The following is a 44507-nucleotide window of genomic DNA, read 5'->3' as shown; positions in this document are numbered from 1 at the left end:
CCTGATCATGGCGCGCACCGACATCCGTGCCACGGTGCCGGGTGATGGCGGCCTCGACGCGGCCGTCGACCGGGCGAAGAAGCTCGTCGACGCCGGCGCCGACGCGATCTTCCCCGAGGCGATGGCGACGCTGGCCGAGTTCGAGGCGATCCGCGCGGCCGTCGACGTGCCGCTGCTGGCGAACATGACCGAGTTCGGCAAGAGCGAACTGTTCACGGTCGACCAGCTCGGCGGGATCGGCGTCAACATGGTGATCTTCCCGGTGTCGCTGTTGCGCCTGGCGATGGGCGCCGCCGACCGTGGACTCGCAGCCATCCAGGCGGAAGGGTCGCTGACCTCCCTCCTGCCGGAGATGCAGCACCGCACGGAGCTCTACGAGCTGCTCGACTACGAGGCGTACAACAAGTTCGACTCAGGCATTTTCAACTTCAGCGTGAACGAGAAGGGAACGATATGAGCGAGAAGGATGTGAAGGTCTTCAAGGGCCTCGCCGGCGTGCCGGTGGATGTCACCGCGATTTCGAAGGTGAACTCGGAGACGAATTCCCTGCTGTACCGGGGCTACCCGGTGCAGGAACTGGCCGCCCTGTGCAGCTTCGAGGAGGTCGCGTACCTGCTCTGGCACGGCGAGCTGCCGGACGAAACACAGCTGGCCGAGTTCGAGCAGCTGGAACGGTCGCTGCGCCGGCTCGACCCCGTCGTGCACCGCGTCATCGACGAGCTGCCGATGAGCGCGCATCCGATGGATGTGCTGCGCACCGCGGTCAGCGTGATCGGCGCCCGCGACCCCGAGGTCGCCGACGCGTCGCCGGAGGCCAACCTGGCCAAGTCGATCCGGCTGTTCTCGCAGTTGCCGGCGATCATCGCGTACGACCAGCGTCGCCGCCACGGCCAGGGCCCGGTCGAACCCAGGGACGACCTCGGCTACTCGGCGAACTTCCTGCACATGACCTTTGGCGAGGTGCCGGAACTGGCCGTCGTCGACGCGTTCGACGTCTCGATGATCCTCTACGCCGAGCACTCGTTCAACGCGTCGACCTTCACCGCGCGGGTGATCACCTCCACGCTCGCGGACCTGCACTCCGCGGTGACCGGAGCGATCGGCGCGCTCAAGGGCGCGCTGCACGGCGGCGCGAACGAAGCCGTGATGCACACCTTCGACGAGATCGGCGCGGGCGAAGGCGCCGGCGACCGCGCGGTTGCCTGGCTGGACCGCGCCCTCGTGGACAAGCGCAAGATCATGGGCTTCGGGCACCGGGTCTACAAGAACGGCGACTCACGGGTGCCGACCATGCACGCGGCGCTGCTGACCCTGGTCGAACACTACGAGCGGCCCGACCTGCTCGAACTGTACGCGGCGCTGGAAGCGGCGATGACCGAGCAGAAGGCGATCCTGCCCAACCTCGACTACCCGTCCGGACCGGCCTATCACCTGATGGGCTTCGACACCCTCACCTTCACCCCGTTGTTCGTGGCGGCCAGGGTGATCGGCTGGACGGCGCACATCATCGAGCAGACCGGTTCCAACGCCCTCATCCGCCCGCTGTCGGTGTACGACGGCGTGGAGGAACGCCACATCGTCTGAGGACCTTCGCCGGACGCTTCGCGGCATACCATTGACCAATGGCCCATGACGCAGTACGACAGACGACCGGCAGCATCCACGGCACCGAGGTGAACGCATGAGCGTGCACCTGGTCGGCGGCGGCTGGGCTTCCGAGCACTATCCCGCGGTCTACGGACCGTTCGTCGGTGAGGCGACGGCGCGAGCGACCGCGGCCGGACGGGTCGAACCGCGCATCGCGATCATCTCCGTGCGGTCCGGCGACGGCGACGAGCACGCCGCGAACCTCACGGCAGCGCTGGCCGCGGCCGCGCCCTTCGAGCCCGTGCTCACCACGCTCGAGCTGGACGGCCGGGCGGCCCTGACCGCGGTCGGGGACGTCGACGGCATCGTCATCGGCGGCGGGCTCACCCCCGCCTATCTCGCCGCGGTCGCGCCGATCGCCGGAGAGATCCGCCGCCAGGTGTCGGCCGGCATCCCCTACCTCGGCTACTCGGCCGGCGCGATGATCGCCGCCGAGCGCGCCCTGACCGGCGGCTGGCGGATCGGCGGCGTCGAGGTCGCGCCACAGGACGGATCCGAGGACCTCGACGAGGTCACGGTCGACAACGGCATCGGCTTGCTGGATGTCACCGTCGAGGTGCACGCCGCGCAGTGGGGCACGCTGTCCCGACTGATCGCCGCGGTCGAGGCCGGACTGGTCGACGGAGGCCTCGCCATCGACGAGAACACCGCCCTGGTGGTCGGCGAGGGCGCGCTGGGCGTGGTCGGCGCCGGCAGCGTCTGGCGGGTCAGCCAGGCGCCCGACGGGGTTCTCGTCAGCACCTTCGGCGCCTAGGACCCCGTGCCGACGCCCCCGGGGGCCCGCTTCGGCGACGGCCGGATCGACCCCGGCTGGGCCGAGGCGCTTGCGCCGGTCGCTCACGAGATGGGCGCGATGGACGACTTCCTCCGGGCCGAGACGGCGGCCGGACGCCCCTGGCTGCCCGCAGGCGACAAGATCTACCGCGCCTTCGGCCATCCCTTCGACGATGTGAAGGTGCTCATCGTCGGCCAGGACCCGTACCAGACCCCCGGATTCCCGATCGGGCTGTCCTTCGCCGTCGACCCCCACGTGCGTCCCCTGCCGCGAAGCCTCCAGAACATCTACCGCGAACTCCACGACGACCTCGGGCTGACCCCGCCGCCGCACGGCGACCTCACCCCCTGGGCGGCGCGTGGCGTCATGCTGCTGAACCGGGTGCTCACCGTGCAGGAGGGGGTCGCCGGGTCGCACCGGCGGCGCGGCTGGGAGGCCGTGACCGAGCACGCCATCCGCACCCTCGTCGCGCGCCGCCGCCCGCTGGTGGCCATCCTCTGGGGCAGGGATGCCGCGAGCCTCCGGCCCCTGCTGGGCGACACGCCCGTGATCGAGTCTGCCCACCCGAGCCCGCTGTCAGCGAGGCGGGGATTCTTCGGATCCCGCCCGTTCAGCCGGGCAAACGAACTCCTGACGGCCCAGGGAGCCGCGCCCGTCGACTGGTCGCTCGGCTAATCTGGAAGTTGAAGAAACGAGGGGAGTCACCGGTGCTTGAAGAGGAATACCAGCCCAGGCGACGGCTGCCGATGCACCTTCGCCCGGTGCCGCCGCCCGAGGCGCCGTTCGAGTACTCGCTGCGCGACGCAACGGCCGCCGACCTCCCGTACATCCGTGAGATCTACAACTACTACGTCGCGAACAGCACCGTCACGTTCGACGAGGACGCGATGACCCTGGCCGAGTGGCGGGACAAGTGCGCCTACCTGGAACGGCTCGGCATGCCGTTCATCGTGGCCGAGTCCCCGGCCGGGCAGCTCCTCGGCTACGCGCTGGTCAGCCCCTGGAAGCAGAAGAAGGCGTATCGGTTCACCGTGGAGAACTCGATTTACCTGGGCGCGGCATCCACAGGCAAGGGCCTGGGCCGGGTTCTGCTCGCCGAACTCATCGCGCGGTCGAAGGCCGCGGGGCTCAAGGAGATCATCGCCGTGATCGCGGACCAGGGTGCCGACGCGTCGATCAAGCTGCACCACGACTTCGGCTTCGAGGAAATCGGTCGGATGGGCAAGGTCGGCTTCAAATTCGAGCGCTGGCTGGGCACCGTGCTCATGCAGAAGAGCCTGAAGTAGGCGGTCGCCCCGAGCAGGTAGCGCAGTGTCCGTTAGGCGGTGCGGCGGCGCGCGGTCAGGCGCCCGGTCGCTTTCACCACGGCGCCGCGCGGCAAGGCCCTCGAGAGCCAGGCCAGCGCGGCATTCCGCGCGCCGCTGACCCTGTGCGGCGGGGGAGTGCCGCGGTCGAGGTCGGCGAACACGGTGCGCATCACCTGGTCGACGCTCTGCGGGCGTCGCCGGGCCGCGACGCCGGCCACCCGGGAGAACTCCGTGGCAACCGGGCCGGGGCAGAGCGCCGTCACCTTGAGGCCGGAGGCGTGTGTCTCGTACCAGAGCGCCTCGGTGAAGCTCAGCACGTACGCCTTGGTCGCTCCATAGACGGCCATGCGAGGCACCGGCTGGAACGCGGCGGTGCTCGCCAGGTTCACGAGGGCCGCGCCGTGCGGATGCTCGCCTGCGGTCTGGAGCAGGTCCGGCAGGAACGCCCGGGTCAGCTCGGTGAGCACCTGCACGTTGAGCGCCACCTGTTCGCGTTGCAGGCCGGCGTCGGACACGGCGAAGGGCCCGAAGGTAGCGAAGCCGGCGTTGTTGACGAGCGTGCCGACGGTGACGGAGCGGGTGCGCAGGTCCGTGACCAGCTCGGCGACGGCATCCGGCCCGGTCAGGTCCAGCGGGATGACGGTCGAGGCCGTGCCGTACTTCTCGGCCAGTTCGACGGCGAGGGCCTCAAGACGATCCTGGCGTCGGGCGACGAGCACGAGGTCTGCCCCGCGCTCGGCGAGCCGGTGCGCGAAGCCGATGCCGAGACCGCTCGAGGCTCCGGTGATGAGGGCGGTGGTTCCCATGGGGTTGAAGTATGAGCGTGCCATGCACTGAGGCTAGCCCCGCTCGGCCGGGCTGGGCGAGCCCCGCGTAAGGTCGAAGCATGACGGATGCCCCACTTGACGTTCCTGCCCGGCACACGGTTCTGCGGTCCTTCGCCGGCCACCTCGCGGCCGACCCCGACGCGGCCTTCGGGCACCTCGTGGCCACTCTGTCCGGCGGCGATGAGGCCGCCGGCCACGTCAGGGCCGACCCCGCGCGTCGCCTCGTCGTCGTGGAGGGCGACTGGTGGTATCGCGGCGAGTACCGGGTGCTGCCGGAGGAGTCCGGGGCCCTCGTGCAGTACGAGATCATCAACATCGCGCAGGTCGCCCGCTGGGCGGCCCGCTGGACCGCGCGGCCGGTACTCGAGGCGGCGCCCGCGGCGTTCGGGCGGCTCCTGACCGCGATTCAGGCGGAGGTCGATGGCGCTCGGCCGGACGAGGCCTGACCGACCTGAGGCGACCTGACTAGGCTCGACCCATGCCACAACCGCACGAGCTGACCGCCCTCGACCAGTGGCAGGCGCTCCAGCGGGGGGAACTGCGCCCCACCGAACTCGCCGAGCACTACCTGGCGCGCATCGAGGCGCTCAATCCGTCGCTGGGGGCATTCGTGACGGTGACCGCGGATGCCGCCCTCGAGCGGGCGCGCCACGTCGAGGCGAACGTGCCGCGGACCGCGCCGCTCTGGGGGCTGCCGTTCGGGGACAAGGACCTGCAGCGGCGTGCCGGCGTGCCGGCGCGGTTCGGCTCGCGCCTGATGGCCGACTTCGTCCCCGAGGAGTCCGACGACCTCGTGCGGGCGCTCGACGCGGCCGGCGGAGTGAGCCTGGGCAAGACGAACACCCCGGAGTTCGGCCTCCCCTCGTACACCGAGAGCCTCGCAGAGGCCCCCGCGCGCAATCCGTGGGACGTCGACCTCGGCGCCGGCGGGTCCAGCGGCGGGGCCGCGGTGGCGGTCGCGGCGCGGATGCTGCCGTTCGCGCCGGGCTCCGACGGAGGCGGGTCCATTCGTATTCCCGCAGCGGCATGTGGCCTCGTCGGCCTGAAGCCGTCCCGAGGGCGGGTGCCCGCAGCATCCGGGATCGATTCTCTCGGCGGGCTCGCGGTGGCCGGGCCGATCGCCCGCACGGTGGCGGATGCCGCGCTTCTGCTCGACGCCATGATCACTCCGAGCGGCAGCCGTCCGGAGCACCACTTCGCGCTCCGCGCCCCCGGCGAAGACGGCCCCCTGCTCGCGGCCGCCGTGCGCGGGGAGGGGCGGTTCCAGCTCGGCGTCATGACGACGTCGGCCTGGGACGACGACTACGAGATCCGCCTGGCTCCCGAGGCGCTGGCCGCGCTGGCGGTGGCCGTCGACGGGCTTTCCGCACTCGGCCACGGCCTCGAGCAGACCGCGCTTTCGCCCGACGCAAGCTACGTGCCCGCCTTCCGCACGATCTGGCAGGCGGGAGCGGCGACCATCCCGGCCGATGGCCCGGAGCAGGAGGAGCAGCTCGAACCGCTGACCCGCTGGCTGCTCCGGCGCGGCCGCGCACTCGGCGCGCGCGACCTGGCCGAGGCGCTGGCGGCGCTGAGCGCCTTCGAGCGTTCGTTCATCGCCCGGCTGTCGCGCTTCGACGCCGTGCTCACCCCGGCGCTGGCGCTCACGCCGCGCCCGCTCGGCTGGTACGACCGGGCCGACGGGGAGCGCAACTTTGCGCAGCAGGTGCAGTACACGCCGTTCACCTCGATGGTCAACGTCGCGGGGCTCCCGGCCATCGTCCTGCCGGTCATGCAGACCGCGGGCGGTCTGCCGATGGGGGTGCAGTTGATCGGGCGCCCGGGCGGCGAAGCGACCCTGCTGGCCCTCGGCGCCCAGCTGGAACGCCGCCTGCGTTGGCAGGACCGGGTGCCGCCCGGGATCTGACCCCCGCCCCCCCCCGTCAAAATTCTCGTGAGGGGTCGTATATCGACCTTCCTTCGCCCCGGGAAGGTCGATATGCGACCCCTCAGGGGGTTCGAAGCCGAGCCGGTGGTGCCAGATACCCCTGGGGGTATACTGGAAGGTGCAGGGCGCGACTTGGGAGGACGACGAACGATGGACCTCCGTCTGCCTGTTGCAGCGTCCACCCCCACCCCGATCCGAAAGGACCACCCATGAATGAGCTCACCCCCCAGCAGGTGCTGGACCGCCTGAACGACGCCCAGGTCATCGACGTGCGGGAAACCGAGGAAGTGGCCGACGGCGTGATCGTCGGCGCCCGGCACATCCCGCTCGCCCAGGTGCCCGGCAGTACCGGTCTGCTCGACAAAACCCGCCCCGTCATTGCGGTGTGCCGCAGCGGTCGGCGCAGCGCCGCAGCCGCCGAGCAACTGGCCGCCGCAGGTTTTACCGCGTACACGATGTCCGGGGGCATGCTTGACTGGAAGGCTTCGGGACTGGCCACGACGGCGCCCCCGGCCCCCCATTGATCTCCCCACGGAAAGACATCGTGACGACACCGACAGGCACGACCGCGGACACCGCATCCGTCGATGCCGCCACGCTGCGAGGCTGGGTCGAACGTCAGGACGACCTGTTGCTGATCGATGTGCGCGCTGCCGGCGAGTTCGAGACTTCGCACATCCGAGGCTCTTACCACGTTCCGCTGCCCCTGCTCAAGGAACACACGCCCGAGTTCGCCGCCAGGATGGACACGCACGTGGTGCTGATCTGCCAGTCGGGGGTTCGGGCCGAGCAGGCCAGGCAGCGCCTCGGCACGGTCGGGCTGGACGGGGCGATGGTCCTCAGCGGCGGCGTCCCCGCCTACGCGGCGGTCGGTGGTGACATCGTGCGCGGCCGAAGCTCGTGGGCGCTGGAGCGCCAGGTGCGCATGGCCGCGGGGTCGCTCGTGCTCGCCGGCATGCTCGCCGGGCGATTCATCTCCCCGAACCTGCGCGTGATCGCCGGAACCATCGGCGCCGGACTTACCTACTCGGCTGCCACCAACAGTTGTGCGATGGGCCGCGCCTTGTCCTGGATGCCGTGGAACCGCTCCGTCACCGAGCCGACTGCACGCGAGGCCCTCGACCAGCTCACCGACCGATGATCGTCCCGGCGCTGGTCCTCGGTCTCGTGGTCGGGGCGTTGCTCGGCCTGACCGGTGCCGGCGGATCCATCCTCGCGGTGCCCGCCCTGGTCTATGGGGTGGGGATGCCCCTGTCCGAGGCCATCCCGACCTCGCTGGTCGTGGTCGGCGCGGCGTCGGCCGTTGCGGTGATTCCGCGGCTGCAGGGCGGCGTGAACTGGCGCCTCGCGGCGGTCATCGGCGCACCGGGCATCGCCACCGCGTTCCTGGGGTCGCTGATCAGCGGCATGATCGAACCGCGCGTGCTGCTCGGGGTGTTCGCGGTGATCATGGTCGTCGCCGGCGTGCGGATGTTCTTCCCCACGAAATCGGTCGGCGGACCCTGCGCCCTTCCCGACGGCGGAACCGACTGGCGCCACTGCCTGCCCCGTGCCCTTGCCACGGGCGCCGTGGTGGGCTTCCTCACCGGGCTGCTCGGTGTCGGCGGCGGCTTCCTGATCGTGCCGGCCCTCACCCTGGTGCTCGGCCTGCCGATGGCGCTCACCGTGGGCACGTCCCTGGTCATCATCGTCATCAACTCCGCCGCCGGTTTCGCTGCGCACGTCGGAACCGTGGAGCTGGACTGGGCTGTCGTGGGCGTCTTCGCCGCCGCCGCCATGGCAGCATCCTTAGCCGCCGGGCGCCTCGCCCGCGGGCTTTCCGACGTCGTGCTCAAGCGTGGCTTCGCCGTGCTCGTACTCCTCGTCGCCGCCTATGTGGCGACCCGGGCGATCATCGGCTGAGGGTGCTTCTCCCCGCGAGTCAACCCGCCCTTCCTTATCTTGAATTAGTCAAGACAACTGCTACGCTGGGCGCATGACGGCAACGGATGCGACGGCGACGCACACGCTCGCCGACGGCATCCGCTCGGCCGGCCTCAAGGTCACCGCGCAGCGCCTGGCCGTGCTGTACGCGCTCGCCGACTCGCCGCACGCCAGCGCGGAGCGGGTGTTCGCAGCCGTGCACGCCGGGCTGCCCGGCACCTCGCTGCAGGCCGTCTACGGCGTGCTGGCCGCATTCACCTCCGCCGGGCTCGTTCGCCGCATCGAGCCGGCCGGTTCCGCCGCGCTGTTCGAGCGCCGGGTCGGCGACAACCACCACCACCTCGTCTGCACCGGCTGCGACGCCGTACACGACGTGGACTGTGTCGTGGGGGAGGCGCCCTGCCTGACCCCCGCCGACGCGCGCGGTTTCGCCGTGGCATCCGCCGAGGTCACCTTCTGGGGCCTCTGCCCGTCCTGCCGAACCGAGCCCGCGACCCCCTGATTTCGTCCGTCGACCCAGCCCAATCGAACAGCAGCGAAGTACCGAACAGCAAGGAGCATCATGCCTATCGAACCCACCACCACCCAGACGGGTACCCCCGTCGCCAGCGACGCGCACTCGCTCACCGTCGGCGCCGACGGCGTCACAGCCCTGCACGACCGGTACCTGGTCGAGAAGCTGGCCCAGTTCAACCGGGAGCGCATCCCGGAGCGCATCGTGCACGCCAAGGGCGGCGGAGCACACGGCCAGTTCGTGGTCACCAACGACGTGTCGCAGTACACCCGCGCGGCGCTCTTCCAGCCCGGCGCGACGACCGAGACGCTTCAGCGCTTCTCCAGCGTCGCCGGCGAGCAGGGCAGTCCCGACACCTGGCGCGACGTGCGCGGCTTCTCGGTGAAGTTCTACACCTCCGAGGGCAACTACGACATCGTCGGCAACAACACCCCGGTGTTCTTCATCCGCGACGGCATCAAGTTCCCCGACTTCATCCACTCGCAGAAGCGGCTGCCGGGCTCGGGCCTGCGCGACGCGACCATGCAGTGGGACTTCTGGACCCTCTCCCCGGAGTCCGCGCACCAGGTCACCTACCTGATGGGCGACCGCGGCCTGCCGCGCTCCTGGCGCGAGATGCCCGGCTTCGGCTCGCACACCTACCAGTGGATCAACGCCGCCGGTGAGCGTTTCTGGGTCAAGTACCATTTCGCCTCCAACCAGGGCCACGTCGAGATGGAGGGCTCGGAGGCCGAGCTCATCGCCGGCGCCGACGCCGACTACTACCGCCGCGACCTCTACGAGGCGATCAAGGCCGGCAACTTCCCGTCGTGGGACGTATCGGTGCAGGTCATGCCCTACGAGGACGCGAAGACCTACCGCTTCAACCCGTTCGACCTGACCAAGGTCTGGCCGCACGCGGACTACCCGCTGATCAAGGTCGGCACGCACACCCTCAACCGCAACCCGGAGAACTTCTTCGCCGAGATCGAGCAGGCCGCGTTCTCGCCGGCCAACACGGTTCCCGGCATCGACATCAGCCCGGACAAGATGCTGATGGCCCGCGTGTTCTCCTACCCGGATGCGCAGCGCTACCGCGTCGGCACGAACTACACCGAGATCCCGGTGAACGCGCCGAAGGCCGCCGTGCACAACTACTCGCAGGACGGCGCGGCCCGCCACGGGTTCAAGCCGGCGGATGCCCCGGTCTACGCACCGAATTCCCTCGGGGGCCCGGTGGCGGATGCCGCGGCGGCCGGTGAGGGCAGCTGGGAGTCCGACGGCGCCCTGCTTCGCGCCGCGGCGACACTGCACTCGGAGGACAGCGACTTCGGCCAGGCCGGCACGCTGTACCGCGAGGTCTTCGACGACGCGGCCAGGGCTCGCTTCCTCGACACCATCACGGGTGCCATCAGCGGCGTGCAGCGCCCCGAGGTCACCGAGCGTGCGATCGCGTACTGGACCGCCGTCGACGCGACGCTCGGAGCATCCCTCCGCGCGAACCTCGCCGCCTGGGCCGAGGCCGACCTGCTCGTCTAACCCACCCCTCCCCTCCGCCCCATCCCCATCCGCCGAACTGTGAGTTTGGCACCTTCCCGGGCCCGGTGAAGGTGCCGAACTCACAGTTCGGCGAGGGAGGCGAGGGTGCTACTCGGCGACGGGAACGGGCTCGGCGACGGGAACGGGCTCGGCGACGGGCAAGGGCTCGGCGACCATGGCGGAGCTTCGCTCCCAGAGGCCGGCCGCCAGTTCCGGGTCGTAGGCCTGCGTGTTGGCGCCCGCGATCTTTCGTTTCTCGTAGTACGCGCCCGAGCGCCAGTCGCTTCCGGGTGTCGCCGTCGCCAGCCAGACGAGCGTGTCGGCGCCCTGCTCCGGGGTCAGCAGGAAGCGCTTGAGCGCGGTCTGGTAGATGAACCGCATGGGGCTCGTCGACGTGGCCGAGAAGCTCGTCGCGACGACGCCGGGGTGGAAGGCGGCAGCGGAGATCCCCTCGTCGTTGAAGCGACGGTGGAGTTCCTGGGTGAAGAGGATGTTGGCCAGCTTGGCGTCGCCGTAGGCCTTGTTCGCGGAGTACGTCTGCTCGGCGTCAAGGTCGTCGAGGTCGATCCTGCCGAAGAGGCTGTTGGCCGCGCTGGAGGTTTGGATCACGCTGGCCTTGCTGTCCGCGAGCCGGTCGACCAGCAGCATGGTCAGCAGGAAGGGGGCGAGGTGGTTGACCTGGAAGGTCTTCTCGTGCCCGTCCATCGTGGTCTCCCGCGCGCCCATGATCCCGCCCGCGTTGTTGGCGAGAACGTCGATCCGCGGGTAGCGGGCCAGCAGGTCCGTCGCGAGGGCGCGCACCTGGGACAGGTCGGCGAAGTCGGCGACGAAGAAATCCGCGCCGAGTTCCGCGGCGATGGCGGACGTTTTCTCGGCCGACCGACCCACGATGACGACGCGGTCTCCGTCCCGGCTCAGCTTCCTGGCCGCAGCGGCTCCGATGCCGTCGCTCGCGCCGGTGATGATGATGGTTCGTGCGGTCATAGTGCGCCCCTCATTGTGACTAATTGACATATCCGCCCTTCTGCAGTCCGGCCTGGATCTCGAATCTGTTCCGCAGCGGATTGCGTCCCGCCACCAGGTACAGCAGGGGGAAGACCATGCCGTACCGCTGCCACTGCCGCTTGTGCACGGCCTCGTGCTCGAGCACATCGGCGGAGACGTTTCGGTTGGTGAGATAGCAGCCGCCGACGCAGGATCCGCCGCGACCGAACGTCCAGGCGGGCATCCCGCGGAAGACGATGAGCCCGTTTCGCCGCTCCACCCGTCCGGTGCTCCACAGGGAACCCCAGAGTGCCCCGACGCAGGTCGCGTAGAGATAGCCGGCCCGGCTGATCGGGGAGTCGAACAGGATGCGACGCATCGCTCTAGCGTAGGTCGTCGCCCGGCCTCAGGACTCGCCCGGCCGGCCGTATTCCTCCAGCAGCCGAAGCCACACTTCGCTCAGGGTGGGGTAGCTCGGCACCGCGTGCCACAGGCGATGGATCGGAACCTCGCCCACGATGGCGATCGTGGCCGCGTGCAGAAGTTCGGCGACGTCCTGCCCGACGAACGTCACGCCGAGCAGAACCTTCCGGTCGAGGTCGACGATCGCCCTGGCTCGACCGGTGTAGTCGTCGGCGAGCACGGTGGCCCCGCCCAGCCAGCTGAGGTCGTAGTCGAGCACCCGGATGCGATGGCCCGCGTCCTCCGCGGCCGCCTGGGTCAGCCCGACGGATGCGACCTCCGGGTCGGTGAAGGTGACCTGCGGAACAGCGGCGTGGTCCGCCGTCGCGACGTGGGCACCCCAGGGTGCGTCGTCGACGGGCGCGCCCGCGGCTCGCGCGACGATGACGTCCCCGGCTGCCCGCGCCTGGTACTTGCCCTGGTGGGTGAGCAGCGCGCGGTGGTTGACATCGCCGGTCGCGTACAGCCACCGGCCGGCCAGCGCGGGGGAGCTGCCCTGCACGAGCATGGTGTCGTCCACGGCGAGCCAGTCGCCGGGCGTCAGGCCGACGGTGTCCAGCCCCAGATCCGTCGTTCGGGGAACGCGCCCGGTGGCGACGAGGACCTCCGCCGCCGTGACCGTCCCTCCGCCGTCAAGCGTCAGCTCGACCTCGCCCGACGCGGTGCGCTCGGCGCGGGCCGCCGTCGCCCCCAGAAGCACGGTCACGCCGGCTGCACGCAGGCCCTCGGCGACCAGCTCGCCGGCGAACGGCTCCTGCCCGCGCAGGAGAGTGCTGCGGGCGATCACGGTCACGGTCGCCCCGAGCGCGGCATAGGCGGTCGCCATCTCCACGGCGACGACACCGCCGCCGAGGATGGCGAGGCTCTCCGGGATCTCTGGCGCGGACGTGGCGTCACGGCTGGTCCAGGGGGAGACGTCGGCCAGACCGGGGATCTCCGGCAGCAGCGCGGCCGATCCGGTGCCCACGGCCACGGCGTGCCGGGCGGTCAGCACCCTGGTCGTACCGTCGTCGGCGGTGACCGTGACCTCGCGCACCCCGGACAGGCGACCGTGCCCACGCACGAGACGGATGCCCGTGCTCTCCAGCCACTTCACCTGCGAGTCGTCGGACCAGTCGTGCACGATCGTGTCCCGGCGTCGCAGCGCCGCGCGGGCATCCGGGGTTCCGGTCACGGCCTCGGCGGCCCCGCCGACGCGTCGGGCGGCGCTGAGGGCGGTGCCGCTGCGGATGAGGGCCTTGGACGGCATGCAGGCCCAGTACGAGCACTCCCCGCCGACGAGCTCGCTCTCGATGATGACGGTGGAGAGGCCGGCCCGCGCTACCCGGTCGGCGACGTTCTCGGCGCTGGAGCCGCCGCCGATCAGGATCAGGTCGTAGGTGTCTGTCGGCATGGTGCCTTCCGGGTCAACGGCCGATGAAGTCGGCGGGCGTGCGGCTGAGGAACGCGGCCATGCCGATTCGGGCGTCCTGGGTCGCGGCCAGGCGCGCCAGGGTCGGCTGGAGCCCGGCCTCGGCCGCGGCATCCCCGTCGCGCACGGCGCTGCGCGCGCTCGCGAGGGTCGCCTGCACTGCCAGCGGGGCCTGGCCGGCGATGCGCTGGGCGAGCTGGAGGGCGCGGTCGAACTGCGTGCCGTCGGGCACGACCTCCTGCACGATGCCGATCCGGTGGGCCTCGGCCGCATCGAACATGTCGCCGGTGAGGATCCAGCGCATCGCGTTGCCCCAGCCTGCCGCCCGGGGGAAGCGGATCGTCGCGCCGCCGAAGGGCAGGATGCCCCGGGCCACTTCGATCTGGCCGAACATCGTCGATTCGGCGGCCACGGTCATGTCGCTGGCCAGCATCAGCTCGATGCCGAGGGTGAGGCAGGTGCCCTGCACGGCCATCACGACCGGCTTGGACAGCGAACTGCCGTCCACCTGCCACGGGTGGATGCCGCCCTCGGGAACGATGTCGATTCCGTCGGGGCCCAGCCGGGGACCGACGTCGGCGAGGTCGAGCCCCGCCGTGAAGTGTTCGCCGACCGCGTGCACGAGGCCGACCCGCAGCTCCGGGTCGCGCTCGAGCTCCCCGTAGGCGAGGGCGAGCTGCTGCAGCAGCGCGAAATCGGCGGCGTTGCGCTTCTCCGGACGGTTGAACCCGATCAGGAACACGTGCCCGCGCCGTTCGGTGATGATCCTCGGCTGGTCTGCCACGGATTGCTGGTCGCTCACGGAAGCCTCCTGTGTCCCCTCGGCGCCGGCGCGCCGGTCCCCATGCTACGGGGCCGGTGCGCTCAGCGGGTGAGGGCGCCGATGATCCGCAGGATGCTCGGCAGATCGTCGCCGGCGTCTTCCGGCGAGGCCGGCGCGAAGCCCGCGATCGTCGCCCCGGCGAGGCCGAAATCGGCCCGCAGCGCGGTGATCAGCCCGGTCAGGGTCTCCACGGCCAGCCCGAACGGGTACAGGTCGCCCAGCCCGGTGATGGCGGACGGGTCGAGCACGTCGAGGTCGATGTGCAGGTAGACCTGGCCCGCGCCCGTCGCGCGCACGGCGGCCACCAGCGCGTCGGGGGAGCCGAGGTCCTCCACCGGAACGGTGACGATTCCGCGTTCCGCGATCAGGTCGGCCTCGGCCGGGTCGATGTCGCGGGCGCCGGCGATGATCACGCGCTCCAGTGGAACGCGGCTGTCCTCGGCCAGGGCCAGGCCGTCGGTGCCCTCGCCGGCGATCGCCCGCACCACCATGCCGTTGAACGCGCCAGAGGGCGACGTTTCCGGCGTGTGCAGGGCCGCGTGCGCGTCGAGCCAGACGACGGCGAGGTCGTTCGGGTGCCGCCGGGCGGCATGCGCCACGGCGGAGAGGGACACCCCGCAGTCGCCGCCGATCGTGAGTGCCCAGTCGGTGACGGACCGGAGGGTGAGGTACATCCGTTCGCGCACCATCAGGAGCGTCGAGAAGCGATGGATGCCCGTGTCCTGGGCGTCTCCGGCCTCGGCAGGTACGTCCACCGTCCGCGTGGCCGACTCGGGCAGGTCGCCGCGAATGGCCTCAGCCCCGTCGGCGAGGCGCATCGCGCGCGAGGAAATGGAACCCTGCCACTGGGGCACGACAACGAAGGTGGGAGACATGCCCTCAGTATGCCCCTCGGCCCCGCACCCCCTCAACGCGAAACCGCAGTTGTGCGCGCTAAAACTCCGTTTTGGCGCGCACAACTGCGGTTTCGCGGAACGAACTACATGTCGCGGTAGCGAGTCGCGGTGCTCACGGCCTCGCGCAGCTCGAACTCGTTCATCCGCGGGCCGTAGCCGGGGGTGTCCCGCTGGATGCGCCAGCCCTCGGACAGCGGACCGAGGTCGAGGCCGTCGAAGCCGAAATCGTCCAGCAGCGCCGCGACGGCATCCCGGGCGGATGCGTCATCGCCGGCCAGGACCAGCGCCCGCCGGTCCTCCGAGCCGGCCGGCCGGCCGTGCGTGGTCAGATCCGCGGCATAGATGTGGTTGAACGCCTTGACGACCCGGGCGTCGGGCAGGCGCGCCTGCAGTAGCTCGGCCGTGGTCGTGCGTTCGTCATCGAGTTCGGCAATGTTGCCGTCGCGCTGCGGGTAGTAGTTGTTGGTGTCGATCACGATCTTGCCGGCGAGCTGCTCGGCCGGGACGGTGTCGATGGCGTGTAGCGGAATGGTGACGACGACGAGATCCCCGGCGGCGGCGGCTTCGGCCGGCAACGCCGCCCGGGCGCGTGGACCAAGCTCGGCAACGAGATCGTGCAGGGTTTCCGGGCCGCGCGAATTGCTCACGACCACGTCGTATCCGTTGGCCACGCCAAGGCGCGCGAGCTGGCTGCCGATGTTTCCGGCGCCGATGATTCCTAAAGTTGTCATACCCCGGCCAACGCCGCCCCCCGCCAGTATGTTCCCGCCACCCCCACGCGAAACCGCAGTTGTGCGCGCTAAAGCGGAGTTATAGCGCGCACAACTGCGGTTTCGCGGGCTACTGCTCGATCGAGGTGGTGCGGCCGGCCTTGAGTTCGGCGAGCCGGGCGTCGACCTCGGTGAGCTCGCCGAGGTCGTCCAGGCTCTCGAACTGGGCGTCGAGGCTCGAGGCGGCCAGTTCGCCGGCACCCCGCACGCGCGCCTCCTCCCGGCGGATCTTGTCTTCGAAGCGGCTGACCTCGCTTGTCGGGTCCATGATGTCGATGCTCTTGATGGCATCCATGACCTGCGTCTGCGCCTGGGCGGTCTTCGACCGGGCGATCAGCTCGTCACGCTTGGCGGACAGCTGGCCGAGCTTCTCCTTCATCGCGTTGAGTCCGGTCTTGAGCTGCTCGACAACGGCCGTCTGGGACGCGATCTGCGGCTCGGCCCCCTTGGCTTCCTTCTCCGACTGCAGCTGCCGGCCGAGCGCGACCTTGGCGAGGTTGTCGAACCGGTCGCCGTCGGCCGTCTGGCCGGCGGCGCGCAGTTCGTCTGCCTTGCGGCTGGCGGCGAGAGCCTTGACACCCCACGATCCGGCCGCGGCGACGTCCTCACGGTGGTCGTCCTCCAGTAGGCGCAGGTTGCCGATCGTCTCGGCGATGGCGCTTTCTGCGTCGGCGATGCTGTTGGTGTAGTCGCGCACCATCTGGTCGAGCATCATCTGCGGGTCTTCCGCGGAGTCGAGGAGCGCGTTGATGTTCGCCTTCGCCAGCTGGGCGATGCGTCCAAAGATGGACTGTTTCGTCATGTGGGTGTCCTTTCAGGAGTGATGCGATTATGGGCCAAATCGGGTGGACGTGCTAGAACCTGCCGCCGCCGCCCCGCCTGGAGCGGGTTCCGCTGCCGCCGAAACCTCCGGGGATACCGAAGCCGCCTCCGCCGCCCCGCCGGCCGCCGCCGCTGCCGAAGCCACCGAAGCCGCCTCCGCCGCCGCCTCCCCCGCCGCTCAGGATAGAGCCGATCAGGATGCCGCCGAGCACGGCGCCGAGGCTGCCATCGCCGCCGCCGCGGGCGCTTCGCCCGCCGCCGAACATGTCGCCCATGCCGCCGGTGCCGGAGAAGCCGTCGACGTCGTTCCTGGCCATGGAGATGGCCTCCGCGGCGAGCGCGTTGGCGCGCTGGGCCGCGGCGAGGGAACCGGCCGGGTCCGCGGCCCGGGACGATTCCGCGTGCACCAGGAGGCGCCCGGCCTCGGCGAGCCGGGTGCGCGCCTCCGCACCTACCGCGCCGCGGCGGGCGGTGATGAAGTCCTCCGCGGCGGACACCTGGCTGCGCGCCGCCAACAGGGTCTGGGTGAGCGCGGCCTCGGCGCGTTGCGCCTGGGCCTGGGCGTCGCGCACACCCGCCAGCACGGCGTCCATCCGCTCGTTGGCCGTTTCCAACCGTTGAACCAGCTCGATCGGGTTGATCTTTCCCGCGGCGAGGTGTGCCTTCACTTCGGCCACCGTCTGCTCGGTGCCCGCGATGACCCCGGGGAGTTCGGCCGCCGCGCCGGTGCCGGCCGGCAGGGCCCGGGCCTGGATGATGTCGGTCTCGAGCTCGCGGAGTTCGCCGGTCACGCTCTGCGCGGCGGACGCCAGGTCCGCGCCGAGGCGATCGACGGCGTCGAGCAGGAGACGCGCCTGGTCGACCGATTCCTCGGCGGCCCGGATCCCGACCGCGGCCGCGCTCGGCTCGCCGGCGGCCAGCCGGGCGTTCGCCTCGGTGAGCGCGTTTTCGGCGAACGTGACCCGCTCATCCGCCTGGCGGGGATTGTCGGCCACCGTCGCGAGGGCGGCCTCGGAGTACCGCTCGAACAGGGACGCGAGGGATGCCTCCGCCTCGTTGATCCGGGCGTCGACGCCGGCGATCTGCTTTTCGAGTGATGCCGCGGCATCCGGCGCCCTCTGCTCCAGCTTCCGCAGCTCGTCGAAGTCGGCGGCCTGGTCGTCGAGCGCCGCGTTGGCCTTGTCGCACAGGGCGATGATTTCGCCGTACCAGGCCCGCCGTTGTTCCTCGGTGTCGGGTTCGGCGTCGTCGAGTCGCTGTTGCAGGGTGAAACCCTGGCTGAGCTGCGCCTTGGCGGTGGCGAGCGCACTCTGGAACGCGCCGGTCGCCTCGACGCCGTATTGCGCGATTGCGAATCCGAGCTCCTGCTCGCTGGTCTTGATCGCGTCGTCCGTTTGCACCAGTTCGCTCGCGGCCCGCTGCTTGAGCTGCGCGGTGGTCAGGGCCGGCGGGGCTCCGGAGGCGCGACCGGCGCCACCGGCGGGGACGGCGCGCTGCCGGCGGGCGAGCACGACCACGAGCACGATCCCGCCGACCACGATCAGGATGACGAGCGCGACCCACACGCCCGTATATCGGCCGCCGCCCGGATTCGCCTCGCCGGGAGTGACGACGGGCGCCGGCACGGGGGCGCCGGTGATGCTGGCGCCGATGCCCTCGGCGGCCCCGATGGCGGCCCCCGCCCAGTCATTCTCGCGGAAGGCCGGTTCGATGGCCACGGTCTCGAGGTCGGTCAGCTCTGCGTCGGTGAGCGCGAAGTCGGCCGCGACCGACAGCTGGTATTGACGGTCGGCCGTGGCGACGGCGAGGAGGACATCTCTGCTGCCGAGGCCGTTCTTGTCGGCCGTCTCGTCGGCCCAGGCCTCGCGGTCCGCGGCGCCCGTGAAGCTGTCGACGTAGACGACGAACAGGTCGGTTTGGGTGTCTTCGTAGAGCTGGTCGAGGGCGGCCTGCACGTCGCCTTCGCGATCGCCGAGGGCGTCGACCCGGTCGACGATGTGACTGGCGCCGAAGGTGACCGGGTCTTCGGCGTGCGCAACGGCGGGGGCCGAGAGCACGAGCGCAGACAGGAGCAGTCCGGATACGATCGTCCACCCTGCCCGCATGTGCCCACCTCCGCGCCGTCCCTCGCTCACCATATGCCCGCGCCGCGGGTGAGTCTAGGGACCCGGCGAGAACCGGCGCCGGTAGCATCCGTTGCATGACTCTCGCGCTGCACCACATTGTTGTCGACTGCGAGGATGCCGGCCGCCTCGCCGCGTTCTGGTCCGAGGTCCTCGGGCGTGCGGTGCGTGAGGGGGCGGATGCCGCGTCCGCGTTCATCCCCGAGGGCGGGCCGGGGGAGGCCGGCTGGCTGTTCTTCCGGGTGCCGGAGAAGAAGGTCGCCAAGAACCGCATGCACGTCGACTTCGTCGCGGGCGATCGAGAGGCGGAGGTCCTCCGGCTGGTCGGCCTGGGCGCGACCCTGGTCGACGACCACGACGAGTGGAACACCCGGTGGAGCGTGTTGCAGGATCCCGACGGAAACGAGTTCTGCGTCGTGCAGGGCCGCTGACGGGCCGGCGGCCCCGCACGACGCCCCTGCAGGCGGGCCGGAACTGTTGCGGCCTGTTACGGGCGCGCTCGCGGCATCCGCCAGTCTTCCCCACACTGGTAGTAACGACGGATGACCGGGAGCGGGGCGAGCATGAACACACAGGCCGACCTGCCCCGACTGGCCGTCGTCGAGGTGACCGGATCCCGGCCCGACCAGCGCGAGTACCACGCCAAGGTTCAGACGCTGATCTCCCGCGTGACCGGCGAGGGCGAGCAGGGCGGCTGGCAGGTCACGCGCACCGCTGCAGCGGATGTCTCGGTCGCGGAACTGCTCGCCGCCACCATCGATGCCGACGCCATAGTGATCGTCGGCGGCGAGGACATCGCCCCCCGGTTCTACGGCGGGCGCACCGGCTACGAGGGTGAAACCCGCCACTACGAGATCGCCGACGCCGGCCAGATCGCGCTCGTGCAGCGCGCCGTGGCCCAGGGCACCCCGCTGCTCGGCATCTGCCGGGGCCTGCAGATCATCAACGTCGCCCTCGGCGGATCGATCGTGCAGCACATCGAAGACGACGGCGTCCACCGGACTGACGGCGTGCCGGTCGACGAGATCCTCACGGAGCACGGGGTAACCCTCGTCGCCGGCAGCGGCCTGGCCGGCAGCTTCGGCCGGGCCGAGATCTCGGTGCAGAGCGCGCACCACCAGAGCGTCGGCCGGCTCGGCGACGGGCTCGTGGCCGCGGCACTGGCCCCGGACGGGCTCGTCGAGGCGCTCGAACACGCAAGCAGGCCGATCACCGGGGTGCAGTGGCACCCGGAGGCTCCCGACTCTCCCGCGGACCAACTCGGCGTGCTCCTCGCACTGCTCGGCGGCCAGCTGGCATCCGCCCGCTTCGCCGGCGAACTCATCGCCGCGTAATCCGCGCCCCGCGCGCCCCCTGACGCCGGCAGCGACGCGCTCGCCGCCCGAGCGGATGCCTCCTTCGACATCCGCGGCTACGGCCTCTGGGCTCTCGAGCACCGCGGTTCGGGCGCCTTCCTGGGCTTCACGGGCCTGGCTCCGATGCCAGGCGGCGTCCCCGGCGGCGTCGAGGTCGGCTGGCGTCTCGCGCGCGAAGCCTGGGGACAGGGTTATGCCACCGAAGCGGCGAAGGCGGCCCTGGCCGTCGCCTTCGACGAGCTGCGGCTTGACGAGGTGAACTCGATCACGGCGGTGCTGAACGCGCCGTCCCGGGCCGTCATGGTGCGACTCGGCATGACCCTGTCCGACGAGTTCGAGCTTCCGAGGATCGCCGCGGGCTCACCGCTCCGCCCGCACCTGCGTTACCTGCTCGCCCGACCCGAACACTGACCAGCCTGCGGCCCTTCACTTCCCGGGCACGGGAGAGCACAATCACCCCCTGACTACCGACGAGCCAGTCATCCCGCGCGATCCGCCAGAGACCACCCTGTCTGCGGGTGGCAAGGCGCTCGCCGGATGGGTGCTGACGCCGCTCGTTGGTGCGGGCATCGCAGCCGGATCGTCTGCCTGGCAGGGGGCATGCTCCTCTCGATACTTCCTGGCCGGCAGCGTCACCGACAGCGCCCAGATCCAGGCAGCGAACGTTGCGGGCGACAGCGCGTGTGCCAATCTGCTGGCGATGGGCGACAACATGGTGGTGGTCGGATTTCTCGCTCCGTTCGTACTCGCTTTCGCCGTTGTGATCGTGGTGCGACTGCTCGACCGGAAGTCCGACATCGATTTGGAGATGTGATGCCCCTGCCTCGCGAGATCGGTCCTGGACAGGCGCACGGTCATTCGTACCCTTGGGCTGCGCCCGCAGACTGACGTCCGGCCCGCCCGGCTAGGCTTTGATGCAACCCAACGCGCCGGAAAGGGATGCCCCTTGACCCACGACAATCCCCTTCACGTCGACCTGCTCACGCAGTGCTGGTGCTGCCAGGCGCTGCAGCCGTTCAAGTTCACCTCGGCCACCGATCAGGTCGTCTGCTCGTTCTGCGTGCGGCACCTCGGGGCCGACCGGGCGGAAAAGCGCGACAGGGACCACCTCAGGATGTGGGTGGAGATCCTGGTCGACGAACGCGAATCGAACCGAAACACCGTTGAAAAGCTGACCGCGACCCTCGCCGAGCGGGACGCGGCGCTCGCCGGGCTCACCACCCGGGTCGACGAGCTCACGAACGTGGTCGCCGGCGAGTTTGATCGGGCGCCGACCGCGCAGGTGCGAAGCCTCCTGGAGAACGAGGTCGTGAAGCGCGCGGACAAGCGAGCCGCGCTGGAGCAGCGTCGCAACGACCGGTTGATGGCCGCGATCTGGCGGGTGGACCGCCTGCACCGGGAAGGCGAGCGCGACCCGCACACCTGTGTCTGCGGCACCTCGCTGGCCCGTTGTGCCGAGTGGCAGGCGGTTGAGCCGGTGCGCCAGGCCCTGCGCGACTGGGAGGCGAAGAACCTTCAGCTCCTGCGGGACGGCCAGCGTCATGCCCTGCCCGATGACCACCCGGATGTCGTGCGGGCCGCTCCTTCCCGTCGGTAGAGCCTGACCGCAGGAGGAACCCCTCGGCCGTGCCGGCACGCGATGCGAGACGGGCCTTCCCAGGGACGGTGGCTTCAACGCACGGGAACTCAGGCCGCGCGCACGTCGACCTCGCCGGGCCTGGCGACATCGGTGCCGAACACGAGGCGCCGGTTGGCGATCTTGTCGGTGAAGAACCGGTCGTGGCTGACCACCACGACCGCCCCGGGGAAGTGCAGCAGCGCCCGTTCCATCACCTGGGTGCTGGACATGTCCAGGTGGTTGGTGGGCTCGTCCAGCAGCAGAACAGAGGCGCCGGACAGCAGGCACTGCGCCATCGCCACGCGCGCTCGCTGCCCGCCCGACAGGTTTCCGATCTTCTGTTTGAGGTCGGCCTCGGAGAACTGGAACATCGCGAGGAACCGGTTCACCGATTTGCGGGTCGCGGTGAAGGCGAGGCTGCCCGGCATCGCGTTGACGGCATGGCTGACAGTGTCGTCGTCGTCGAGCTCCGCGAGCACCTGGTTGTACGAGACCACGACTGTGCCGTGGGCCCAGGTGACCTCGCCGAAGTCGGCCGGCTCCTCCCCGGTCAGCACCCGGAGCAGGGTGGTCTTGCCGCTTCCGTTGGAGCCGAGCACGACAATCCGGTTGCCGCGCCGGATCTCGAAGGTCAGGTCGGTGAACAGCTCCTTGTCGCCGTAGGCCTTGCTGAGGCCTTCGACCCGGCACAGGGAATCCTTGACGTGCAGCCGGCCGTAGATCTCGGTGATGATCTGGTCGACGGGCCGAGGCGCGCGTGCCTTCTTGATCTTCGCGAGCTGGCTGCCGAGGTTCTTGCTGGCCGCCTTCGCGGCCTCGCGGCGGTCGGAGATCCCCTCTGCCTCGAACGCCAGCAGCTCTGATTCGTGCACGAACTGCTGCTCGAGCGTCTTGAGCCGGAACTGCTTCTGCACGACGTATTCGCCGAAGTTGCCGGGGTACTCGTGCAGGTGGAAGTTCTCGACCTCGATGATCCGGGTGACGACGGCGTCCAGGAACCGCCGGTCGTGCGAGACGATGATCGCCGCGCCGCGGAAGGTGCGGAACCAGGCTTCGAGCCATTCGACTCCGGCCACGTCCAGGTAGTTGGTGGGCTCGTCCAGCAGCAGCACATCCGGGCCCTCGAGCAGGATCTTCGCCAGTGCGGCGCGGTTGCGCCAGCCGCCGGAGAGCTCGTCGATCGCGCAGACGCGGTGGGCTTCGTTGAACCCGAGCGTGGTGAGCGCGGTGTCGATCCGTCGCTTGTAGTCCCAGCCATCGAGACGGTCCATCTGCTCGAAAAGCTCGGCCTGGCGGTGGATGAGCCGGTCGAGTTCCGCGTCAGAGGGGGTCCTGGCGATGGCAGCGTCAATCGACGCCAATTCGGCTTCGACGGCCTTGATCTCCACGAACAGGCCGTCGAGGACCTCGCTGATGGTCGCCTGGCCGTCCAGCTCGGAGAACTGCGAGAAATAGCCGACCCTGATGCCCGGCTCCAGGGCGACGGTGCCGGTATCCGGTGTCACCTGGCCGAGGATCAGCTTGAGGATCGAGGTCTTCCCCGATCCGTTCTTCCCGATCAGGCCCACCCTGTCGCCTGGTTCGAGGCGGAAGAACGCCTCTCGCAGAACCTGCGCGGTTTCGAAACGAACACTGACGTCTTGCAGCCGGATCAGGCTCACTACTGTCCTCTCAAGGGGTGGTTCCTACGGTTCCACCCTACGGTTCCACCCTGCGGTTCCACCCTGCGGTTCCCCAGCCCTGAGTCTACAAAGTCCGTTGACAATCGGCTGCGGCGGCACTGGGCAGGCACCAGACAGGCAGTCGCCGCGCCCTAGAATCGGCGCATGTCCCGCCTCGTCGTTGTGCTTCCGCTGCAACCACTCCGGGCCGGGGACAGCTTCGCGGTGGCAGACTGGCCGCTGCACATCACCGTGCTGGCCCCCTTCCTCACGGATGCCGCGCCCGCCGACATCGCCGCGGCCATCGCCTCGGCGGTATCCGGCCAGCATACCCTCACTGCCGTGGCGGGTGGCGACGAGCTGTTCGGGCGACGCAAGGATGTCCCGGTGACCCTCGTCGCGGGCGATGAGGCCCTCGCGCGCCTGCGCCGCAGCCTGGTCGATGCCGTTCGGCCGTTCGCCGCGACCCCGGACGAGCCGGCCTTCACCGGCCCAGACTTCCGGGCCCACGTCACCGTCAAGGGCGATGCCCGTGTGCATGAGGGGGACGAGCTCTCCCTCTCGCAGATCGCCCTGGTCGACATGGCGCCCCGCACGGGGCCGAGTGGGCGAACCGTGCTCGCCACGATCTGCCTGCCCACCCCGAAAATGACGCACGTTCGAGATGGCGATCCAACGCAGAACGGCTCACACCCGCCGGTGTGAGCCGTTCCCCGTGCTCGTGGTTTCTACTGTCCTTCCGGTTCTCCCTCCGGCGGATCCGATTCGTCCGCCGGATCGTCGACGTGACGCGTACCATCCGGGTTGAGCACGATCTCGCGTGGCCTGGCCCCGCGCATCCGTTCCTCGTCCCAGTCGGCGGCGTTCGCCGGGTCAGGCGTCACGTGTTCGTGGGCCACTCCTGGTGTGTCGGGGGAGTGTTCCCGATCCGGCTTAGGCCGCTGCGGCGACATACGTGCTCTGGATGACGGATCCCCAGTACGGCCCGAACATCGTGTTCTTGACGCCGCTGTAGCCGAAGCTGTTAACCGAGTTCTGGTAGCCGGATGTGCCGCTGCCGATGAACCACGGGCCGCCCGACGATCCGCCGGTCATGTTGCAGGGGATGCCCTGCGACTGCGTCTGGCCGTAGGGGTCGTTGGTTGCGGTGCCGTAGCAGGACTGCAGGGTCGCTCCGTTGAATGGTGCTGCCGCCGGGTAGCCGTACGCCGAGTAGGTGAGGCCGCGGCTGTTGTTGAACGAAGCACCGGATGCGCCGACCGTGTCGCTCAGGCTCGTGCCGGTGGGTGAGGCGACGATCGCGAAGCCGGTGTCGTAGTTGATGTCGCCGCCGGACGCCCACTGGGTGGGGGCGTACAGCTCCGTCGCCTCCCACTGGCCGTAGGGCGCTGCCCCGTTGTTGTAGGCGGGGACGAAGGTGAAGCGTGACGCGAATGCGCCAGGGCCCTCATTGAGGCAGTGCCCCGCGGTGACGACGGTGTTCTTGTTGGTCGAGGAAATCGCATTGCCGGAGCAGACGTAGTTGGCGCCGCCGAGGGTGAAGAACACCTTCCCGATGTGGCTGACCGGCGCCAGTGCCGGGACCGGCTTGGCCTTGAGCGTGGGCGACTGCTTCTGGACCGACTTCGCGGGCCCCACGGCCACCGGGGCCGAGGATGTCGATGCGGCGGAGGCGACGTTGTCGGCGACCAGGGTGTCGCCAGGCTTTGCGGCCTTCATGCGCGCCGCGGTCCAGTAGTCGCCGCCCTGCTGGGTCTGCGGAACGACCCAGCGTTCGACGTCTGACGATTCCGCCGCGGGGGCCGCGCTGGCCCCGCTGGCCGTCGCGAGCCCGCCCGTGGCGAGCATGGCCCCGACCGCCAATACTGCAAAGGCACGGGACCTGAATGTGGTTCTCTTCATTTTCGTCACTCCAGTTATCGATGGAACCCGCCGGGCCGGAATCGCCGACGGTCTGGGGCTGAGCTTGGCGCGTGGACAGGGCTGTCTACCCGCTTTTGTGGTTCCCGACGAATATGTTGTGGGAACCGAAACAGATCGGCTTTGGGCATCGATTACTGGTATTCACGCGCGCTTGTTTTCGGCATCCTGCGGAGCCTGCCTCCAGCCGCGGTATCGTAAGCGGACAGCACGTCCAGCAAGCCTGCCGAGCACATTGCCTCCACGCAGTCACTCAAGAACATGGAGGCCTTCGTGGTACTGAGTGCCGAGCTTCGGCCACACCGGCCGCACTACCGGGGGTCCCGCCTCGACGCCAAGCTGATCGGCCCGCTCACCATCGCCGCGCTCGTGAGCGCCCTGGCCGTCTTGTGGGTCGTGGCGCGGCCATCCGGTGAGGGTTTCGAGCAGCTCGTCGGGGAGTGGCTCGGCGCAGAGGGGGTGCTCCTGCTCTCCATCGGCCTGGTGCTGATCAGCACGCTGCGCTGGGTGGAGCGGTGGTTCAACGGGATCGACCATGCCGCGTTGTGGCATCGCCGGGTCAACATCGCGGGCATGCTGGCGATCTCCGTGCACGCCCTGGTGACCGGGGACGTGCGGGAAACCACGGTCGGCCCGACGCTCGGCCAGATTGGGTTGTTCGGCCTGTTGGCGCTCACCGTGTGGGCGATCGCGCCGCGCTGGCTGTCCTTCGTTCCGCAACGGTTTCGGGGACTCGTCCCCAGGGTCACCGGCTCGCGAGTGGTGCGCCTGGCCGGTATCCCCTTCCGGAGCTACGCCGTCTGGCGCTTCTTCCATCGCTTCACGGGCGTGTTCGTGGCCGTCGGGTTCCTGCACGGGCTGCTGGACGCGAGCATGTTCGACTCGGCGGTGCTGCGGTGGACCTACCTCGTCATCGGCGGCACGGGCCTGGTCTTCTACGTCTACCGGGAGTTGCTCGCCCGCCGCTTCGCCCGCACCTACGACTACCAGGTGGAATCCGTGCAGCCGATCGACGCGAACCTGGTCGAGATCTCGCTGAAGCCGCTGGGACGGCGCTTCGAATACCGGGCGGGCCAGTTCGCGATCCTGTACCTCGAGGCGAAGGATGGGTGGCACCGGCATCCGTTCAGCATCGCCAGCGCGCCGGCGGATGCCAACGTGCGCGTCGCTGTAGGGGCGCTGGGCGACTTCACCTCCAACATCGTCGACCTGGTCGCACCGGGCATGCCGGCCGTGATCAACAGCCCGCACGGTCACTTCGACTATCGCCGGGGCACCGAACACCAGGCGTGGATCGCCGGCGGCATCGGTGTGGCGCCGATCCTCAGCTGGCTGCGGGATGCGACATCCGAGACCTTACCCACGCGCGTGGACCTCTACTTCAGCTCCCGCGGACCCGCTCCCTACGGCGCTGAGATTCGCGAGCTCGCGGCGCGGCATGACGCCATCCACCGGCACCTGATCGACACCAGCACCGGGTCCAGGCTGACGGTGGAGGACGTTCTCGCCACGGCCGGCTGCCCGCCCCGCGACCTGTCGGCGTTCATCTGCGGGCCCGAGGCGATGGTGAACGCCTTCCAGAGGGGCCTGACGCGGTCCGGCGCCCGAACGGCGAACGTGCACCGCGAGTACTTCAACCTGCGCTGATGCCGGTGCCGGGGGAGGGCTTCCGAGAAAGTACGCTGAGGGGATGAGCCTGCTGCGCGCCGCCGAACCGTCAGATATCCGCGAGATTCTCCGCCTCATCGTGGAGCTCGCCGTCTACGAGAAAGAGCCCGACGCGGTGGTGGCAACTGAGGACGGTCTGCGGTCAGCGCTGTTCGGCGAGAGCCCCGCGGTCTTCGCGCTCGTCGTCGACGGCACGGAGAAAGGAACCCTGGCCGGGGTGGCCCTCTGGTACCTCACGTTCTCGACCTGGGAAGGCGTGCACGGCATTCACCTGGAGGACCTCTACGTGCGACCGGCCTATCGGGGCAGCGGGTACGGGACGGCGCTGCTGACGCGGCTCGCCGCGATCTGCGTCGAGCGCGGCTACGCGCGCCTCGAGTGGGATGTCCTCGACTGGAACGATCCCGCGATCGGCTTCTACCGGTCGCTCGGCGCCGTGCCGCTCGACGGGTGGACCACGTTCCGGCTCGATGGCGACGCGCTGAAAAAGGCCGCCTGAGCTCTCGCGTTCCGCGGGGCCATCCGGATTGCGGGAGAATTACAGTTCACGAAGGTAGGAATCACATGATCAATCTCACGCAGGACGCCGACGGCTTCATCCGGATGAACCGGCACTTTCCGGCCAACTCGCTCATTTCCATCACCTTCACCGACGGGTCGACGGGGGAGTTTTCCGGGCACCGGCTCAACGCGATCTTTGACGACGCCCTGGCCGTGTTCCGGGCATCGAACCACCTTGACGCGAAGGGATTCTCGCGGGCCCCGGCGAAGACCGTCCACCCCTCGAAGAACATCCAGTTCGTTCCGGTCCAGGCCGGAATGACCAGCTAGAACTCCCGAACAAAGCCGTGCGCGGAGGGCGCGGCCACAGGGCAGCCCGCATTAGCCGGCGTTGCGGAGGAAGCCCAGCACCCGTTCTGTGAGCAACGTGGCGGCCGGCTCGTCGTAGGACGGCAGGCTGCGGTCGGCGAACAGATGCTGGTCGCCGGGGTACAGGAACAACTCGGCATCCGGCGTTGCCTGCACGAGCGCGAGGGCCGCGTCAATGTCGCCTTCGTCGACGAAGTACTCGTCGGCATCCATGCCGTGGATCTGGACCGGCACTCCCTGGGGCCAGGCCCCGCCGAACTCAGCGGTCGGGATGCACGCATGGAACAGCAGCGCGCCCCTGACTCCGGGTCGGGTCTGGGCCAGCATCTGCGCCGACAACACCCCGATGGAGAACCCGGCGTAGACCAGCTCGCTGGGCATCCCGTCGCTGGCAGCCCGTCCACGCTCCATGATCGATCCGAACCCCACCCCCTGGGCGTAGGCCACGCCCTCGTCAAGGTCGTCGAAGACCTGCCCCTCGTAGAGGTCGGGCACGTGAATGACGTGACCGGCGCGCCTGAGCTCTTCAGCGAAGTCCAGGACCCCGGAGGTCAGCCCGTGCGCGTGATGGAACAACAACACCTCAGCCATGTGCTCTCCTCGCTTCTCGGCGCACGGGGCGCCGTCGGAGTGATTGTGGCATAAGCGGGGCGGGGCGCCGCCCGGGTTCGGAGCGACCCGGTCAGCAGGTTGCCAGCATTGAGTTGATCGCAGTCTTTTCAGCGGAGTCCATTGACAGGCCCCATCCGTATTTCACGTGCACGACGTGCTTGGCGTACGTGCAGCGGTACGAGGTGAGCGGCGGCTGCCACTCCGCCGCGTCCCGGTCGGATTTCGAGGCGTTGACATTGTCGGTGACCGCGATCAGCTGACCGTCGCTCAGGCTGTTGGCGAACTGTTGACGCTTGCTCGTGGTCCAGGTCGACGCTCCGGACCCCCAGGCCTCGGAGAGTGCGACGACGTGGTCGATGTCTACATCCGACGAAGCGTAGTTCCAGGCGCCGTCGTAGACCGAGTACCAGCTGCCCGAGGTCGCAGCGCAGGTCGAGCTGGTCACGACGTTTTCGCCATCGCGCTGGAGCACGATCTCTCGTGTGTTGCAGCTGCCGGACTGCGTAGACCAGTGCGGGAAGAGGTCCCGGGAGTACCCGGCCGAACCCGTCTCGACCTGGGTCGGGATCGCGGCAAGCTCGCTGCTGATCGTGCTGGGCGCAGGCGGGTCCGGCGGGGAGGCGTAGGCCTGGGTGGCCGTCACCTGAGTGGCTGCAACGACAAGTGCGCCGATCAGGAGCAGGGTGGGGGATGGGCGTGTCATCGGGACTCCTCGGTTCGACCGCGAACCGGAACGTGTCGATTCAGCGGATTGTCTCGATCCTCTCGGAGGGGGAGGGGCGCCACAGGTCTCTTCGCGTGAACACAAGACGACCTTCGACCGCGATAACCTCATCCCAAGCCGCAAAATGTGGCTCCGGACGAGGGATCAGTACCCGGCACGCGACAAGACTGGCCACAGGAGTGCTTGTCATGTCTTGGATCGTTCTCATTGTGTCCGGCGTTCTGGAAGCCGTCTGGGCCACGGCGCTGGGCCGGTCTGACGGCCTCACCAAGTTGTGGCCATCGGTTGTATTCGTGGGGGCGCTCCTGCTCAGCATGGGCGGCCTTGCCCTGGCCATGCGGGAAATTCCCACCGGCACGGCATATGCCGTCTGGGTCGGAATCGGGGCGGCGCTCACCGTGCTGTACGCGATGGTCTTCGGTGCGGAGCCGGCCTCGCTTGCGAAGGTCTTGCTCATCCTCGGGCTCGTGGGGTGCATCGTCGGTCTCAAATTCGTGGACGGCGGCCACTGAGCCGTGTCGTCGAGACCGTGCATGGCACACGGGAAAAATCACTTGCGATGGATTGCGTCCCGTTGGGACTTAGCCGGCGCCGACGGGTGGGCGGGAGCTGTGGTCTCCGCCAGGATGGCTTCGGCTTCGGCTTCGGCTTCGGCTTCGGCGGCAGCTGCTGCGGCCGCGGCATGTTCCGCGGCAATGCGATCGGCCGCGGACTGCTCCGCGGCAATGCGATCGGCTGCGGACTGCTCCGCGGCAACGCGATCGGCTTCGGCTGCCATCAGGATGTCGGCGGCGGCGGTAGCGTCCGCGGCCCTCTGCGCGGCACGGGCCTGCGCTGCACCGCCGTGGTCCGCCAGGCCTGCCGCCTGGGGGTCGATACTTTCCGAGGGCGGGGTCGCGGGGCGCTCGTTTTGGGCGATCGTCGCGGGCCGCAACACAAGACCGGTGCCGACAACTATTCCGACGGCAATGAGGCTCCCCGCTGCGGCAAACCGGCGACGGCCGCGGCGCCGGCGAGTGTTCTGAACGCGGGTGCCTCCGGGATCGGTGGCGCCAACGGGCGGCCGGGAAAACGAAGAAAGAAGGTTTCGCATGACTTTCACGAAGCTAATCGACCCGTGCTGAGCACAGAACGGTTCTGGTTAGACAATCCACGAGCGGGGCTCCGCACGGGCGCAGTCACCATTGTGCAACGAACCTACCGGCCCGCACCTGACGCGGCGTTGGGAGCCCTCGAGCCCAAACCTTCCGACACGAGCCGCTTGTCAGTTCGTTTCGACGCCTCCGACCAGCCACAGTTTGCCCTTGGCACAGTCGCGTTCGGTCCACTTATCGCTGAACGTGTCAGCACCGCCCCCGCCGATGGCAAGGGATGATCCCGAACTCGCCACAACGTTTTTGCTGCCGTCCAGGACTTCGAAGGACCTCGAATCGCCTCTGACGGTGTACCCCCGGGGCCACACGAGAGTCACCGGATCTCCGGCCGTCTTCGCCTGAACACAGCCGTCCCCGTCAACTGCCAACGTGCCCCGGAGAAGCGCTTCCATGCCGCTCAGCGCCGATGTATCAGATGTGACGAGTCGGAGAGGGGCGGATGAACACGCACTGAGCGCCGTCACCAAAGCCACAGCCGATCCAAGCACTGCCAGTCTCGACCAGTGTGTATGCATGGGGCGGACTCTACTCTCCCGCGTGTTCCGCCAGGCCGCGCTCGGGTCCTTCACGCAGAGAGGATGAATCGCAGCCAGCCGGTGCGGTCGCAGTGGCCGAGGACTAGCGTGGGGGCGTGTCCCCTCCCGTGATCGACGCACGCACCGCTCACGCCGCCGGCGTGGAGCGCCTCCTCGAGAGCTATCGGGCGGTGCCGCCGACGGCCTCCGTTCGGCTCGCCAAGCCCACCTCGAACCTGTTCCGGTCACGCGCGAAGCCGAACGCCAGGGGCCTCGAGACATCGGGATTGACGGGCGTCATCGCGGTCGACCCGGAAGCGCGGACGGCCGACGTGGGCGGCATGTGCACCTACGAGGATCTCGTCGCCGCGACGCTGCCCCACGGGCTGGCGCCGCTGGTGGTGCCGCAACTGAAGACGATTACCCTGGGCGGCGCGGTCACCGGCCTCGGCATCGAGTCGACGTCCTTCCGCAACGGGCTGCCGCACGAGTCGGTACTGGAGATGGACATCCTCACCGGCACGGGAGAGGTGGTCACCGCCTCGCCGATCGAGCACGTAGACCTCTACCGCGCCTTCCCCAACTCGTACGGCACACTCGGCTACGCGGTGCGATTGCGCATCGAACTTGAGCCGGTCGAACCTTTCGTCGCGCTCCGGCATCTGCGGTTCCACTCGCTCACCGACCTGGTCGCGGCGATCGACCGCATCATCGCGACCGGTGCCGTGGACGGCGACCGCGTGGACTACCTCGACGGCGTGGTGTTCAGCGCCGACGAGAGCTACCTGTGCGTGGGCACGCAGACAGCGGCATCCGGCCCGGTGAGCGACTACACCGGCCAGCAGATCTACTACCGCTCCATCCAGCACGATGACGGCATCAAGCACGATCGGCTCACGATTCACGACTACCTGTGGCGGTGGGACACGGACTGGTTCTGGTGCTCGGAGGCGTTCGGCGCGCAGCGTCCGCGGATCCGCCGGCTCTGGCCGCGAACGCTTCGGCGCAGCAGCTTCTACTCGAAGCTGATGCGCTACGAACAGCGATTCCACATCGGCGATCGCATCGAGCGGCTGGGCGGCCGTCCGCCACGCGAACGCGTCGTGCAGGACGTCGAAGTGCCGATCGAGCGATGTGCGGAGTTCCTGGACTGGTTCCTTGCCAACGTGTCGATCGAGCCGATCTGGCTGTGCCCGCTTCGGTTGCGCGGCGACGGCTGGCCGCTCTACCCGATGCGGCCTCGGCAGACCTACGTCAACGTCGGCTTCTGGTCGACGGTTCCGGTGGGGTCGATCGAAGGGGAGACGAACCGTCTGATCGAACGTAAGGTCAGCGAGTTCCACGGGCACAAGTCGCTGTATTCCGACTCCTATTACTCCCCGGAGGAATTCGGCGAACTCTATGGCGGAGAAACCTATCGCACCGTGAAGAAGCGCTACGACCCCGATTCACGTCTGCTCGATCTCTACGCGAAGGCGGTGCAACGACGATGACCACGTTCAAGGAACGTTTGCCGGAGGATGCGGAAACGGCGGAGAAGCCGGAGGCGGCGGGCAAGCTCACCCTCGCCCAGATCCTGGAGATCCTCGCCGGCGGGCGGCTCCCGCTGAGATTCACCGCCTACGACGGGAGTTCGGCCGGTCCGACCGACGCACCGCTCGGGCTGGAGCTGAAGACGCCGCGAGGCACGACCTATCTGGCCACCGGCCGCGGCGATCTGGGCCTTGCCCGCGCCTACATCGCCGGTGACCTCGAGGTCACCGGGGTGCACCCCGGCGACCCCTACGAGCTCCTCAAGGCGCTCGCCGGTGAGTTGGTCTTCAAGCTGCCACCACCGCGGGTGACGGCCAACATCATCCGCTCCATCGGCGTGGAGCACCTGCGCCCGATCGCGCCGCCGCCGCAGGAGGCGCCGCCGCGCTGGCGCCGCGTCGCCGAGGGGCTCCGGCACAGCAAGACCCGGGACGCCGAAGCGATCCACCACCACTACGACGTATCGAATACCTTCTATGAGTGGGTGCTCGGGCCGTCGATGACCTACACCTGCGCGTGCTACCCGCGTCCCGACGCATCGCTGGACGAGGCGCAGGAGAACAAGTACCGGCTGGTGTTCGAAAAGCTGCGGCTGAAGCCGGGCGACCGGCTGCTCGACGTCGGGTGCGGCTGGGGCGGCATGGTGCGCTACGCCGCCCGCCGCGGCGTCTCGGCCACCGGCGTGACCCTGTCGGAACAGCAGACCGCGTGGGCACAGCGGGCAATCGCCGAGGAGGGCCTGGCCGATCTGGCCGAGGTCCGCTATGGCGACTACCGTGACATCGCAGAGGCCGGCTTCGACGCCGTGTCGTCGATCGGGCTGCTCGAGCACATCGGAGTGCGCAACTATTCGTCGTACTTCGCCTTCCTGCAATCGCGGCTGCGCCCCGGCGGGCTGCTGCTCAACCACTGCATCACCCGGCCGGACAACCGATCCGAACCCTCCACCCGCGGCTTCATCGACCGCTATGTCTTCCCCGACGGGGAGCTCACCGGCTCAGGCCGCATCATCAGCGCAGCACAGGATGTCGGCCTGGAGGTGGTGCACGACGAGAATCTGCGCCATCACTACGCGATGACACTGCGCGACTGGTGCGCCAACCTCGTCGAGCACTGGGATGAGGCGGTCGCCGAAGTGGGGTTGCCCACCGCGAAGGTGTGGGGCCTGTACATGGCCGGGTCACGGCTCGCTTTCGAGACCGGTGGGATCCAGCTGCACCAGGTGCTGGCGGTCAAGCCCGATGGCGGTGGCGGCGTCGACGACCTGCCGCTGCGTCCGTGGTGGACGCCCTAGTTGTCCACCGCTGGAGGCCTGAGATCAAACGCTGACGACCGCCTGAACCAAACCGACCGGTGGATCGTGGCTTAGCGTCTGCTGTCTGCCTCGGGGCGCAGCCGGATGAGCCGCTGCGGGCCGTCCTCTTTCAACTCGGCCAGGTCGCTGCGCGAGGAGAGAAAATCGCTGAAGGAACGGAAGCCGAGCGGCTTCTCGTTGAAGGAGGGGTCCATCCGGCGCATCTGGTTCTTGATCGTGCCCGTGTTGAGCCACTCGTCGCCGTCGCCCTTGGCGTGACCGATCTGCAGTGCGCGCACGAGGAGCTCCGTTGCCAGTGTCTGGGGGTCGATGTCGTCCTCGGCCTCCGGCTCGTCGAACTGCGCGTCGTCGGTGTGCGAGAACATCGGAATCGTCGTGAGCTTGCGGGCCTCTGGGGCCGTGTCGGGTGCAGTCTCGGCAGGTTCCGCGGCCTTCTTGCTCGTCTTGGGCCTCTCCGCGCTGGCGGCAGCGGCGGTAGCGGCCGACTTGTCGACTCCGGGCAGCGAGTCGTAGTCCTCGAACTCGTCGCACGCGGCCGCGAGCGATGTGCTCGTCGAGCCCGCGACGCCGATGCCGACGACGTAGCGACCCAGTCGCTTCGACTTCTGGGCGAGGGCGATGTAGTCGGAGTCGCCGGCGATAATGATCACGTGGGTGAGGTCGGGCAGTTGGAAGAGGTCTTCGACCACGTCGACGGCCAGACGGATGTCGGCGCCGTTCTTGGTTCCCCTGGTGGTCGTGGTGAACAGCTGGGTCAGGTCCACCGCGCGAGACATCAGCTGGCGCTGGTAACTCGCATTGACGGGCACTGACCAGTCGGCGTAGGCGCGGTTGACGACCAAGGTGCCGAATGACGCGGCAAAGTCGATGATGGCGTTGAAGTCGACCGTCGCGGCGGCGAGCTTCGCGGCGACCTCGGGGTCGGCATCCCGGCTCGACTTATCGAAGTCGCGGATGCCGTCGCGCTGGAAGGCATTGCGCCCGTGCAGCTGCTGATAGCGCGAGATGACGATGTTGTCGAAGTCGATATAGAGGCCGACGCGTGCATCGTTCGGTTCAGTCATGGTGAGCTCCTCAGCCGCAGGCGGAAGACTCTGTAGCGATCCGGTACCTCCAGTCTGACGCGAGCGACGTGGCGAGGGCAACTCGGGTACGCGGTCGCGCTGCCGGATTGCGGGCAGGAACCCCGCAGCCGCAGCCGCAGCTGCAGCTCAGCCTGGGATTTCGACCGTCAACGCTCACGGCTCCTGGCGCTGTGCGCCGAATCGGAAACCTGGTGGACGCCACCGGTTGGGCGTCCATCAAGCAGGTTTCTGGTGAACATGGCAATGTTGTCCCGAAGCCCGGCGTAGGCATTCTCGACGGGGCTCTCCGAACGGACGAACATGTCCACTGCCTCGAGCGCTGAGGTGATGATCGCGCGAGGTGAACGCACTCTCCATGACTGGCCTTCCGCGATGAGGTCGTCGATGGTGATTGAGGCGTGCACATACTTCCGGTTGATGGCCAACGCCATTTTTCCGTCGCTGTCGAGGTGAGCTTGCGGCACGACATCGTATGCCGGGGTAATTTTCGTGCTGCCGTCGTGCAGGTGGAGCATGCTGATGTTCTTGCCGTGCATGTCGAGATTGCCCACAGCCTGCGAGACGGTAAGCAGTCTGAGGAGCTGGTCGAGGGAGGTCCGGTCGCCGTTGCGCCCCAGGACATCGGCTACTCGCTTGAGTGACACTTTCCCGCCGAACTCCTGGTATTTCTCGTTCTTCGATGCGCCCAGGGCTTGGTTCATGTCTTCCTGGTGGATGCGTCCCTGTGGCGCGTCCGGTGACCTGTCGCAGCGATCGATCACGAGGCCGCGAACTCCGCCGAAGACTTCGATCCACGCGTCAAACGTGGTGAGGCCGGCGGCTTTGGCCGCACGGAAGCCGTACTCCTCGTCAAACGTGATGGTTGGGTAGCGGACGGACGGCGGCTTGATGATGTGGGTGGACGGATAGCCCTCGAGAACCTGGAACCACTGATTCTCCTTGTGCGCGAGAATGATCTTGTCTTGCACACCGGCCGGGGAGGTGCGACCGGACTTCGGCCGGTTTCCGAGAGGAGCGGCCTGAGTGTTAGCCAGCATTCGGCCGACCTCGGCCGCGTCGACCGGGGCCAGGTCAGGCTTGCGTGGCTCGCCCGGCGCCTCCGGGTCATAGATCTGAACGGCACCAGCGACGTCTCGGCCGAACTGGGCCAGCAGCGGGATGACGTCATCGGTGGAGACTCTGATCTCGGCGGCGAGATTGTCGAGAGCGGTGCCCTCGGGAAGGAGCTCGGCGAAGAAGTTGCGGCGGCGCGCGGCCCTGCTGCGGTTGGCGATGAGGTCGAATGGAACCGACTCGGAGAGAATCGTGCTTCCGAGCCCAAATGTCTCGATGGCATGCTTGGTCGCGATGAAATCAAAAGTGCGACGGTCGGCGCCGACCAAGTGCCCGACCAGCTCGCCGTAGAGTTCCACGCGCAAGTCAGCCATTGGGTTCTTCCGCGATGTCATGGAGGGGCTCATCCAGCGGGTCGTCGATCTCCATGTACATCCGGACGCCGGTCTCCCGCATGATCGCGAATATGCGCTCGAGGATGATCGTGTTCTTGCCGGACTCCAAAGCCCAGATGTATTTCTGGTCGGTCTCGAGTCTTTCGGTGAGGTCGCGCTGCGTCAGTCCGCTGACAAGGCGGCCTTGCTGCAGCATCCGACCAAGAGCCTCGGCGCTTCTCACTTCTCCGCGTGCTGTCATGACAGTTTCCTCCTGACGGTCTTATTGCCTTCACAGCACCTGACGGTCATATCACCGTCCACCATTTCGATGGTCTTATTGCCGTCAAGCAATGAGCCTCCTGGCTGGAGGCCGAATACCTGTGGGACGGTGCATCGCGCTGCACACCGGCGCCTTCGTAGCCCAAGGTCCTGTGGCCCCTCAGGATCCTCCACGTTGGCACGTCAAGCGTGTCGATGTACGGTTCTCCTGCACCGGGTGGTTCGCCCGGTCAGCTCGGTATCGGAGTAGCACCCTCCAGCGCCGCCACGGAGCGCCGGCTCTCCAGGCGCAGTTCCATTTCGCTCATGACAAGCGCGGCGAGGTCACCGAGGGTGGCGAGTTCCTGTTCCGTCGCCAGGCGCGGTTCGAAGTCGAGTACGCAGAGCGTGCCGAGGTTGTGTCCGTCCCGCGTGCGCAAGGGCACCCCGGCGTAGAACTGCAGGCCGAAATCGTCGGCGACGAGGGGGTTGGCCAGTGTTCGGGGGTCGAACCGGGCATCCTCGACGACCCAGGGCACGTCATCCATGATCGCCGAGGCGCAGAGCCCGGGGTGCCTGTCAATGTGGTCGATCTCGAGACCGTGGTGGGACTCGAACCAGATCCGATCGTGATCGACGATCGTGACGAGCGCGACCGGAACGGAGAACACGCGGGCGGCAATCGCCGTGATGCGGTCGAAGGCCCCGTCCACCGGTGCCTCCGGCAGCCGATAGCGCGCGACCGCGAGCATCCGGGCCTCCTCGGTAGACGGCTCGGGAAAGGCCACCACATCCCTGTGCCGGCCGGTCTCGGCAGCAACCATCTGGCGAAGCGCCGCGACCAGATCATGGATGGAGGGACGGTCCTCCGGGTTGCGAGCCGTCATGGCCGCCAGCAGCGCCCTCCATTCCGGGGCGATGCCCGGCGGAATGGGCGGATCGTTTCGGAGCCGGGCCAGTGCCGACGGGATCGGGTCGCCGGGAAACGCGACGGTGCGGGTGAAGCACTCGAGGAGAACGAGCCCCAGCGAGTAGATGTCGCTGGCCGACCCCAGCGTCTGTCCCCGCGCCTGTTCGGGGCTGAGGTAGGCGGCCGTGCCCGTCGTCACGGTGTCCGTGTCGCGGCGCTCGATGGCGCCGACCAGGGCAATGCCAAAATCGGTCAGCTTCGCGCGGTACCGTGCTCCGCTCTGGCTGTAGTCGACAAGCAGGATGTTGGCCGGCTTGACGTCTCGATGCACAACACCCCGATGGTGAATGTATTGCAGGCCTTCGGCCAGGTCGAAGCCGATGTGCGCTATCTGACGAGCGGTCAGGGAGCCCCCCTCGAGCTGCACCTTGAGATCGGCGCCCGTGACGAGCTCCATGACGAAGTAGACACGCGGCCGGTCCGCATCCGTGCGGTCGACGCCCGCATCAAGCAGGGTGACGAGGCTGTGGTGGCTCAGGCTCGCCAGGAGGTTCACCTCGTCTTCCTGACGACGAATGTCCTTCTCGCTTGTCGCGGACGCCTCGAAGACCTTCACCGCGACGTCGCGACCCAGTGTTTCGTCCCGGGCGCGGTAGACAGACCCCGCGCCGCCTCGGCCGATCAGTTCCTGCAACCGGTAGCGTCCGCGCAGGCGCGGTGCGCCGGCTTCGGAGACCTCCGGAGAGCGCCCGGCCAGTGTGATGACGTCCATAGTGAACCCTTATTTCGTGGCGCCTCCACCACAGACGGTCAGGCGTATCCACTTATAGGACGTAACTCGAGGCGAAAGTGTCACGCCCGACACCGAAATTACTGCCTGCCTGTCGAGAGGCTCCGGCGCCGTGAGCGCGATCAGTGGATGACTGCGAGCAGCACGCCGACCGCCACGAACAGAACGCCGAATACTCGGTTCACAACTCGCTGACCGCGAGCGTCGCCGGTGAATCTCTGAAGCGAACGTGCCGTCACCGCAAAGAAGAACCACATCACCAGGATGTCGACCACGATGACGGTGGCGGCGACGATGAAATACTGCGGCAGCAGCGGTCGATCGAGACGGATGAACTGGGGGAGGAACGCCAGAAAGAACACAATCGCCTTGGGGTTCAACATGTTCACCCACAGCCCGCGCCGGAACATCGACCAGGCCGGATCGTTGCGCAGCGCTGGCTCGCGCTCGGCATCGAGCGCCGGTTTGGCGAGAAACTGGCGGATGCCGAGGTACACGAGGTACGCGGCACCCACGAAGCGAATCACGTTGAAGGCGAGCGGAGAGCCGGCGACGAGCACACCAACACCGAGCGCCACGATCACGATGTGGGCGAGCAGCGCGGCCTGCTGGCCGAGGATTCCCCAGATCGAGCGGCGGAAGCCCGAGTTGAGGGCGTTGCTCATGGTGTTGATCGCCCCCGCGCCGGGCGTGAAACTGATCAGGGTGCCGGCGCCGAGCAGGGCCAGCCAGAGAGAGAACTGCACCGGCCCAGCATAGGTGTCCTCAGCATCCCTTTGCGGAACGGTCAGCGGGCATGCGGAGACCATCTCTCGTCGCCGAGTTCTTTCTGGCTTCGGAAAGTGCGTTTCGCAAGCATTCGGAGCCGGCGTTTGGAATAAGTCAGAATATTGAGGGGCATAACAATGGATAAGTAACTAAGCATTGGTATGATTGATTCATGTCCACGTCTGAGGAGAAGTCACCCTGGCCGTCCCTTGGCTATGAAGAACGACCCTGGCACAGCGTCCAGGACGAGTATGGCTCACGAACGCAGAAGCATCTTGCAGCAGGCCCGTACTTGGCGTCGGTGCCCCCACTGATCGCAAATCAGACAATCTCGCTCGACAGTGAGTTGCATGCGCTGACCGAAGAGGCCGCCAGCGAGCTTGCCCGCTTCGATGCCGAAGTTGGGCAAATCGCGGCACCATTCGCATCCATTCTCCTGCGCACCGAGAGCGCTTCCAGCTCAGAGATTGAGAACCTCACGAGCGGCGCACGGCAGATCGCCCTGGCGGAGCTCGGTGAGCACGCCTCGAAGAATGCGCAGCTCATCGTCGGCAATGTCCGAGCTATGCAAGCGGCTCTTGCCCTGTCCGAGTCCATCGACGGCCACGCCATCCTGGAAATGCATCGCGCACTCCTTGAGCACAGCAATCCCGACATCGTCGGTCACTGGCGTGACCAGCAGGTCTGGATCGGAGGCGGGAGCCTCGGGCCGCACACCGCACAGTTCGTCCCGCCCCATCAGGATCGGGTCCCCGCGCTCATGGGCGACCTCGTCGCCTTCGCCAATCGCGTCGACCTTCCCGTGCTCGCTCAGACCGCGATCGCTCACGCCCAATTCGAAACGATCCACCCGTTCCCCGACGGCAACGGAAGAGTCGGTCGCTCACTCATCCAGGCGATGCTGCGCGGGGGGCAGCTCACGCGAAACGTAGCTGTTCCGGTCTCAGCGGGGCTGCTCCACGACACCGGTCGATATTTCGATGCCCTGAGCGCGTACCGGTCCGGGGATGTCGCCCCGATAGTCCGCTGCATAGCGGACGCATCGTTCGCGGCGGTGCACAACGGTCGCATCCTCGTGGACGATCTGGAAACCGTCCAGGTCGAATGGCGCGGGCGCATCCGCGCGAGACAAGACTCAGCAGCACACCGGCTCGTAGATATTCTCCTTCGCCAACCGGTGATCGGCGCAGCGGCAGCCTCAGCTCAGCTTGGTATCTCGACCGTCAACGCTCAGGTCGCTATCGACCGCCTCGTTGACGCCAACATTCTGACCCAGATCACAGACGGACGACGAAACCGAATTTGGCTAGCGAAGGACGTCGTTCGGGTCCTTGACGAGTTCGCCGCCCGAGCGAAGAGGCGCCGATAGCCGAACGTCTCACGGGCGATGTTCGCAGGCTGGATTCCACGTGCATCATCGACTTCCGCACCGCGCCACTTTTCCGTTTGCGCCGGAGGGTGCACCTCGCCGGGATGCGGCACGGCGGAGAACCGTCTCATTCGTCTGGGCGGGCCTCTTGCTGCGGCGCCTGATGTGAGGTGGGCGGACCCAGGAGGGGAGGGGGCGGCGATGCCGGGACCGCGGGGAGCCCCTGCTTGAAGATGGGTTCCAGGAGACGCAGGGCTTTGTCGGGGAGGCCGTCTCCCGGGTAGAAGTCATTCAGCACTTCCTCGGCCGCATTGAGATCACGAATCTCGCAGATCGCGAGCAGGTTGGCGATGTCCTGAACGTCTCGCCCCGGGCGCGATGCGTTGAGTTTCATGGCGAGTAACGCACGGGGCGAGGCCACTTCCACCGTGATGTCCTCGTTCGCGTAGAGGACCTCCCATTCAGGGTCCGCCCCGTACGCCGGTAGAAACATCGTGGCGTTGCTGCTGAGCCAGTCCTGCGGCCACCCGTGCTCGTTGGCGACTTCAACGGCGGCCTTCAGGATGGGTTGTTCGGGCTGCAGGTGCGCGTCGATGTCGGCGGTTGTTCGGCGGTCGAAGTAGCGAAGAGCGAGTGCAGCACCTCCGACGATCCGGATGCCCGCGGGTTGGCCGGCCGCGCGGAGTTTCGCGATGACCACGTTGATGCCGCGGACGAGGTCGTCGCGGTCGAGTTGATCGCCTGGCATTAGACGCTTTCCAGGGTTTCGGCTTCAATCAGGATGCCGCGGCGGAGGAACTCGGCGGGTACTCGCGTCGGGTCTGCCGGGATGTCATAGTCGCTTGTGCGCGGGGCCCACGGGTTGTCGGGGTGCCCGGTTTGCGTGGTGACCCAGTCCGGGACGGGCAGGGCGTCTGCCTTGAGCCGGTATTCGCAGAGCGCGGCGATAGCGGCGTCCCACCGCTCGGACCCGGTGGGAGCCGGCTCGGTCAACGCGAGGCCGACCCGGGTGGCACCGCGTTCTGCCGCGAGGTTGTCGGCGAGTTGAAGGAAGCGTCGGAACGCCCAGGCGTCATCTGATCTCGTGATTGCTTCGCCGATCTCGGAGGCGATCCGGGCGGCGTCGCTGCGCACGGTCGGGACGGTGACCACCGTGTGACGGGTGGCTCGCAACAGCGCCTCGAGTGTGGAGACGGTTGGCTCGCGTTTGCCGTGTTCGATGAGGGAGAGCGACGAGCCGGCGATCCCCGAGCGAATCGCGAGCTCACTTTGAGTGAGACCGCTCGCAGCCCGGGCGGAACGAGCAAGAACACTTGCTGTCATATCAGTCACCCCTTTTTACTAAGTAGTAAAAGTATACCAGTCCCACTCCGGTGGAGGGCTGGAGAATTCTGGTTGACGGGCCTGTCAGTCGAGGTGAATTGTGCCGTCATGAATGAATTACTGATCGGGTACGCTCGCGTATCCACGAATGAGCAAGACCTCACCGCCCAACAAAACGCCCTCGAACGACTCGGCGTTAGACCCAACCTGATCTACACCGACCATGGCTTGACGGGAACCAACCGCGCGAGGCCGGGGCTGCGCGAAGCCCTCGCTGCCTGCAGGAGCGGGGACACACTCGTGGTGGCCAAACTCGATCGCCTGGCCAGGTCGCTGCGGGATGCAAAAGACATCGTCGATGAGCTGACCGCCAAGGAAGTGAAGCTCAGCATCGGCGGCTCAGTGCATGACCCGAATGATCCAGTCGGCCGGCTGCTCTTCAATGTTCTGGCCATGGTCGCAGAATTCGAGTCGGATCTGATCCGTGCTCGAACGCGAGAGGGCATGCAGGTGGCGAAAGCGAAGGGTCGCTTGCGCGGGAAGCCACCGAAGCTCTCCCCGGCGCAGCAGAGACACTTGATGGAGGTCTACAACGCCGGAACTCACACAACGGCCGAGCTTGCTGAGCTCTTCAATGTCGCCCGGTCCACCATCTATCGCACCATCCAGCGCCAACACCGGCCCAATACCTAGCACGCAGGAAGTTTCACGTTGCAGGGCGGACTGTCCTGCAACGCGAACGTTCACTGACGCAGAATCCGCGGCTGGGCCTTCGAGCCTCCCCGTGTCAGTGGACGCAAAGCTGATTCCCGCAGTGCTCTCATCTGTCGCTCTGGTTTCATGGTTGTGTGTCGCACTAATCACCGCCTACGATGAGCGGCATGAGCCGGCTCCCAACTGTCGCGGGGATTGTTGCCAATCTCGTTGCCGTGTTCTCCGCAGGCTTCGTCGTGTGGCTGGTGTGGGATGACTAGCCCCGGTAGGGATTCCGTGAGACGGCGGCTCGGGCGCGGCGTGGCGGGGCTGGTGGCAGTGTTGGCCCTCGTCCTAACGGCGTGTGCGCAGAGCCCGAGTGGCGAGGGCAATCGGAACCCGAATTCTCCACTCGTGGCCGGTCCCGGTACGGGGGCGAAATCTACCGCGATTGGATTGGTCAACTTGTGGCGGGTCTCGGGCGCGGAAGGCGAGGAAACGGACACCTGGCTGCGCCTAGACGTCCCGGAGTTCCAATTGTGGCGAGACTGCGGCATGATCGAAGGCTCGTGGCGGGCGACTGAAAGGCTGTTTCTGGCGTCCACGTACGGTGCCAGCGGCGAGTGTGTCACGGGAGAGACCATGCCTCGAGTGGCCTGGCTCGAATCCGTCACCGGGTATCGTGCGGCCGGTGACGGCTGGGAACTCAATGATGCGAACGGCGCGGTGGTCGCGACGCTGACCTTGGACGGCGGCCCCGATCCGATCCCGACCGCAGCCAAGTTCTACACCGAGCCACCGGTGATAACGGAAACGATGCGGAAGGAGCTGCGGCAACCAGCGCCCCTGCCGGCAGGAGTCACCCCTGCCACGCCCGAGAACTTGTCGGGACGATGGGTCCCGGTTGCGAACAGCGCCAAAACCGATCCGCATGTGATCTTCAAGCCGGCCGGCACGTGGACGGGATCGGACGGATGCAACGGAGGCCAGGGCCGATGGGCCGCCGACGGCGAGGGTGCACTCCTGGCGACGTCCGGAGCATCGACACTGATCGGGTGTGAGGGCGCCCCGGTCCCGTCGTGGGTGGCCCAAGCCAGATTGGCCGTCATAGACAACGGGGCGCTGCGACTACTCGATGCGGGCGGATCTGAGCTCGGCAGGCTCGAGCGCGACTGACCCTCTACGGGAACCCTCTGCGGGAGAGATCGCACACAGCTCGAGGCCGAGGCCGCCAGCGATTGCTCACGCCTACTTCGTTTGGTTCGGGTGCCTCGTGAACACGTTGACAATCTTCACTGTTCTGCCCTCGACGTAAAACCAAATGCGTGCGCCCCCGGAGAGTTCGTACTGCCATTGATCGTGTTCGACGCCGTCACGAACAATAGTTGCGAGTTGGCCCTTCAGCTGGTGGCATTTGGGGTCCGACTGGTTCGGGGCCTTCGTGAGCCGGTCCCAGGCATCAGCGGCTGAGCTCTTTTGGGTGGCGACGATGTCGCGCCATCCAGTTGCGGCTTGACGCGTCACATGCTCGATAGCGAATTCTGATGACTTCAGGGGGCGTGCGACGAGCCCCTTCTTCGGCGACATTAAACGCGGGGCTTCTTGACCGCCACAGGTTCACGAAGCCAATCCGGTTCATCCTGTCCCCAGCCAGCAGCAACAGCCTCCGCGGTGTTCTGCCACGCCTTGATCTCAGTGAGTATCCGCCCAGGCTGATTGACAACGAATGCGCCGCGAGCCGTGTCGATGATGTCCTGTGCGCAGGTTCTCTGATCCTGAACGCTGAGCAGCTTGATCCAGGGAAACGGTCGTGCGAGGCGATCCTCCAGCGTGCCGATGTCATCCAGTGACACGGCGATCAGCTGTGCGGCGACCTCGAGGATCCGTTCATGGGCGGCCGCTTCACGCTTCGTGGTGAGAACCAACGTTTCGCCATCGCGCCGAGTGACTTCGACGGGTGCTTCCTCAGCGGCAGCGAAGACTGCAGCAGAATTGCGGGACAATTCCGACGACTGCACGACGCGTCGTTCTGCAGGGGTGAGTGTTATTAGCGCCATGAACAGAGTCTATTCCGAATGTGTTCTGAATTCAACGCCGGCTGGTCGGTCGACTAGGGCGTGTCTCCTAATTCGTGTAACCAGATGGTGATGGCACGGAGGACGACGCCTCCGCGGTAGGTGAGGGCGAGTTTGTCGTAGCGAGTGGCG

General features: G+C 67.9%; 50 protein-coding genes, 1 pseudogene and 1 riboswitch. Of the genes and pseudogenes, 28 read left to right on the top strand and 23 right to left on the bottom strand.

Going from position 1 to position 44507, the window contains the following annotated elements; genetic code table 11:
• The 5 genes from E3T33_RS13000 to E3T33_RS12980 form a co-directional block, all read left to right on the top strand.
• Positions 1-457: isocitrate lyase/phosphoenolpyruvate mutase family protein (locus tag E3T33_RS13000; RefSeq protein ID WP_174843290.1), on the top strand; the 457-nt coding region annotated here is incomplete at its 5' end.
• Complete coding sequence (locus tag E3T33_RS12995; protein ID WP_092324909.1) at positions 454-1584, top strand: bifunctional 2-methylcitrate synthase/citrate synthase; 1131 nt, start codon at positions 454-456, stop codon at positions 1582-1584. The genes E3T33_RS13000 and E3T33_RS12995, both read left to right, overlap by 4 nt.
• A 97-nt stretch (positions 1585-1681) precedes the next feature.
• Positions 1682-2401: a Type 1 glutamine amidotransferase-like domain-containing protein gene (locus E3T33_RS12990; protein ID WP_092324907.1), complete on the top strand. Its 720-nt coding sequence runs from the start codon at positions 1682-1684 to the stop codon at positions 2399-2401.
• 6 nt (positions 2402-2407) lie between these two features.
• Positions 2408-3097, top strand: coding sequence for a uracil-DNA glycosylase (locus E3T33_RS12985; RefSeq protein WP_241977260.1), 690 nt, complete (start codon positions 2408-2410; stop codon positions 3095-3097).
• Between the two features lie 32 nt (positions 3098-3129).
• Entirely contained in the window at positions 3130-3708 is a 579-nt protein-coding gene (locus tag E3T33_RS12980; RefSeq protein ID WP_174775346.1) for a GNAT family N-acetyltransferase, read from the top strand.
• Between the two features lie 32 nt (positions 3709-3740).
• Here E3T33_RS12980 and E3T33_RS12975 read toward each other — a convergent pair whose 3' ends face one another.
• Positions 3741-4559, bottom strand: coding sequence for an SDR family oxidoreductase (locus E3T33_RS12975; RefSeq protein WP_241982944.1), 819 nt, complete (start codon positions 4557-4559; stop codon positions 3741-3743).
• 56 nt (positions 4560-4615) lie between these two features.
• Between E3T33_RS12975 and E3T33_RS12970 the strand changes: the two genes are divergently transcribed.
• The 7 genes from E3T33_RS12970 (at position 4616) to E3T33_RS12940 (ending at position 10438) form a co-directional block, all read left to right on the top strand.
• Positions 4616-5002 carry a hypothetical protein gene (locus tag E3T33_RS12970; protein ID WP_092324901.1) on the top strand — a complete coding sequence of 129 codons (387 nt, stop codon included), beginning with the start codon at positions 4616-4618 and terminating at the stop codon, positions 5000-5002.
• 32 nt (positions 5003-5034) lie between these two features.
• Entirely contained in the window at positions 5035-6462 is a 1428-nt protein-coding gene (locus E3T33_RS12965; protein WP_092324900.1) for an amidase, read from the top strand.
• 230 nt (positions 6463-6692) lie between these two features.
• The gene (locus tag E3T33_RS12960; RefSeq protein WP_134575479.1) at positions 6693-7007 is read left to right on the top strand and encodes a rhodanese-like domain-containing protein; all 315 of its coding nucleotides are present in this window, start codon (positions 6693-6695) and stop codon (positions 7005-7007) included.
• 20 nt (positions 7008-7027) lie between these two features.
• Positions 7028-7624, top strand: coding sequence for a rhodanese-like domain-containing protein (locus E3T33_RS12955; protein ID WP_092324896.1), 597 nt, complete (start codon positions 7028-7030; stop codon positions 7622-7624).
• Complete coding sequence (locus E3T33_RS12950; protein ID WP_092324894.1) at positions 7621-8385, top strand: sulfite exporter TauE/SafE family protein; 765 nt, start codon at positions 7621-7623, stop codon at positions 8383-8385. Before E3T33_RS12955 ends, E3T33_RS12950 begins: the two co-directional genes overlap by 4 nt.
• A gap of 73 nt (positions 8386-8458) precedes the next feature.
• A complete protein-coding gene (locus tag E3T33_RS12945) occupies positions 8459-8908 on the top strand; it encodes a Fur family transcriptional regulator (RefSeq protein WP_092324892.1) in 450 nt (149 codons plus the stop codon).
• Between the two features lie 60 nt (positions 8909-8968).
• Positions 8969-10438: a catalase gene (locus E3T33_RS12940; RefSeq protein WP_092324890.1), complete on the top strand. Its 1470-nt coding sequence runs from the start codon at positions 8969-8971 to the stop codon at positions 10436-10438.
• Between the two features lie 108 nt (positions 10439-10546).
• Here E3T33_RS12940 and E3T33_RS12935 read toward each other — a convergent pair whose 3' ends face one another.
• From E3T33_RS12935 to E3T33_RS12900, 8 genes are all read right to left on the bottom strand, one after another.
• Complete coding sequence (locus E3T33_RS12935; protein WP_092324888.1) at positions 10547-11422, bottom strand: SDR family NAD(P)-dependent oxidoreductase; 876 nt, start codon at positions 11420-11422, stop codon at positions 10547-10549.
• 19 nt (positions 11423-11441) lie between these two features.
• Positions 11442-11801 carry a Fe-S oxidoreductase gene (locus tag E3T33_RS12930; protein ID WP_092324886.1) on the bottom strand — a complete coding sequence of 120 codons (360 nt, stop codon included), beginning with the start codon at positions 11799-11801 and terminating at the stop codon, positions 11442-11444.
• A 27-nt stretch (positions 11802-11828) separates the two neighbouring features.
• The gene (locus E3T33_RS12925; protein WP_092324884.1) at positions 11829-13277 is read right to left on the bottom strand and encodes an NAD(P)/FAD-dependent oxidoreductase; all 1449 of its coding nucleotides are present in this window, start codon (positions 13275-13277) and stop codon (positions 11829-11831) included.
• Positions 13278-13290: 13 nt separating this feature from the next.
• Positions 13291-14097: a crotonase/enoyl-CoA hydratase family protein gene (locus E3T33_RS12920; protein WP_241977261.1), complete on the bottom strand. Its 807-nt coding sequence runs from the start codon at positions 14095-14097 to the stop codon at positions 13291-13293.
• Positions 14098-14159: 62 nt separating this feature from the next.
• Positions 14160-14993, bottom strand: coding sequence for an arginase family protein (locus tag E3T33_RS12915; protein WP_092324882.1), 834 nt, complete (start codon positions 14991-14993; stop codon positions 14160-14162).
• Between the two features lie 104 nt (positions 14994-15097).
• Positions 15098-15745, bottom strand: coding sequence for an NADPH-dependent F420 reductase (locus E3T33_RS12910; RefSeq protein WP_092324881.1), 648 nt, complete (start codon positions 15743-15745; stop codon positions 15098-15100).
• A 109-nt stretch (positions 15746-15854) separates the two neighbouring features.
• Positions 15855-16586, bottom strand: a complete 732-nt coding sequence (locus E3T33_RS12905; protein WP_092324879.1) for a PspA/IM30 family protein — start codon at positions 16584-16586, stop codon at positions 15855-15857.
• A 52-nt stretch (positions 16587-16638) separates the two neighbouring features.
• Complete coding sequence (locus tag E3T33_RS12900) at positions 16639-18711, bottom strand: TPM domain-containing protein (protein ID WP_092324877.1); 2073 nt, start codon at positions 18709-18711, stop codon at positions 16639-16641.
• A gap of 95 nt (positions 18712-18806) precedes the next feature.
• Between E3T33_RS12900 and E3T33_RS12895 the strand changes: the two genes are divergently transcribed.
• From E3T33_RS12895 to E3T33_RS12875, 5 genes and pseudogenes are all read left to right on the top strand, one after another.
• Complete coding sequence (locus E3T33_RS12895; RefSeq protein ID WP_092324875.1) at positions 18807-19160, top strand: VOC family protein; 354 nt, start codon at positions 18807-18809, stop codon at positions 19158-19160.
• A 111-nt stretch (positions 19161-19271) separates the two neighbouring features.
• The gene (locus E3T33_RS12890) at positions 19272-20063 is read left to right on the top strand and encodes a gamma-glutamyl-gamma-aminobutyrate hydrolase family protein (protein ID WP_092324874.1); all 792 of its coding nucleotides are present in this window, start codon (positions 19272-19274) and stop codon (positions 20061-20063) included.
• Between the two features lie 54 nt (positions 20064-20117).
• A pseudogene (locus tag E3T33_RS12885) lies at positions 20118-20495 on the top strand (GNAT family N-acetyltransferase); the annotation flags it as partial.
• Positions 20496-20625: 130 nt separating this feature from the next.
• The gene (locus E3T33_RS12880) at positions 20626-20898 is read left to right on the top strand and encodes a hypothetical protein (RefSeq protein ID WP_092324870.1); all 273 of its coding nucleotides are present in this window, start codon (positions 20626-20628) and stop codon (positions 20896-20898) included.
• 132 nt (positions 20899-21030) lie between these two features.
• Complete coding sequence (locus tag E3T33_RS12875; protein ID WP_092324868.1) at positions 21031-21681, top strand: hypothetical protein; 651 nt, start codon at positions 21031-21033, stop codon at positions 21679-21681.
• 89 nt (positions 21682-21770) lie between these two features.
• On the opposite strand, the gene E3T33_RS12870 is transcribed toward E3T33_RS12875, so the two are convergent.
• Entirely contained in the window at positions 21771-23363 is a 1593-nt protein-coding gene (locus E3T33_RS12870) for an ABC-F family ATP-binding cassette domain-containing protein (protein WP_092324866.1), read from the bottom strand.
• Between the two features lie 165 nt (positions 23364-23528).
• On the opposite strand from E3T33_RS12870, the gene E3T33_RS12865 reads away from it, so the two are divergent.
• The gene (locus E3T33_RS12865; protein WP_134575477.1) at positions 23529-24068 is read left to right on the top strand and encodes a 2'-5' RNA ligase family protein; all 540 of its coding nucleotides are present in this window, start codon (positions 23529-23531) and stop codon (positions 24066-24068) included.
• 23 nt (positions 24069-24091) lie between these two features.
• Here the strand turns inward: E3T33_RS12865 and E3T33_RS15320 are convergent, their stop codons facing one another.
• Positions 24092-24262, bottom strand: a complete 171-nt coding sequence (locus tag E3T33_RS15320; RefSeq protein WP_166784494.1) for a hypothetical protein — start codon at positions 24260-24262, stop codon at positions 24092-24094.
• A gap of 34 nt (positions 24263-24296) precedes the next feature.
• Entirely contained in the window at positions 24297-25265 is a 969-nt protein-coding gene (locus E3T33_RS12860) for a hypothetical protein (RefSeq protein WP_134575475.1), read from the bottom strand.
• A gap of 291 nt (positions 25266-25556) precedes the next feature.
• Here E3T33_RS12860 and E3T33_RS12855 point away from each other — a divergent pair, with 291 nt between their 5' ends.
• From E3T33_RS12855 to E3T33_RS12845, 3 genes are all read left to right on the top strand, one after another.
• Positions 25557-26930, top strand: a complete 1374-nt coding sequence (locus E3T33_RS12855) for a hypothetical protein (RefSeq protein ID WP_166784493.1) — start codon at positions 25557-25559, stop codon at positions 26928-26930.
• 43 nt (positions 26931-26973) lie between these two features.
• Positions 26974-27450 (top strand): GNAT family N-acetyltransferase, encoded by a 477-nt coding sequence (locus E3T33_RS12850; RefSeq protein ID WP_166784492.1) that lies wholly within the window; start codon positions 26974-26976, stop codon positions 27448-27450.
• Positions 27451-27515: 65 nt separating this feature from the next.
• Entirely contained in the window at positions 27516-27782 is a 267-nt protein-coding gene (locus tag E3T33_RS12845; RefSeq protein ID WP_092324858.1) for a hypothetical protein, read from the top strand.
• A gap of 51 nt (positions 27783-27833) precedes the next feature.
• On the opposite strand, the gene E3T33_RS12840 is transcribed toward E3T33_RS12845, so the two are convergent.
• Positions 27834-28412: a dienelactone hydrolase family protein gene (locus E3T33_RS12840; RefSeq protein WP_092324856.1), complete on the bottom strand. Its 579-nt coding sequence runs from the start codon at positions 28410-28412 to the stop codon at positions 27834-27836.
• A 91-nt stretch (positions 28413-28503) separates the two neighbouring features.
• Positions 28504-29136, bottom strand: coding sequence for an HNH endonuclease family protein (locus E3T33_RS12835; protein ID WP_092324854.1), 633 nt, complete (start codon positions 29134-29136; stop codon positions 28504-28506).
• Between the two features lie 132 nt (positions 29137-29268).
• Positions 29269-29333, top strand: a riboswitch (guanidine-III (ykkC-III) riboswitch).
• Positions 29334-29345: 12 nt separating this feature from the next.
• Between E3T33_RS12835 and E3T33_RS12830 the strand changes: the two genes are divergently transcribed.
• From E3T33_RS12830 to E3T33_RS12810, 4 genes are all read left to right on the top strand, one after another.
• Positions 29346-29669, top strand: coding sequence for a multidrug efflux SMR transporter (locus E3T33_RS12830; RefSeq protein ID WP_092324852.1), 324 nt, complete (start codon positions 29346-29348; stop codon positions 29667-29669).
• Between the two features lie 17 nt (positions 29670-29686).
• Complete coding sequence (locus E3T33_RS15315; RefSeq protein WP_166784491.1) at positions 29687-30532, top strand: hypothetical protein; 846 nt, start codon at positions 29687-29689, stop codon at positions 30530-30532.
• Positions 30533-30942: 410 nt separating this feature from the next.
• Positions 30943-32319 carry an FAD-binding oxidoreductase gene (locus tag E3T33_RS12815; protein ID WP_092324846.1) on the top strand — a complete coding sequence of 459 codons (1377 nt, stop codon included), beginning with the start codon at positions 30943-30945 and terminating at the stop codon, positions 32317-32319.
• Positions 32316-33653, top strand: coding sequence for a class I SAM-dependent methyltransferase (locus tag E3T33_RS12810; protein ID WP_134575467.1), 1338 nt, complete (start codon positions 32316-32318; stop codon positions 33651-33653). Before E3T33_RS12815 ends, E3T33_RS12810 begins: the two co-directional genes overlap by 4 nt.
• A gap of 71 nt (positions 33654-33724) precedes the next feature.
• Here the strand turns inward: E3T33_RS12810 and E3T33_RS12805 are convergent, their stop codons facing one another.
• From E3T33_RS12805 to E3T33_RS12785, 5 genes are all read right to left on the bottom strand, one after another.
• Positions 33725-34738, bottom strand: a complete 1014-nt coding sequence (locus tag E3T33_RS12805) for an NYN domain-containing protein (protein ID WP_092324842.1) — start codon at positions 34736-34738, stop codon at positions 33725-33727.
• 167 nt (positions 34739-34905) lie between these two features.
• Positions 34906-36186: a HipA domain-containing protein gene (locus E3T33_RS12800; protein ID WP_134575465.1), complete on the bottom strand. Its 1281-nt coding sequence runs from the start codon at positions 36184-36186 to the stop codon at positions 34906-34908.
• Positions 36179-36448, bottom strand: coding sequence for a helix-turn-helix transcriptional regulator (locus tag E3T33_RS12795; protein WP_134575463.1), 270 nt, complete (start codon positions 36446-36448; stop codon positions 36179-36181). The genes E3T33_RS12800 and E3T33_RS12795 overlap by 8 nt, the downstream gene beginning before the upstream one ends.
• 250 nt (positions 36449-36698) lie before the next feature.
• Positions 36699-38129, bottom strand: coding sequence for a protein kinase (locus E3T33_RS12790; protein ID WP_092324838.1), 1431 nt, complete (start codon positions 38127-38129; stop codon positions 36699-36701).
• 140 nt (positions 38130-38269) lie between these two features.
• The gene (locus tag E3T33_RS12785) at positions 38270-38893 is read right to left on the bottom strand and encodes a LysE family transporter (RefSeq protein WP_092324913.1); all 624 of its coding nucleotides are present in this window, start codon (positions 38891-38893) and stop codon (positions 38270-38272) included.
• A gap of 194 nt (positions 38894-39087) precedes the next feature.
• Between E3T33_RS12785 and E3T33_RS12780 the strand changes: the two genes are divergently transcribed.
• The gene (locus tag E3T33_RS12780) at positions 39088-40284 is read left to right on the top strand and encodes a Fic family protein (protein WP_092324836.1); all 1197 of its coding nucleotides are present in this window, start codon (positions 39088-39090) and stop codon (positions 40282-40284) included.
• A gap of 127 nt (positions 40285-40411) precedes the next feature.
• On the opposite strand, the gene E3T33_RS12775 is transcribed toward E3T33_RS12780, so the two are convergent.
• Both E3T33_RS12775 and E3T33_RS12770 read right to left on the bottom strand, forming a co-directional pair.
• The gene (locus tag E3T33_RS12775) at positions 40412-41032 is read right to left on the bottom strand and encodes a DUF6036 family nucleotidyltransferase (protein ID WP_092324834.1); all 621 of its coding nucleotides are present in this window, start codon (positions 41030-41032) and stop codon (positions 40412-40414) included.
• Positions 41032-41607 (bottom strand): helix-turn-helix transcriptional regulator, encoded by a 576-nt coding sequence (locus tag E3T33_RS12770; protein ID WP_092324832.1) that lies wholly within the window; start codon positions 41605-41607, stop codon positions 41032-41034. Before E3T33_RS12770 ends, E3T33_RS12775 begins: the two co-directional genes overlap by 1 nt.
• A gap of 108 nt (positions 41608-41715) precedes the next feature.
• Between E3T33_RS12770 and E3T33_RS12765 the strand changes: the two genes are divergently transcribed.
• Together E3T33_RS12765 and E3T33_RS12760 are read left to right on the top strand one after the other, a co-directional pair.
• Positions 41716-42300 carry a recombinase family protein gene (locus tag E3T33_RS12765; RefSeq protein WP_092324830.1) on the top strand — a complete coding sequence of 195 codons (585 nt, stop codon included), beginning with the start codon at positions 41716-41718 and terminating at the stop codon, positions 42298-42300.
• 414 nt (positions 42301-42714) lie between these two features.
• Entirely contained in the window at positions 42715-43476 is a 762-nt protein-coding gene (locus E3T33_RS12760) for a hypothetical protein (RefSeq protein WP_134575461.1), read from the top strand.
• Between the two features lie 72 nt (positions 43477-43548).
• On the opposite strand, the gene E3T33_RS12755 is transcribed toward E3T33_RS12760, so the two are convergent.
• Both E3T33_RS12755 and E3T33_RS12750 read right to left on the bottom strand, forming a co-directional pair.
• Positions 43549-43887, bottom strand: coding sequence for a hypothetical protein (locus tag E3T33_RS12755; protein WP_092324826.1), 339 nt, complete (start codon positions 43885-43887; stop codon positions 43549-43551).
• The gene (locus E3T33_RS12750; protein WP_092324824.1) at positions 43887-44357 is read right to left on the bottom strand and encodes a hypothetical protein; all 471 of its coding nucleotides are present in this window, start codon (positions 44355-44357) and stop codon (positions 43887-43889) included. Before E3T33_RS12750 ends, E3T33_RS12755 begins: the two co-directional genes overlap by 1 nt.
• Between the last annotated feature and the right edge of the window lie 150 nt (positions 44358-44507).

The sequence above is a fragment of the Cryobacterium sp. TMT1-2-1 genome (assembly GCF_004403955.1).
In the GTDB taxonomy this organism is placed as follows: Bacteria; Actinomycetota; Actinomycetes; order Actinomycetales; family Microbacteriaceae; genus Cryobacterium; species Cryobacterium psychrotolerans.
The sequence above is the reverse complement of the archived record's forward strand: the minus strand, read 5'-3'. Positions and strand labels throughout refer to the sequence as shown.

Excerpts from the sequence above, each read along its gene's own strand:
- E3T33_RS12995 (WP_092324909.1), top strand. The coding sequence starts at position 454 with ATGAGCGAGAAGGATGTGAAGGTCTTCAAGGGCCTCGCCGGCGTGCCG.
- E3T33_RS12990 (WP_092324907.1), top strand. The coding sequence starts at position 1,682 with ATGAGCGTGCACCTGGTCGGCGGCGGCTGGGCTTCCGAGCACTATCCC.
- E3T33_RS12975 (WP_241982944.1), bottom strand. The coding sequence starts at position 4,559 with ATGGCACGCTCATACTTCAACCCCATGGGAACCACCGCCCTCATCACC.
- E3T33_RS12970 (WP_092324901.1), top strand. The coding sequence starts at position 4,616 with ATGACGGATGCCCCACTTGACGTTCCTGCCCGGCACACGGTTCTGCGG.
- E3T33_RS12965 (WP_092324900.1), top strand. The coding sequence starts at position 5,035 with ATGCCACAACCGCACGAGCTGACCGCCCTCGACCAGTGGCAGGCGCTC.
- E3T33_RS12960 (WP_134575479.1), top strand. The coding sequence starts at position 6,693 with ATGAATGAGCTCACCCCCCAGCAGGTGCTGGACCGCCTGAACGACGCC.
- E3T33_RS12950 (WP_092324894.1), top strand. The coding sequence starts at position 7,621 with ATGATCGTCCCGGCGCTGGTCCTCGGTCTCGTGGTCGGGGCGTTGCTC.
- E3T33_RS12945 (WP_092324892.1), top strand. The coding sequence starts at position 8,459 with ATGACGGCAACGGATGCGACGGCGACGCACACGCTCGCCGACGGCATC.
- E3T33_RS12940 (WP_092324890.1), top strand. The coding sequence starts at position 8,969 with ATGCCTATCGAACCCACCACCACCCAGACGGGTACCCCCGTCGCCAGC.
- E3T33_RS12935 (WP_092324888.1), bottom strand. The coding sequence starts at position 11,422 with ATGACCGCACGAACCATCATCATCACCGGCGCGAGCGACGGCATCGGA.
- E3T33_RS12930 (WP_092324886.1), bottom strand. The coding sequence starts at position 11,801 with ATGCGTCGCATCCTGTTCGACTCCCCGATCAGCCGGGCCGGCTATCTC.
- E3T33_RS12925 (WP_092324884.1), bottom strand. The coding sequence starts at position 13,277 with ATGCCGACAGACACCTACGACCTGATCCTGATCGGCGGCGGCTCCAGC.
- E3T33_RS12915 (WP_092324882.1), bottom strand. The coding sequence starts at position 14,993 with ATGTCTCCCACCTTCGTTGTCGTGCCCCAGTGGCAGGGTTCCATTTCC.
- E3T33_RS12910 (WP_092324881.1), bottom strand. The coding sequence starts at position 15,745 with ATGACAACTTTAGGAATCATCGGCGCCGGAAACATCGGCAGCCAGCTC.
- E3T33_RS12905 (WP_092324879.1), bottom strand. The coding sequence starts at position 16,586 with ATGACGAAACAGTCCATCTTTGGACGCATCGCCCAGCTGGCGAAGGCG.
- E3T33_RS12900 (WP_092324877.1), bottom strand. The coding sequence starts at position 18,711 with ATGCGGGCAGGGTGGACGATCGTATCCGGACTGCTCCTGTCTGCGCTC.
- E3T33_RS12895 (WP_092324875.1), top strand. The coding sequence starts at position 18,807 with ATGACTCTCGCGCTGCACCACATTGTTGTCGACTGCGAGGATGCCGGC.
- E3T33_RS12890 (WP_092324874.1), top strand. The coding sequence starts at position 19,272 with ATGACCGGGAGCGGGGCGAGCATGAACACACAGGCCGACCTGCCCCGA.
- E3T33_RS12865 (WP_134575477.1), top strand. The coding sequence starts at position 23,529 with ATGTCCCGCCTCGTCGTTGTGCTTCCGCTGCAACCACTCCGGGCCGGG.
- E3T33_RS12860 (WP_134575475.1), bottom strand. The coding sequence starts at position 25,265 with ATGAAGAGAACCACATTCAGGTCCCGTGCCTTTGCAGTATTGGCGGTC.
- E3T33_RS12850 (WP_166784492.1), top strand. The coding sequence starts at position 26,974 with ATGAGCCTGCTGCGCGCCGCCGAACCGTCAGATATCCGCGAGATTCTC.
- E3T33_RS12845 (WP_092324858.1), top strand. The coding sequence starts at position 27,516 with ATGATCAATCTCACGCAGGACGCCGACGGCTTCATCCGGATGAACCGG.
- E3T33_RS12840 (WP_092324856.1), bottom strand. The coding sequence starts at position 28,412 with ATGGCTGAGGTGTTGTTGTTCCATCACGCGCACGGGCTGACCTCCGGG.
- E3T33_RS12835 (WP_092324854.1), bottom strand. The coding sequence starts at position 29,136 with ATGACACGCCCATCCCCCACCCTGCTCCTGATCGGCGCACTTGTCGTT.
- E3T33_RS12830 (WP_092324852.1), top strand. The coding sequence starts at position 29,346 with ATGTCTTGGATCGTTCTCATTGTGTCCGGCGTTCTGGAAGCCGTCTGG.
- E3T33_RS12810 (WP_134575467.1), top strand. The coding sequence starts at position 32,316 with ATGACCACGTTCAAGGAACGTTTGCCGGAGGATGCGGAAACGGCGGAG.
- E3T33_RS12805 (WP_092324842.1), bottom strand. The coding sequence starts at position 34,738 with ATGACTGAACCGAACGATGCACGCGTCGGCCTCTATATCGACTTCGAC.
- E3T33_RS12800 (WP_134575465.1), bottom strand. The coding sequence starts at position 36,186 with ATGGCTGACTTGCGCGTGGAACTCTACGGCGAGCTGGTCGGGCACTTG.
- E3T33_RS12795 (WP_134575463.1), bottom strand. The coding sequence starts at position 36,448 with ATGACAGCACGCGGAGAAGTGAGAAGCGCCGAGGCTCTTGGTCGGATG.
- E3T33_RS12790 (WP_092324838.1), bottom strand. The coding sequence starts at position 38,129 with ATGGACGTCATCACACTGGCCGGGCGCTCTCCGGAGGTCTCCGAAGCC.
- E3T33_RS12780 (WP_092324836.1), top strand. The coding sequence starts at position 39,088 with ATGTCCACGTCTGAGGAGAAGTCACCCTGGCCGTCCCTTGGCTATGAA.
- E3T33_RS12775 (WP_092324834.1), bottom strand. The coding sequence starts at position 41,032 with ATGCCAGGCGATCAACTCGACCGCGACGACCTCGTCCGCGGCATCAAC.
- E3T33_RS12770 (WP_092324832.1), bottom strand. The coding sequence starts at position 41,607 with ATGACAGCAAGTGTTCTTGCTCGTTCCGCCCGGGCTGCGAGCGGTCTC.
- E3T33_RS12765 (WP_092324830.1), top strand. The coding sequence starts at position 41,716 with ATGAATGAATTACTGATCGGGTACGCTCGCGTATCCACGAATGAGCAA.
- E3T33_RS12755 (WP_092324826.1), bottom strand. The coding sequence starts at position 43,887 with ATGTCGCCGAAGAAGGGGCTCGTCGCACGCCCCCTGAAGTCATCAGAA.
- E3T33_RS12750 (WP_092324824.1), bottom strand. The coding sequence starts at position 44,357 with ATGGCGCTAATAACACTCACCCCTGCAGAACGACGCGTCGTGCAGTCG.